This is a genomic window from Streptomyces sp. NPDC127092 (assembly GCF_042722475.1).
GTDB lineage: Bacteria > Actinomycetota > Actinomycetes > Streptomycetales > Streptomycetaceae > Streptomyces.
The window spans coordinates 56322-113992 of the sequence record NZ_JBHXFE010000017.1; the positions used below are offsets into that span (position 1 = coordinate 56322).

A 57671-nucleotide genomic window follows, 5' to 3' on the forward strand; every position below is an offset into this window, starting at 1 on the left:
GCGTGAGCGGCCCGGCGCCCTCCGCCGCCTCCGCCGCCACCGCCGCCGTCCGCTCCTCGGCGCGGGCCGTCGGCACGACGGTGCCCGTCCAGGCGGTGCAGACGGCGAGCGCGAACGCCGCGAGCGCGGCGGCGCGTCGTCCCGGGATCCGGTACGTCATGAGTGGGCCCTCTCTCGGCGTGATCATGTGCAGCCTAGGCGCCGTTGATCACGCGCGGGCGGGAACGGCCCGATCCCCTCGGGTGGCCGCCGGCCCGGGCCGACCGCCCACTGCCGACCGCCCACTGCCGACCGCTCACTGCCGACCGCTCACTGCCGGCTGCTCTCGTCCCTGAGCCAGGTGGCGAAGTCTCCCGCCGCGACCGCCTTGCGCGCGCCCCTGCGCGCGGCGAGCGCCGCCGAGAGGAAGACGACCATGGCGGGGAGCAGGGTCGGGTCCGCGCGCAGCAGGGCGCGCAGGTCCGACATCCCGGTCCGGGCGGAGGGCTGCGGGGTTCCGGCGGCGGAGGAGGCGCCCTGGTGGGCCTCCAGCTGGGCCGTCGACGTCGCCGCCCTGATCCTGCGGCGGATCAGGTCCGGCCAGGTGCGGGGCGGACGGACGACGACGCGGGCCGCGGGGATCACCGCGCGTTCCGCCGGGGCGAAGGCGAGGGAGGCGGCCAGGTCGTCGGCCATCAGCGGCGGGAGCGCGGCGAGCCGGGCGTGGCCCTCTGCCGACATGGCGATCACTCCGCGCCCGAACAGGCCTTCGCGTACCGCCGGAAGCCGCTGCCAGACGCGGTAGTAGGCGCGCACCCGCCAGGAGCAGCCCGTCATCGGGAGCTCGCGCGCGGGCGCGGCGGCGAGCACGGCGCCGGGTCCGGAGAGCGCCGCGCTCAGGGCGCGTACGTCGGCGGCGCCGAGTTCGACGTCGGCGTCCACGTACAGCCGGGGAAAGCCCTCGGCGTGCCGGTCGCCGAGGCGCAGCGCCTCGTGCTTGGACGGGACGGGCGTCTCGACGACGCGGACCCGCGGGCCGCGCGCTGCGGCGACGCCGGCGGTGTCGTCCGTACAGCCGTTGCACACGACGAGGATGTCGAACTCCCGCTCCGCGGCGCCTTCCAGAAGGCGGTCCAGGAGCCGGCCGAGGGTGCGCTCCTCGTTGTGGGCTGGGATCACGATGCTGGGCACCGGGCCAGTATGACCACGGCGTCCCGCCCCAAGAGGCCGTTTCCGGCAGGGGAGTTCATCGGCTTCGGCTCGGCACGGCTCGGCACGGCTCGCTTCGGCTAGCTCCGGCTCGCCACGAGGGTGTCGGCGTCCCGCGACAGGAGCGACAGGAGCGACAGGAGCGACAAGCCCGACAGGCCTGACGAGCCCGACGGGTCGGGGCGGGACGGACGAAGGCACGTGATCCGGTCTTCCTGGATCGCGTGCCGGACGGTAAACGGCGGAACCGAAGTCCGCCGTTTTGACGTTTTTTCCGTACGAACACATGTCCGCAAACCGGACAGCTCCTCGCCACCGGGGAGCCGTCGCCTTCCGGTCAGCGCCGTTGCGTGCGGCTTGCATGTTTACGGATCCGGCTCCGAGGATGGGCCGTGCCGCCCGGTTCACCTGAGGTCGCTGAGCACTCCGCTCACGTTCAGGACCTCGTGGCACTTCTGCGCCTGCCGCCCGGTGGCCGGGGTGCCCGGCTTCGCACAGGTCACCTGGATGGTCACGGTCTGGTTCTCGACGATCCTGATGGGGGTGACCCAGTGGTAGTCCTGGTTGCGGAAGGTCTCCAGCGCGATCGTCGTGATCTTCCGGTCGCCGAAGGCGATGGTCATCACGCCTTCGTCTCCCTGGAAGTTGGCGACAACGATGTCCGTGATACCGAACGCCTTGTCCTTCGGCACGGTGTAGGTGCCGGTCTCGGTCCGGCCGCCGGAGGTCTCCAGGTCGATCGTGGTCGAGCCCTGCTGCCCGCCGCCGGAAGCGGAACCGGTGCCGCTGCCGGTGCCCGTGCCCGTGCCGTCGCCGGCGCCGGTTCCGCCCGGACCCTGCCCGGTGCCGCCGGGCCGCCTGCCCTCGCCGGTCCCGGTGGAGGGCGGCGCGCTGGGCTCGGCGCCGGGGGCCGGCCGCTTCTGGACGAGTTCGTCGGCGGCCTCCTTGGCGGTGCTGCGCACCGCCGGGCGGACCAGCGCGAACCAGGCGATCAGCAGCGCGAGCAGCGCCGCCAGGACCGCGAGCAGCCACCTCGGGAAGACCGGGATCTGGACGAACTCCGCGTCGAGCGGCGCCCGGACGAGGGCCGGGTCCTGCGCCTCCTCGGTGTCCCGCTCCTCGGTCACGTCCAGGGTGAAGGGCCAGGTGACCGGCGTTCCGAACCACACGGGCCGGCCCGTCCGGACGCGCAGCCCCACCTCGGCGGACTCCCCCGGCTCGAGCGACCGGTCGGCGGGATGGAAGTCGAACTTCAGCTCCTCGCCCGGCTGTCCGGCCGTGAAGCCCAGCCGTACGGGCGCGTTGCCGTCGTTGCGCACCGCCAGCCGGTAACGCCCGCGGAGCCAGCCGCGGCGGCGGCGCGGGGCGACGGCGGTGCGCAGTTCCCGGAACTCCTCGACGTGCACGACGGTCTCGGGGACCCGCACCGCCTCGGGGTGCTCGGTGGGCAGCACGCGTACGGCGAGGGGCAGGTCTCCGGCCCGCACCTGCGGCGAACGCGGCGGCGCCAGCCGGATCGTCACCGTCTCGGAAGTGCCCGGATACAGCGAGACCCGCTCGGGTTCCACCGTCGTCCAGGCGGCGCAGTCGCCGACCACCTCCAGGCCGTACGCCTCGACGATGTCGCCGTCGTTGCGCACGGTCAGGCTGGTGGTCGCGGTGCCGCCCGGCGTCACGGACACCCGCGGGATGTCGGGCGCGGGCGTGCCAGGGCTGGAAGAGGCTGCTGGGGACGTCACCCCTCGACGCTATCGACGGCGCACCCGGCGCCTGAACGGACCGGAGGGCAACGCACCGGGCAACGGCGGTGCCCCGGAGGTCCGGCCGCGCTCCGGCCGGCTCCGCGCGCCGGAACTCTCCCGACCCGTTCCGCATCTCCCCAGGGCGCGTCCGGCTCCGCAACCGCATCTCCCCGGAGCCCGTCCGGCTCCGCATCTCCCCGGAGCCCGGTCGGCTCCGGTCCGCCGGACGCCCCAGCCCCCCACAATGTCTCACCGAACAGGGAACGCACATGACACAGGATCAGCACGGCGACACCCTCTCCTCGTCCGGCACGGTGACACCGCCCCGTGCGGGACGGCGGATCTCGGTGGCGGTGTACGCCGCCGATCCGGTGCTCCACGTCGGCGTGGTCCACCAGCTGCGCCAGCGCCCGGAGCTCGAACTCGTCGCCGAGGGGCGCCCGGAGGGCGCGCAGGTGTCGCTGGTGGCCGTGGACAGCGTGGACGACGAGACCGTGGCGCTGCTGCGGCGGCTGCGGCAGGACCCGCGCACCTCCACCGGCCTGGTGGTCGGCACCTTCGAGTCGGGGGACGCCCTGCAGCGGGCCATCGAGTGCGGAGTCACGGCAGTGCTGCGGCGCGCCGAGGCGGACCAGGACCGGCTGTTACGGCTGGTGCTCGCGATGGCGAAGGGCGAGGGTGTGCTGCCGGGCGATCTGCTCGCCCGCCTGCTGCAGCACGTCGGCAGCCTGCAGCGAGCGGCGCTCGACCCGCACGCCTCCTCGTTGTCCACGCTCACGGCGCGCGAGGCGGACATGCTGCGGCTGGTGTCGGAGGGCCTGGACACGGCGGAGATCGCGCGGAAGACCTCGTACTCCGAACGGACCGTCAAGAACGTGCTGCACGAGGTGATCACGCGACTGCAGCTGCGCAACCGCACGCACGCCGTCGGCTTCGCCCTGCGCAACGGTCTGATCTGAGCGACGACGCCGGCGAAAGCGACGGCCACGGCGACGACCGCGACAGCCACGACGACTGCGACGCCACGGTGCGGACGCCGGCGAAGGCGGCCGTGGCGCCGGCCGGGCGCCGGTGCCGCGGCTGCCCGAAAGCGCACCGCGCGTTTCCCCCGGGTGCGGCCCCGTGGCCCTGCCCGGCGGGCCCGCCGGCCCGCAGGGTGGCACACAGGACTGTGATGCACCGGACTGTGAGGTGACCCTGATGAGCACGGGTGGCTCCGGTGGCCGGCGGTACCGCTGGGGAAGGGCCGCGGCACCGCTGCTGCTGTTGGTTCCCCTCCTCGCGGTGACGGCGGCCTCCGCCCCGGACGAGGCGCAGGCGGGCCCTCGGGCCGCCGCGGCCGGTGAGGGCCGGATCGCGTTCGCCGGCACCCGGCACCGCAGCCTCGGCCGGGTGACCACGGAGACCAAGAGCACGCCCCTGTTCGGGCCGGGCCCGGCCCACATGGACGTCCAACCCGCCGCGCTCGGCGACCGGTTGGTGTTCGCCAGCCGCCGCGACGAGCCGGCCCCGCAGATCTACCTGCGGACCGCCGACGGCGCGGTCCACCGGCTGACCAGCGGTCTCGACGCGGCGAACCCCCGGCTGACCCCGGACGGCCGCGCGGTCGTCTTCGACGCGGCACCGCGTGAGGGCGGGCAGCGCGACATCTGGCGGGTCGGCACGGACGGTGCCGGACTCACCCGGCTGACGGAGACCCCGGCGAACGAGGTGCACCCCACGGTCTCGCCCGAGGGCGGGCGCCTCGCGTACGTGAGCGACGCCGACCCGGTCCTCGGCCGGCAGGTGTACGTGCGTCCGATGGACGGCGGCGCCGCCAGGCTGGTCAGCGACCCGACCCAGGGGACCGCGTCCGAGCCGGTCTGGAACCCGGTGGACGACGCCGAGAACCGGGACGTCATCGCGTACACCGCGACCGGCCCCGACGGCCCGCGGCTGAAGTGGACCGACGGGGTGAACAAGGGGCAGCTCCTGTCGGGCGCGCAGGCGAGGTGGCGGACCCACGGGGCAGCCTGGCTGCCCGACGGGGACGGTCTGCTGTTCCTCAGCCCGGACCGCACCTGCGACTGCGAGGGCGACTGGAACCACGTCTTCCGGGTGGACGCCCACTCGGAGGCCACCCCGAAGGTGGAGCTGAGCGAGGACCGGGAGATCAGCGAGGTCACCTGGCTCGGGCCGGTGACCGGCGGCGGCGCGGTGGTCGAGCGCACCTCGGCGGCCGGTCCGCACGTGGTCACCCTGCAGGACGCCCGCCCGGACGGCTCGGATCCTCGGGACCTCGGCGTGGAGATCCTGAAGGAGGACCCGGCCGCCGACACCAACACCGACCCGGCCGAGGACCCGCTGTTCCGGCCCGCCGCCGGCTCCGACCCGTGGACCGAGCGGCAGAGCTACACCCCCGACGGGCGCCGGATCGTCGTGACCCGGTTCGAGGGCACCGCCGGCCGGCGGATCGAGCGGATCTGGATGGTGGACGCCGACGGCACCAACGAGGCGCCGCTGCCGCTCGCCGGGCGCGGCCCCGAGGACCGGGACACCGACCCGGCGTTCTCGCCGGACGGACGGCTCCTCGCCTTCACCCGCATGTCGCCCGCCGGGTCCGACGGGACCGGCGGAGCCGACGGCGTCGCCTGGACCAGCCGCATCCTCGTCGCGGACGTCGCCACGGGAGCGATCCGCGGCGAAATCGTCCCGCCGGCCGGTCAGCCGCGGGGTGGTGACGCCCAGCCCGCCTGGTCCTCCGACGGCACCACCCTGGCCTTCACCCGCAACCTGGTGATCAACGGCAACGGCGGGAACAAGCACGTCTGGACGGTGCCCGTGGACCGGCTGGACCGGCAGCGGGACCTGAGCGCCGCGATCTGCCCGGGTGACTGCGAGGTCATCGACGACAGCCCGGCGTTCTCGCCGGACGGCACCACCATCGCCCTCAACCGCAAGAGCGGCGGCGGCCGCCTCGACGAGCGCAACGGCATCGTGCTCACCTCCCTCACCGGCGACACCTGCCGCGTGCTGCTGCCCGCGGCCGCGCGCGACGTGCCGGGCGCGTGCGGGCGCGAACTGCCGGAGAACCCCGGCCCGTTCCAGCCCCGGGACGCCGCCTGGACGGCCGACGCGAAGAGTCTGATCGTCAGCGTCCGGCCGAAGCGCGCACCCAACAGCCCGGAGAAGCTGAAGAGGGTGGACGTGGCCACCGGCGAACTCGTCCCGGTCACCGTCGACCTGCCCGGCCGCCAGAAGGAACCGGCCGTCCAGCAGTCCGTCGACCTCGCGGTCGAGGCGCCCGCGACCCTTCCCCCGGTGACCGCGGGCGAGACCGCGACCGTCCAGGTGAACGTCGTCAACCACGGCCCGGCGGCCTCACCCGGCACCCGGCTGACCGTCGCGCCGCCCGCCGGCCTGACCGTCACCGCCCTCACCGCGCCCGGCGCCGCCTGCGATCCGACGGCCCTGACCTGCGTCCTCGGCACCCTGCCACCGGGCACCACGGTCCCGGTCACCGTCACCTTCACCGGGCTCGTCCCGGGCGACCAGCCGGTGGACTGGACCGTCACCGGCACCGTCCTCGACCCCAACCCGGGCGACAACACCGGCCGGACGGTGGTGCCGGTGCGCGAGGCACCGACGCCGACCCCGACCCCGACCACCCCGACACCCACGCCCCCCACGCCGTCCACGCCGACGCCCCCGAAGCCGACCACCGCGCCGCCCCCGCCGCCCGCCCCGCTCGCGGGACCCGGAGTGCGGGTCACCGCCCAGCCGAACCCGGGTTACGTCGGCGGCCGCGTCGTCGTCACGTACACGGTCCGCAACGGCCGGGACGCCCTCGCCACCGGACTGCGGCTGCGCGTCGGCCTGCCCCCGGGGATCCCCCACGACGGTCCGCCACCCGGCTGCGACGCCTCCTGGTCGTGCGCGCTCCCCGACCTGGCGCCCGGCGCCGGCGCCGTCGTCCAGGTCGTCCTGCGGCCCGACCGCGCGCTCACCGGCCGCGTCACCGGCCGGCTCACCACGAGCGGCACGGACGCCGACCCCGGCGACAACACCGCACAGCGGCGCATCCGGATCCTCCAGCCGAGGATCGTCGCCGTGCCGCCGATCGGCAAGCCCGGGTTCGTCACCTCGGTGCGCGGGAAGGACTTCCCGCCCGGCGTGCCCGTGAAGCTCACCTGGAAGCCCGGCATCACGGCAGCGGCGGCGCCGACCGTACCGCGACGGGACGGAACCTTCGCGGGGCAGCTGCTCATCCTCACCAAGGACCGGACCGGCCCCCGTACCATCACCGCGAGCGGTCCCGGCTTCTCGCCGGTGACGACCGACTTCCTCGTGGTGAGCGGCACGGTGCAGCCGCCGGACACGGTGACGCGCCGATGATCCACGAGGTCGACGAGGGACTGCGGCGGCTGCTCGCCGCGTCCGGTCTGGAGGCGTCGGGCATCGACGTCGTCTTCGACGCGCCGACGCGCGACTGGGCGGCGCGCCGCAGCGCGCCCACGGTCTGCGTGTTCCTGTACGACGTCCGCGAGGACCACACCCGGCGCGGCACCGGGGCCGGCGAGGTGTACGACGCGGAGGGCCTCGTCGTCGCGCGCCGCACCCCGCCCCGCTGGTTCGAGCTCACCTATCTGGTGACCGCGTGGGCGGGCCGGCCCCAGGACGAGCACCGGTTGCTCTCCGAGGTGCTGTCCTGCCTCGTGTCGCACGACGCCGTGCCGCCGGAGCTGCTCGACGGCACGCTCGCCGAACTCGGCCTGCTCGTCCCGCTCGAGGTCGGCGGCACCGATGCGGACGCCCCGGCCGCCTCCGACGTGTGGTCGGCGCTCGGCGGCGAACTGCGGCCGTCGATCGGCCTGCGGGTCCGCGCCCCGCTGGCCGGCGTCACCCGGAACACCGCCCCGCCGGTCACCGAGGGCCTCGTCATGCGCTCCGGACCGGGGCTGCGGCCGGGGATGCGGGGCGATGAGGGGATGCGGGGCGATGAGGGGGTGCGGTACGAGCCGGGCCACGACACGGGCGGCAGCGACGAGCAGCACCGGCTGCGGTACACCGAGCTGGACGAGCCCGCACCGGGCCAGGGCTTCGGCGCTCCCCGGGAGCGGCGTCCGGTGCCGGCCCGCCGTCGCCGGGGAGGACGTCAGCGGTGACAGGCAGCGCGCCGTCCGCTGGGGATTCCGTGTCCGCAGCCGGTTCCATGTGCCTGGGGAGTTCCATGTCCGCACCCGTACGTGAAGAGGCACCGGCACCAGCTGGGGCTACGGATCCGGCTGAGGCTACGGATGCGGTTGCGGCCGGGACCGGGGCTGCGGCACCGGCACCGGATGACCCCGCCCGCTACCTGTGGACCCGGCTGCAGCTCGTCGAGGAGCGGGTGCGGCAGGCGGTCGCGGCGCGGCAGGCCGTCGACCCCGACCCGTACGACCCCTACCGCGGCCAGTACCTGACGCCCGAGGCGGTCGCCCGGGTGCTCGACCCGCCGTACGACCCCGAGCTGCCCGCCCTCGCGCCGGCCGGCCCGCCACCGGGTTCGCCGCTCGCGGTCCTGGCCGGCCGGTTCGGGCTCGCGCCGCTGGACCTGGACCTGCTCCTGGTAGCCCTCGCGCCGGACCTGGACGCCCGTTTCGAGCGCCTCTACGGCTATCTCAACGACGACCTGACGCGCCGCCGGCCCACCGTCGGGCTCGCGCTGGAACTCGTCGGCCGCGCCGGGATCCCCTCGGCGCGGTTCCGGCTGTCGCCCGGCGCGCCGCTGGTCGCGGGCGGTCTCGTGGAGGTGACCGAGCCCGAACGACCGCCGCTGTCGCGGGTGCTCGTCGTCCCCGACCGGGTCACCGCGCACCTGCTCGGCGACGACGCGCCCGACCCGAGCCTCGCCGTGCTGCTCGGCGGGCGCGCCGAGGACCCGGCCGCCGATCCGGCCGCCGACCCGGTGGAGCGGGACCGCGCGGTCGCCGCGCTGCGTACCGGCACCGGTCACGTGCATCTGCGGGCCGCCGGCGGCGACGCGGCCGGCCTCGCCTCCGCCGCGCTGCGGGCCGCCGGACTGCCCGCGCTGTGCCTGGACGCGGGGGTGCTCGGTCACGACGAACGGGCCGTACCCGCTCTCGCCCTGGCCGTCGCCCGGGAGGCCCGGCTGACGGGCGGGGGCGTGGTGATCGGCCCGTTGGAGGCGCTGCCCGACCGGCCGGGCGTACGGGGCCGGCTGCTGCGCACGATGTGCGCCGCCCTGCGCGGCGTGCCCCTGCTCACGTACGGCACGAGCGGCTGGGAACCGGCCTGGGCCGCCGACACGCCCGTCACCCTCGCGGTGGCGGCGCCCGCGCCCGGGCGCCAGGCCGAACGGTGGCGGCACGCGCTGGAACGGGCCCTGGCCGAACTCGCCCCGTCCGGGTCGCCCGGATCACCCGGATCCGGCACCCCGGCCGGCCCGACCGCGCCCCGCGACGCCGCCGCGCCGCACCCGTACGGAGGAACTCCGGTCGCGACTTCCGACGTCGAGGCGCTCGCGCTGTCCGTGGCCGCCCACCGTCTGGACGCCGGGCAGCTGCGGCGTGCCGCCGGGGCCGCCGTCCGCGCGGCCGCGCTCGACGGCCGTACGGTGTCACCCGACGACCTGCGCACGGCCGTCCGCGGCCAGAGCGGTGCCGGTCTCGCCCGGCTCGCCCGGCGGGTGGAACCCGCCGTGGGCTGGGACGACCTCGTACTGCCGGCGCCCGCCCACCGGCAGCTGCGCGAGCTGGCCGTGCGCGCCCGTCACCGCGACCAGGTGCTCGGGCAGTGGGGGATGCGGCCGGGCGGTGGGCGCGGGCGCGGGGTGATCGCCCTGTTCGCGGGCGCCTCCGGCACCGGCAAGACCATGTCAGCCGAGGTCGTCGCGGCCGATCTGGGCATGGACCTGTACGTGGTGGATCTGTCGACGGTCGTCGACAAGTACGTCGGCGAGACGGAGAAGAACCTGGAACGGATCTTCACCGAGGCCTCGTCGGTCAACGCGGTGCTGCTGTTCGACGAGGCGGACGCGATCTTCGGCAAGCGCTCGGAGGTGAAGGACGCCCATGACCGGCACGCCAACGTCGAGTCGGCGTACCTGCTGCAACGGATGGAGTCCTTCGACGGCATCGCCGTCCTGACCACCAATCTGCGGGCCAACCTGGACGAGGCGTTCACCCGCCGGCTGGACGTGATCGCCGACTTCCCGGTGCCCGACGCCGCCCAGCGGCTTGCCCTGTGGGAACGCTGTCTGGGCGCGCGGCTGCCCCGCGCGGCCGACCTCGACCTGGACTTCTGCGCGGAGCGCTTCGAGCTGGCCGGCGGCAGCATCCGGGCCTGCGCGGTCACCGCGGCCTACGCGGCCGCCGCGGCGGGCGGCCCGCTGACCATGTCGCAGCTGGTGACGGCCGTCGCCGAGGAGTACCGCAAGCTGGGCCGGCTGGTCCTGGCGGGCGAGTTCGGCCCGTACCTGGCCGAGGTCACGCGGCGCTGAGACCGGCACGGAGCACGGACACCGCGAGCGGGTCGCGGGAGTCGAGGGAGCGGGGGCGGGTCCGGGGTGCGGGTCGCGGGAGGCGAGGGAGCGGGGGCGGGTCCGGGGTGCGGGTCGCGGGGGCGGGTCCCGGGAGGGCAGTCCCGCTGCCCCCGCGCAGGTCCGCCCGCACCTGTCGCCCTGACGGCCCGGCGGAAAAGCTGGGACCGCCACAAGTGACAGAAGTGACAGAACGAAGGAGCGAGCATGCCGACGTACCTCACCCCGGGCGTGTACGTGGAGGAGGTGCAGTCCGGTGCTCGCCCGATCGAAGGGGTCGGCACCGCGGTCGCCGCGTTCGTGGGCTTCGCACGCGGCGGGCCGTTCCACGAGCCGACCCTGGTCACCAACTGGGACCAGTACACGCAGGTGTTCGGCGGCTTCGCGGACGGCGCCTATCTGCCCCACGCCGTCTACGGGTACTTCGCCAACGGCGGCGGCGCCGCGTATATCGTGCGCGTCGGCAGCCAGGCCTCCGAGGGCGGGGCGGGAGCGGCGTCCGCCGCCGCCGGCGGTCCTCAGGAGGTCCCGGCCGGCCGGCCCGTCGAGCTCGGCGGCTTCCTGGTCTCCGCCAGGCCCGGCGTCAGCGGCGTGTCCGTGGAGATCGCGGACGTGGAGGGCGACAACCCGCCCGAGGACCGCTTCAAGGTCCTGGTGCGCCAGGGCGACCAGGTCGCCGAGACCTACGAGGTCTCCACCCGCAAGAGCGTCAAGGGCTACTTCGTCACCCAGACCCGCGGCTCGAAGCTGATCGAGGTCGCCGAGCGCCGCGACGGCACGCAGACCCGGCCCGAGAGCCGGACGGTCGCCCTGCCCGACGCCGCCGCCCCGGCCACGCCGGCCACCCCGGCCGCACCCGCCGCTCCTGCCGCGCCGGCCGGCGGACCGGTCCCGGCCCGCCTCGACCCGGCGGAGTACGTCGGCGACGCGGGCGCCCGCACCGGCTTCGCCGGTCTGGAGACGATCGACGAGATCACCATGGTCGCGGTGCCGGACCTGATGAGCGCCTACGAGCGCGGTGCGATCGACGACGAGGGCGTGCGCACCGTCCAGCTCGCGGTCATCGCGCACTGCGAGCAGATGGGCGACCGGGTCGCCGTCCTGGACACCCCGCCCGGCCTCAACGCGCAGGCCGTACGCCGCTGGCGCCAGGACGAGGCGGGCTACGACTCCCGCTTCGCCACCCTCTACTACCCGTGGGTGCGGGTCTTCGACCCGGCCTCCGGACGCAACACGACGGTCCCGCCGAGCGGTCACGTCGCCGGCGTCTGGGCGCGCAGCGACGCCGAGCGGGGTGTGCACAAGGCCCCCGCCAACGAGGTGATCCGCGGCGCGGTGGACCTGGAACTGCGCCTCAGCAAGGGCGAGCAGGACCTGCTGAACCCGATCGGCGTGAACTGCGTGCGGGCCTTCCCCGGCCGCGGCATCCGGATCTGGGGCGCCCGCACCCTCTCGTCCGACCCGGCCTGGCGCTACCTCAACGTGCGCCGTCTCTTCAACTACCTGGAGGAATCCATCCTCCTGGGCACCCAGTGGGTGGTCTTCGAGCCGAACGACGACCGGCTGTGGTCCAGCATCCGGCGCAACGTCACCGCCTTCCTCACCGAGGAGTGGCGCCGCGGCGCGCTGTTCGGGCGCACGGCGGCGGAGGCGTTCTACGTCAAGTGCGACCGCGACAACAACCCGCAGGAGTCGATCGACCAGGGCCGGGTGGTCTGCGAGATCGGCGTCTCGCCCGTGAAGCCCGCCGAGTTCGTGGTGTTCCGGCTGGCCCAGTTCTCGGACAGCACCAGCCTCATCGACGAGTGACCCGCGGGTCCGCAAGGGAAGGTTGACAGACACACATGGCAACGGGCGATGCTCTTTCCACCCACGTCTTCGGCGTGCAGCTCGGGGGTTACCTGGTCGAGTCGATCCAGGAGATCAGCGGGTTCACCGTCGAGGAGGACGTCGTCGAGGTCAAGCAGGTGACCTCGGAGGGCAAGCAGATCATCCGCAAGCAGCCGGGAGCCCGGCAGGCGGGCGAGATCACGATCACCCGGGGGCTCGACCAGAGCAGCGAGTTCACCAACTGGATCAAGGAGACCCTGAACAACGGGGCCGTGAACGCCGCTCGGCAGAACCTCACGATCGAGATCAAGGACACCGAGGGCAACACGGTCCGCCGCATCCAGCTGATGCAGGGCTGGGCCTCCAAGTGGGAGGGCCCGTCCCTCAAGGCCGGCGAGTCGTCCGCGGCCACCGAGACCGTGACGATCGTGTTCGAGGAGATCGTCGTCGAATGAGGCGCCGTACGGTCACAGCGGGCAACCTGGAGGAGTTCCTCCAGGCCACCGCGCCCGCCCCGGCCGCGGCCGGGACCGGGCCGGGGCCCGGAGAACAGCCGGCGCACGCCGCACCCCCGGCAGCCCTCCCGGGAGCCGCCCCGGCGACGGCGCCGTCGGCGGCCCCGCGCGCGGCGGACCACGGACTGCGCACCGAGTTCGAGTTCGAACTGCCGCGGGGCTACGTGGACGAGGCCGGCACCGTGCACCGGCACGGGTCCATGCGGCTGGCCACCGCCCGGGACGAGCTGCGCCCGCAGATCGACCTGCGGGTCAAGGAGAACCCCGCGTACCTGAGCGTGGTCCTGCTCAGCCAGGTGATCACCCGGCTGGGCACGATCACCGACGTGCACGCGGGGGTCGTGGAACGGATGTACGCCACGGACGTGGCCTTCCTCCAGGACTTCTACCGGCGCGTCAACAGCGAGGGCCACACCCGCGCCGCGGTGACGTGCCCGCACTGCGAGGGCGGCTTCGAGGTCGACCTCTCCGGTGGGCGCCTGGGGGAATCGTGACGTACGCCCTCCCCCGGCTGCGGGAGGAGATCGCGTACATCGCCTACCACTTCCACTGGCAGCGGGACGAGATCCTCGACCTGCCGCACCACGAGCGGCAGGAGTGGGTCACCGAGATCGCCCGCATCAACACCCGCGTGAACGAAGGCGGTTGAGTACATGGCATGGCGGGACTGGCTGCGTCGGCGGCCCGTCGCGCCGGAGACCGCCCCCGTCCCACGGGCGGCGGCTTCCGGTGCCGCGGCGGACGCCGCCCCGCGCTCCGGCGTACCCGGAGACTGGGACGGCGGCTGGCGCGTGACGTCGCCGCCGCCCCTCACCGTCTCGCGCGCCCCGCTGGGCGTGAGCGACGGGCTCGCCTTCCGCGACGGCCTGGCCGCGTGGCAGGACCCGTCCTTCGACAGCGGCCTCGCCCACGCGCTGCTGCCGTCGGCCCCCTCCGGCGTGGTCCGCGGCGTGACCCGCCCGGCCACGACCCGGGGCGTACCCACCGGCGGCCCCCTGCTGCTGCGCGCGGTGCGACCCCGGTACGGCGCGGAGGCCGGGCCGGAGTCACCCGCCGGGACGGGCGCGGGTACGGATACGGGTACGGGCACGGGTGCGAGCCCTGGTGCGGGTACGCGCTCGGCGGGCGCACCGGTGGTGACGCCCGACGCCGAGCGTCCGGACCGTGGCGGATCCGGGCACGCCCGCGCCACCGCTCCAGTGGGCCCCGTCGTCGCCCGCGCCACCACACGGCAGACGGACGCCCCCGGCGCCCCCGCCGGGAACGGCTCGGGCCGGTCCGGCGACCGGGCACGGGCGGGAGGTACGACCCCGACCGCGCCGAGCGGTGCCACGACGCCCGCCAAGGGCAGCAGGGGCTCAGGTTCCGCAACCGGCCGCGCGGCCGGTGGAGGTACGCAGCGGAGTACGGCTACCGACTCCGCACCGAACGGCGGGACTAGCAGGGCCAGTTCGGCCGGACGGACCGGCGAGCCGGGCGACGCGGCGGCGAGTGCCGCACGCGGCCGCACGGCCGGTGGAAGCACGCAGCGGAGTACGGCTACCGACTCCACACCGAACGGCGGGACTGGCAGGGCCAGTTCGGCTCGGCGAACAGGCGAACCGGGCGACGCGGCGGCGAGTGCCGCACGCGTCCGTTCCGCCGGTGGAAACATCCAGCGGAGCCGGGCGAACGGATCGACGCCGAACGACGGTGCCGGCGCGGGCGGTTCGGTCCGGCGGCCGGGCGGGTCGGGTGACGCCGCGGCGGGTGCGGGGCATGGCCGCGCCGCTGATGGTGGCGACCGGCTGAGCCGGGCGACCGGCTCGACCGGCGGGTCGGCCGGTCTTGCGCCTGCGGGCTCGACGGGGGCCCGTCGCGAAGCCGGTGGCTCCGCCGCGTCCGTGCAGCGGGCCCAGGCGTCCGGCCCTGCCGCAGGCGACGGCAGCGGAGCCGGGACCACCGGTTCCGCCGGGCAGCAGCTCGCGACGGGCGACTCCCCGTCCGGGTCCCCGTCACGTCCCACGAGCGACGCTGTCGTGCGGCGGGCCCGGCTCGCCGACTCCACACCTGGTGGCACCGGGCGGCAGGGCCCGGCCGGGGAGACCCGGGGACTCGTGTCCCCGGACTCCCCCGCCGTCCTCGGCATCGTCCAGCGCTCCGCGTCCGCGGACGCGGCCCGGCGCGGGCACGTGCTGCCCGGCCTCCCGCTGGTCCGCCGGATCGCGGTGGTACCGCCGGCCTCCACTGCTGGAACCGTGCCGTCCGCCGCAGCCGCCGCACCGGGGTCCGTCCCCCGCTTACAGCGCGCGTCGGCGCACGCCGAACGGGCGGAGTCCACTCCGCCGGAGACCGCTGCCGAGCCGGCACGCACCGTCGTGCGCCCGCGCGGTGTCGGCCGGACGCTGACCGTCGCGCACGGCCCCGCCGTACCCCGGCGCCGGGTGACCGTCGTACCGCACACGGCCACCTCGCGACACGCGGACGACCCGTCCGCGCCACCGTCCGTCCAGCGCAAGGAGGGACGGGCCCCGCTCGCCGCGTCCGACGTTCGACGACCGCCCGCCGCAAGGCCGCCGGCCGACGAGACGTCGGCCCTCAGCAGCCCGTCTCCGGCCGTGCCCGTTCTCCGGCACTCGGAGGAGGGGGCGGCCAACGGCCCTGGCGTGCTCGCCCGGCCGGGCGCTGCCGCGACCGGGGAGTTCCCGGGCTCCGCGACGCCCGCTTCGGCGCCCACGATGCCCGTCCTCCAGCGCACCACGGGACAGCCCGGGGACGGTCCCGCCGCCCCTCGCCCGGCCGCAGGGCTCGGGGCGCCCCTGACCCGTCTTCCCTCCACGGCGAGGCCGCTCACCGGTCACGGGGCGGCGGCATCGCCGAGGAGCGCGACGGAGGCATCAGCCGACAGCCCTGCTGCGCCAGATGCACCCCGTACACCCACCACACCCGCCACACCCGCCACACCCATCACGTCCGTCACATCCGTCATGCCCGCGCCGATGCCGGTCCTCCAACGCGCTGTGGAGGAGGCGTCCTCGGACGGCCCGGCCACGGCCGGGCGGCTCGTGCCTCCGCATCGGGCCGGGCTCGGGGCTCCCCTGCCGGCCATGCCGGCGAGCGCGGCGAAGCCGACGGCGCGGTCCGTGGACCTCCGGAAGGCGGGCGCGGCCCAGACCGGTGCCTCCGCCGCCTCACGGGGCAACCGCGGGACCGGTCCGGTGGGTTCCCGTCACGGTGTCAGCGGCGGCGGAACACACACCGCGCCGCCGCTCGTCGTGGCGCGCCGGGTGGACGGCCCGGGTGTGGTCCCGCGTCACACGCCCGTCGCGTCCCACGGTCTCCGACTGCTCGCGAACCGGACCCTGACGCCGGGACTCGATGCGCCGGTGCCCGGTCCTCACACGGCAGCCGGGCCGCGGCGGGCCGCGGACGCCCGTCCCGTGGTCCCGGTCCGCTGGACCGCCTCCGACCCGGCATCCGCCGCGTCCGCCCCTCCCATCGTGTCCGCGCCTCCCACCGCGTCCGGCCCGTCCACCGCGTCGACCCCGTCCCTCGCACCCGGATTTCCCGGGTCGCCCGCCTTGCAACGCGCGGCCGTAGCCCGGACGGCGTCCGCGGTGCCCGTCGCTCCCGTTCCGCCCGGTTCCCGCGTCGCGCGGCCCGCGCCCGGGGCGCCGCACGCTTCCGCTCCCCTGCCCGTCGCCGGACCGCAGGCGCCGGCCGTCGTCCGGCCGTCCCCGGCCGGCTCCGCTCAGGCGCCGCCGCCCACCGGCGGGGCGCGGCACGTGCCGGTGGTGCTGCCCCGGGCGGCCTCGACGCCCGCCGTCGCGCCGGTGCAGCGGGCCGCGCCCGCGACGCACCAGGGCGGCGGTGCCGCGTCCGTCGCGGCACCCGTCGCGGCGTCCGCCTCGCCCGGGCGGAAGGGCGGCACCCCCGCCCCGCAGGCTCCGGACCACCACACCGACCTGGACGACCTGGCGCGCAAGCTGATCGAACCCGTCTCGCGGCTGCTGCGCGCCGAGTTGCGGCGCGGCCGGGAGCGAACGGGCCGACCCTTCGACGGACGCCGCTGAGCACGCGGACGACGCACGAGAAACGGACCACGGAACCGATGACCGACAACATCTTCGCGACCAGCGTGTTCTTCCGGCTGGCGATCGGCGGCAACGACCTGGGCGCCTTCAACACCTGCTCCGGCATGGGCGCCGAGGTCGAGATGGAGAGCTACGCCGAGGGCGGCAACAACGGCTTCACCTGGCAGCTGCCGGGGCGCGTGACCTGGTCGAACATCACCCTCACCCGGCCGGTGACGGCCGACACGGCGAAGATCGGGCGCTGGCTCGACGAGACGCTGCGGAAGGTCGAGCCCAAGGACGGCGAGATCGTGGCGCTGCGGCCCGACCTGAGCCGGATCATCAGCTGGCAGGTGTTCGGGATCGTGCCGGTGCGCTGGCAGGGGCCGTCGTTCGACCCGGCCAGCTCGCAGGCCGCGGTGGAGAGCCTGGAGATCGCCCACCAAGGCCTGCTGCCCAGCTGACCCCGTGCCCCCTCCCGTAGGCCTCGCAGGCCACCGACGTTCTCCGCGAACCCCCGTGGCCGAAGGCTCGGAAGGCCCGGAAGGCCCCGAGGGCCCCGAAGGCCCCGAAGGCCCCGAAGGCTCTCGTAGAAGGCACCCCTTCCCCCGTTCCCGTCCCTCCGGAAAGGAGTCCCCGCCATGGCCCCATCGGCTCGCGCCGGCCGCGCACGGGCGCAGCTCACCCTCAAGGAGCCTCCGGCTTCCGTCGGGGCCAGGCCCGGCGGGACGATCGCGCGGCTCGACCTGCAGTTCAACCCCTCGACGCTGCAGCTCGGCAAGACCACCGAGTGGCGGCGGTCGCCGTCCCGGATGGCCGGGCAGTCGGCGCTGCCCGAGTTCGTGGGGAGCGGGCCGCGGACGCTCAGCCTGGAGGTCTTCCTCGATGCCACCGCCACCCACGACAACTCGGTGGAGCAGGCGGTGGAGAAGCTGATGAAGGCCTGTGTGCCGACCCCGGCCAGTCTCGGCCGCAAGAAGCCGGCGAGTCCGTGGGTGCGGTTCGAGTGGGGCAACGCGCGGACGACGTCGTTCGACGGGGTGCTGTCGAACCTCTCGGTGTCGTACACGCTCTTCGACGTGGACGGGAAGCCGCTGCGGGCGACGTGCGCGCTGTCCATCGAGGAGGCGAGCGTCGACCCGCCGGGCCAGAACCCGACGTCGGGCTCACGCACCGCGCGCAGCACGCACACGGTGGTGGCGGGCGACAGTCTGGCGATGCTCGCGTGGCGCGAGTACGGGGACGCGACGGCCTGGCGGGTCATCGCGGAGGCGAACGGGATCGACGATCCGATGGCCCTCGTCCCGGGCACCGAACTCGTGGTGCCGGGGCTGCTGCGGGACGCGGATGCCGAGGAGGAGCGATGAGCGGGTCCGAGACCGGGGGGCGGTCGTTCGCGGCCGATCCGATCGTGGAGGCGCCCGGTGAACTGCCGCCGGTCTGGGCCGCGCAGCTGGTGAGCTGCGTGGTCGACGAGAACGTGGGGCTGCCGGACACGGCGGTGCTGACCTTCCGCGACCCGGACCACGAGTTGCTGCAGGTTACGGGGATCACGATCGGCACGGCGCTGCGGGTCTCGGTGGTGACGGTCAGGGGCCAGGCGCGCGAGCGGCTGTTCAGCGGCGAGGTCACCGCCCTGGAGATCGACCGGGACCGCACCGGCTCCTTCACGGTGGTGCGGGCGTACTCGAAGGCGCACCGGCTGCAGCGCGGCCGGAAGGTGGTGGCGTACCGGAACATGACGGCGTCCGCCATCGTCCGCAAGGTGGCGGCGGGTGCGGGCCTCGCGGTCGGGAAGGTGGAGGCCGCGCCGGTGACGTACCGTCAGTTGTCCCAGGCGAACGTGTCCGACTGGGAGTTCCTGCAGTACCTGGCGGGCGAGAGCGGCGCGCACGTGCGGGTGGACGACAAGGGCGTGCTGCAGTTCACGAAGCCGGTGAAGGCCTCGGGCGCCCCGGCGCCGTCGACCTCTGCCGTCCGTGACCCGATGGTCCTGGAGTACGGGCGGAACCTGCTGGCCCTGCGGGCGGCGCTGTCGGCGGCCGACGGTGCCGCGAAGGTGCGGGTGCGCGGCTGGGACACGACCACCAAGCGTCCGTTGCTGGCCGAGAAGCCGGCGGTGGTGAGCGACACGGTGGTGCCGGGGATGCGCCCGCAGGCCGCCGCCGTGTTCGGCGCGCCGGTCGTGACCGTGGCGGACACCCCGTACCGTACGCAGGCGGAGACGGCGGCGGTGGCCGACGCGACGGCCGCGCAGGTCAGCGCCGGTTTCGGGGAGCTGGAGGCGCTGGCCGAGGGCAATCCGATGCTGCGGGCGGGCAGGCCGGTGGCGCTCGGCAACGTGGGGCAGGCGTTCTCCGGCCGGTACACGGCGACGGCCGTGCGGCACGTCCTGGAGCCGCACGGCGGCTACCGCACCACGGTGTGGGTCAGTGCCGGCGCCGACCGTTCCCTGACCGGTCTGGTCACGGGCGCCGACGCGCCCGGCCGTGGGGCGCGCATGCCCGGACTGGCGATCGGGATCGTGACGGACGTGCGCGAGCCGGACGGCTCGCAGCGCGGCGCGGTGCGGCTGAGATTCCCGTGGCTGGACGACACGTACGTCACCGACTGGGTGCGGACGGTCCAGTGGGGCGGCAAGGGCGGGGGCGGGGTGGTGAGCCCCGAGGTGAACGACGAGGTGCTCGTCGGCTTCGAACAGGGCCTGCTGGACAGCCCGTATGTGATCGGCGGACTCTACAACGGGGTCGACCAGCCCTCGCCGCACGACGTGCCGCTGGTCGACCGGACGAGCGGCAGGGTCAACCGCCGTTCGGTGGTGTCGCGTTCGGGCCACCGGGTGGAGCTGCTCGACGCTCCCGCGCCGGGCCCTTCGGGGCTGCGGCTCGTGACCGGGGACGAGCGGCTCGAAGTGCGCATGGACGACCGGCGCGACCGGATCGAGGTCACCGTGTTCGCCGGGAAGAACCGTCCGCTCAGCTCCGTCGTCCTCGACCGGCAGGGCATCACGCTCGACGCCGGGCAGGGCGCCGTGAAGCTGACGGGCCGCCAGGTGGACATCGGCGCCACGGCCGGCGTGACCGTCGACGGCCGGACGGTGAAGGTGGCCGGCAGCGCGGACGTCACCGTCGACGGCGGTCTGCTCGCCGTGCTGAAGGCCCGCCTCGTCAGGATCAACTGAGGTGCCGCCCGTGCCCGTTCCGATGCGCGGGACCGCCGCGCCCCGCGCCGCCGCCTTCGGCCCCGTCGCCACCCGCGCACCCTCCGCTCTGCTCGCGCCCTCTGCTTCCCGCGCACCCTCCGCTCCCCTCGCACCCTCCGCTCCCCTCGCACCCTCCGCTCCCCTCGCACCCTCCGCTCCCCGCGCACCCTCCGCTTCCCTCGCACCTCCTCGTACCGACATCCAGGAGTCCGTGATGCCAGCCGCAGCCCGTCTCGGCGATCCCACCGACCACGGCGGCCGGGTCGGCACCCCGCCGCCGGCCGCCGCCAGGAGCGTGGCGACGGTGCTGATCGGCGGGCTGCCCGCCGCCGTCACCGGCAGCCTGCACGTCTGCGTGGTCCCGCCGCACGCGGCGCTCGGGCCGGGCAACGTGCTCCTGCCCGACCCGGCGGCGGCCGCGACCGGCCCGGTCCTCATCGGCGGGCTGCCCGCCGCACGCGCCCGCGACCGGACGACCTGCGGCGCGACGATCCTGACCGGTGCCGTGAACGTCCTGATCGGGGGCGCGTGATGAGCGAACGGTTCATCGGCCGCGGCTGGGCGTTCCCGCTGCGCGTCGGGCCGACCGGCGGGATCGCCATGGTCGAGCGGGAGCGGGAGCTGGAAGAGGCGATCCGGCTGATCCTCGGCACCGCACCCGGGGAGCGCCCGATGCGGCCCGAGTTCGGCTGCGGCATCCACGAGTACGTCTTCGCGCCGGGCGACGGCGACACCGCCGGGCGGGTCGCGCAGCAGGTGCGCGAGGCGCTGGAGCGGTGGGAGCCGCGGATCGCGGTGGACGAGGTCGTCGTGGCCTTCGACTCCGTGGACGCCGGCACCCTCTACATCGACGTGCACTACACCGTGCGGAGCACCAACGACCGGCGCAACCTGGTCTTCCCCTTCTACACGATCCCCTCCGAGGAGGGGGCCGAGGAAATGGTCGCGGACTGATGACCCTGCCCTCCCCCAATCTGGACGACCGACGGTTCCAGCAGCTCGTCGACGAGGCGAAGCGCTATGTGCAGCAACGCGCACCCGAATGGACCGACCACAACGTCTCCGATCCGGGCGTCACGCTGATCGAGACCTTCGCCTATCTGGTGGACCAGCTGCTGTACCGGCTGAACCGGGTCCCGGACAAGAACTACCTGGCCTTCCTCGACCTGTTGGGCATCCAGCTGTTCCCGCCGACGGCGGCGGTCGCCGAGGTCGACTTCTGGCTGTCGGCGCCGCAGCCGGACACGGTGACGCTGCCCGCGGGCACCGAGGTGACGACGGCGGCCGGTGACACCGAGGAGGGAGTGGTCTTCGCGACCGCCGAGGAACTCCGCATCGTCCCGAGCGAGTTGACGCGGCTCCTCACCGCGCCCCGGACGGGCGAGCAGACGGACCGGACGGCCGAGCTCGCCGAGCGGCGGGACATCCCGTGCTTCCAGGCGGCGCCGGAGCCCGGCGACGCGCTGCTGTTCGGGCTGCCGACCGCGGTGCCGCGCTGTGTGGTCGTGGTGCGCCTGGACAGCCGGGTGCAGGGCGTGGGCGTCGATCCGCGTCAGCCGCCGCTGGTGTGGGAGGCGTGGGACGGCGGGCGCTGGCAGCGCTGCGAGACCGGCGACGACACCACCGGCGGTCTCAACCGTCCGGGCGAGGTGATCGTGCACGTGCCCGCCGGGCACCGGGCGTCGCTGATCGGCGGTACCCGGGCGGGCTGGCTGCGCTGCCGGGTGACCGAGGCCGAGCCGGGCCAGCCCTTCTACTCGGAGTCCCCCACGGTGCGCGAGGCCGAGGTCTTCACCATCGGCGGCACGATGACCGTCGAGCACGCCGAGACGGTGACGGACGTGCCGCTCGGCGTCTCCGAGGGCGTGGCCGGGCAGCGGTTCCGGCTCGGCCGGCCCCCGGTGCTGCTCGACGGCGAACCGCCGGTGGTGGAGGTGTCCTCGGCAGACGGGTGGCAGCGCTGGGAGGTGGTGGAACACTTCGGGCGCTCCGGCCCCGAGGACCGGCACGTCCGGGTGGACGCCACGACCGGCGAGTTCTCCTTCCCGCCGGTGCTGCGCGAGCCGGACGGCACGCTGGGTGCGCGCGGCGCCGTGCCGCCCAAGGGCGCCCGGATCCGGGTCCCCCGCTACCGCACCGGCGGCGGCCCGGCGGGCAACGTGGCGCGCGGCGCGATCTCCGTGCTGCGCAGCTCCGTGCCGTACGTCGCCCGGGTGGACAACCGGGAGGCGGCGCGGGGCGGTGTCGCCGGGGAGACGCTCGACAACGCGAAGCTGCGGGCGCCGGAGGCGCTGCGGATGCAGGAGCGCGCGGTGACCGCCGAGGACCACGAGATCATCGCCCGGCAGGCGGCGCCGTCGGTGCGCCGGGTGCGCTGCCTGCCGTACGCCGGCGACGGCGGCGCGGATGGCGGGACCGCCGGACACGGCGGGACCGACGGGCACGGCGGGACCGACGGGCACGGCGGGCACGGCGGGCACGGCGGACAGGGAGGGAACGGCGGGCAGGGCGGGAACGGCGCCGTGCGGGTGCTGGTGGTGCCGGACGCCGTCGCCGACGAGGGCGACCGGCTCCGCTTCGAGCAGCTGATCCCCTCCGACCAGGTGCTCTCCGCGATCACCCGCGCCCTCGACGAGCGGCGCCTCATCGGCACCCGGCTGGTCGTGGAACCTCCCGTCTACCAGGGCGTCACCGTGGTGGCGCGGCTCTCGGCGCCGGCGGCGGAGGCCGACCGGGTCCGGGACGCCGCGCTCGCCGCCCTCTTCCGCCACCTCAACCCGCTGCGCGGCGGACCGGAGGGCACGGGCTGGCCGTTCGGGCGGCCGGTGCAGTACGGGGAGCTGTTCGGCGTGCTCCAACGCGCCGTGGGGGACGTCCTGGTGGAGGACATCCGGATGTTCGCCGCCGACCCGATCACCGGGCGGCGTGGCGCGCCGGTCGACCGGATCGACCTGGGTCCGGGCGCGCTGGTCTTCTCGTACCAGCACCAGGTGGTCGTCACCGCCACGGACCCGGAGGTACGGTCATGAGCCGGGCAGCCGTCCCCGGGCTGCCCAGCAGGTACCCGATCGGCGAGCAACTGCCCGCGCTGTACGCCGAGGACGACTTCGCCCAGCGGTTCACGGCCGGGCTCGACACGGTCCTGGCGCCGGTGTTCGCGACGCTCGACAACCTGGCGGGCTACTTCGACCCCCGGCTCGCCCCGCCCGACTTCCTGTCCTGGCTGGCCGCCTGGGTGGGCGGCGCCGACGACCCGCGTCGGCCGCTGGAACTCCGCCGCGAGGCGGTGGCCCGCGCGGTCGAGCTCCACCGCCTGCGCGGCACCCGCCGCGGCCTGGTCGAGGCGCTGCGGCTGGTCCTCGGCGTCGCGGCGGACGTCAGCGGCGACGGAGGCGCGGTCTGGTCCGCCACACCGGGCGGCGCGACACCGCCGCCCGTCGGGGAGTCGGTGCTCGTACGGGTCTGGCCCGAGCGCACCGCTGACGTCGACGCCGACCGCGTCCACGCCCTGGTCCGCACCCTGTGCCCGGTCCACACGCGCTGCCGCGTGGAGATCCTGCCGGGCCCACCGGCCGACGAGGAGGAGGTGGAGGAGAGTGATCGCCGTGCGTGAATGCCCCGCATGCGGGGCCGCCAACGCCCCGACGGACGACTTCTGTCACAACTGCGGCGCATACCTGGCCTGGTCGGACGAGAGCGGCGGGCCCGGGCGGGGGCGGAGGGACGCGGGGGCGGGCGTATCGGACGCCGGTTCCGGTGCTGGGGGCGGTGCCGGGGCCGGGGGTCGGCCGGAGGCCTCCGAGGGCGCCGCAGCGACAGCCTCGCCGAGTGGCGCGCAGGAGGCCGGGAGCTCCGCCCCGGCGCCCGAGCCCGTGCCGGAAACCGCACCCGAGGCACCGACCCGTGCACCGGAGCTCTCGGACTCCGAGGCGGCGCGGCGGCAGACGGCTGGCGCGCCCCGCGCTGCGGGCGCGACCACTGCCGGAGCGGACGGCGCGCAGGGGGCTTCCGTGCCCCAAGCCACTGAGCCGGCAGGCACGACGCCGAGCGCCGGAGGTACCAAGGCAGCACGGCCGACGGCGGCCGAGGGACGTTCGGCCGAGGCGGCCGGCCTGCAGAGGCCGAGCACGACCGGACGGCCGCCCGGCGAACTCGCCCCCGGTGGGTCCGCGACGGCCGAGCGCCCGGTGGGCGAGGGGGCACCGCCCTCGCCGGACACCGCGCCGCACGGGCCCGGCGGACCTTCGGCACCGACCCGCCCCTCGGCCGCTGCCTCGCACCCCGCCGACCGGCCCGCCGGCCCGCCGGTAACCCAGGAGTCCCGGCCCGGCGAACGCGCCGGCGGCGCTCTGGAGGCACCAACCGTCGAGGCGTCCGCCGACGCGCCGCACGCCCTGCCGTCGCAGCGCGCCGATGCTCCCCCGGCGCCGCCCGGCGCACCCCGGCCCGTACGGAACGAGCCCGCGCCCGCGCGCGGGACCGGCGCGGCGGCTCCGCATCCATTGGACGGCACACCACGAGCCGAGGCTCCGGGCGCGGCACCGGCGCACGAAGAGGCGCACACCGGCCGGACCTCCGCCGACGCGCGCCGGCCCGCGCCCGAACCCGTCCGCCCCGCCCCTGCGGCCGCAGCGCCGCCTCCGCCGCGGCGGCCCTCGGCGTCGCCTGCCGCGGGCGGCTCTCCCGGGCCCGTCCAGCCCGCGAGGGCCGTCGCCTCGCGGCCGGTGGTGCGGCAGGTGTCGGTGGCGGAGGACACGGCGGGGCCGCCGTGCCCGGCGTGCGGGACGCCGAACGCGCCGGGGCGGAACTTCTGCCGGCGGTGTGCGGCGCCGCTCGTGCCGACGACGGCCGCGGCGCCGCTGCCCTGGTGGCGGACGGTGTGGCCGTTCCGGCGTCGGGCGCGGGGTGGTTCGGGGCGGCTCGCGCGGTTCCTGACGGTGCTGTTCGTGGTGCTGGCCCTCTGCGCGGCGGGGTTCCTGCTGCTGCCGGCGGGGCGGCAGCTGATCGAGGACACCCGGGACAAGCTGGGCAAGGCCAAGCCGGTGACGGCGACCGGGGTACGGGCGAGCGCCGAGGTGCCGGGACACGAGGCGACGGCCAGTACGGACGGGCTCAGCAACCGCTACTGGGGCGCGCCCGGTTCCGGCGCCTCGGTCACGTACAGCTTCGCCAGGCCGTTCCGGCTGGTCGACGTGATCGTGACCAACGGCGCCTCGTCGGCGCCGGAGGCGTACGCGCTCCAGGGGCGGGCGCTGCGGATCGAGATGGAGGTGACGACGAAGGACGGCACGGTCGAGCGCAGGACGCTGCACCTCAGCGACAAGGCGGGCCCGCAGACCTTCCCCACCGGCATCAGCGACGCCACCACGATCCGTCTGACGCTCGGCTCCCCCGCCGGCCTGACGGGGAAGCGTCATCTGGCCCTGGCGGAGGTGGAGTTCTTCCAACGCGGCTGAAGCGCGCGCCGCGTCCCCTTCCCGGTCCGCCTGGGGGTCGTACGGCAGGACCCGAAGGCCTTCCGGGCAAAGGCGCGCCACCGCCCCAGGCCGCGGCCTCGAAAGACCTCAACTGATTGCCCGACTCTTACAGTTCCTTCAAGTATCGGTAGGAGTTTCACACAACTCCTGGATGGCCTGCCCTAGTTGGTCTAGATTGAGCGCTGCCGAACCCGCTCGGTCGCGAACACACTCGTGTCCCGGGCGGTTTCTGCGTCCTGTGCGGACCCGGCCGTGGCTGGGGAGACTTGCGACTCGGTCCGCACCGTTCAGTCAGGCGGAAGAGCCGCGTACCCTCGTCGACCTTCGCTGCCCTTCCCCTGCCCGTGAGTCGTGCGCCCGCGGGCGAATCGGGGGAAAGGGCCGCGAGGGTTCAACGGGGTGCGCGCGAAGCGCCCTTGGGGGGAATGGATGACCGTCCTGCCGGTCACGCATGAGCGGCACCGTGTCGAATCCACACATGTCGACATCCCACGCCCGTGGTGGCGGAGGAGGCATCAACTGGCACTGCTGGCCGCGGACACGACGGCCGCGGCGGTGGCCGCCCTGTTCGTGCTGCGGACCGGCGGGCACTACTGGCCGGTCGTGGTCGTGCTGCCGCCGGCCTGGACCGCACTGCTCCAGGTCCACGGCGGCTACGCGCGCGGCCAGCTCGGATCCGGCACGGCGGTGTACCGGCGGGTGCTGCGCGGTGCCCTGGTGCTGCCCGCCGTGGCCGCCGTGCTGGGCTGGGGGCTGGCCCGCGACCCGGACCTGATGTACGGGATGATCCTGGCCGCTCCGGCGGCCGCCGCGCTGTCGCTCGTCGCCCGGTTCGCGCTGCGGCGCCGGCTGCGCGAGCACTGGGCGCGGGGCCGGCGCCGTACCACCGCGGTGCTCGTCGGCCCTTCGGCCGCGGTGGCGGAGCTGCTGACCGCCCTGCTGCGCGACCGGCGGCCCGGGGCCCCGGCGGCCTCAGTGCTCCAGGGCATGGACATCGCAGGGGTGTGTCTGACCGATCCGGTGAACGAGGCCGCGGTGGACCGGTTCGGCGTCCCCGTTCTTGGCGGGGTCGACGAAGTACCGGGCGCGATCCGGGCGTTCGGCGACTCCAGTGCCGTGGTGGTGCTGCCGTCGCCGGAGATCGACGCGCCGCTGCTGCGCCGGCTGGCGTGGAGCACGGCCGCCGCCGGCGGCGACTTCCTGATCGCGCCGGCCTTCGGCGACGTGGCCGCCTCGCGCCTCGAGGTGCGGCCGGTCGGCGGGGTGCCGCTCATCCACGTCCGTGCGCCCCGGCTCTCGCGGCTCGCCCGGCTCCCCAAGGAGGTGGCCGAACGGCTGATCGCCGCGGTGCTGCTCCTGCTGCTCTCGCCGCTGATGTTCGCGGTGGCGCTCGCCGTGCGGCTCGGCAGCAAGGGGCCCGCGCTGTTCCGGCAGGTCCGGGTGGGCCTGCACGGCAAGCAGTTCACGATGCTGAAGTTCCGTACGATGCGGACCGACGCGGAGGCCCGCCGGGCCGAGCTGGCGTCCGCCAACCACAACAGCGACGGACTGCTGTTCAAGGTCCGCGACGATCCGCGGGTCACCCGGATCGGCGCCACCCTGCGGCGCTACTCGCTGGACGAACTCCCGCAGCTCATCAACGTCCTGAGCGGGCGGATGGCGCTGATCGGGCCGCGGCCGCCGCTGCCCGAGGAGGTCGCGGGCTACAGCCACGAGATCCGCCGCCGGCTGCTCGTGAAGCCCGGTCTCACCGGCCTGTGGCAGGTGAGCGGCCGCTCCGACCTGCCGTGGGAGGAGGCCGTCCGGCTCGACCTCGCGTACGTCGACAACTGGTCGCTCGGCCTCGACGCCGTGATCCTGCTCCGCACCGGCCCCGCCGTCGTCCGCGCCACGGGCGCCTACTGAGATGCGCGCCCACCTTCCCGTAGAACCGCCCGCCCACATGGAGGGGAACACCTTGAACGACGCCGACCGGCACGACGAGCGGCCGGGACAGGCCCTGGGAGTCGCCGTCATAGGCGCCGGCTACTGGGGGCCCAACCTGGTGCGCAACTTCCAGGCCAGCGACCGGTTCCGGCTGCGCTGGCTGTGCGACCTCGACGTCGCACGCGCCCGTCGGGTCCTCGGCGGTTACTCCACCGTGCAGGCCACGGACGACTACGCGGCGGTGCTCGCCGACCCGGAGGTCGCCGCCGTCGCGGTCGCCACCCCGGCCGGCACGCACCTGGACGTGGCGCTCGCCGCGCTGCGGGCCGGGAAGCACGTCCTGGTCGAGAAGCCGCTGGCCACCACCTACGCCGACGGGGCACGGCTGGTGGCCGAGGCGGAGGAGCGCGGCCTGACCCTGATGTGCGACCACACGTACTGCTACACGCCGGCCGTCGCCAAGATCCGCGAGCTGGTGCACGAGGGAGCGCTCGGCGACATCCACTACGTCGACTCGGTGCGCATCAACCTCGGCCTGGTGCAGAAGGACATCGACGTGCTGTGGGACCTGGCCCCGCACGACCTGTCGATCCTGGACTTCATCCTGCCGGAGCACGTGGAGCCGGTGGCGGTGGCCGCGCACGGCGCGGACCCGATCGGCGCGGGCCGGGACTGCATCACGTACCTGACCCTCCAGCTCAACACGGGGGCCATCGCGCACGTGCACGTCAACTGGCTCTCGCCGACCAAGGTGCGCACCACGATGGTCGGCGGTGCGAAGCGCACCCTGATCTGGGACGACCTGAACCCGGCGCAGCGCGTCGCGCTCTTCGACCGCGGGGTGGACCTGGCGACGCCGCAGGACCTGGGTGCGGACGAGCGCCGCGAGGCCCTGATCTCGTACCGCAGCGGCGACATGGTCGCGCCCGCGCTCGGCGAGAAGGAGGCGCTGCGGAGCATGGTCGACGAGTTCGCGGCGGCGATCACCGAGGGGCGGGCGCCGCTGACCGACGGGCGGGCGGGGCTGCGGGTGCTGGACATTCTGGAGGCGGCCTCGCGGAGCCTGGAGTTCCGTGGCGCGGTCGTCGGCCTGCGGACCGGTGCCGACCGGTCCCTGAAGAACGCTAACGAAGCAACGGGGGAACGGCGTTGAGCGACATTCGGGACAAGCGGATCCTGGTCACCGGCGGGGCCGGCACCATCGGCTCCCATGTGACGGACCTCCTCGTCGAGGGAGGTGCGCGCGAGGTCGTCGTGCTCGACAACTTCGTGCGCGGCCGCCGGGCCAATCTCGCGCGGGCCATGGCGAGCGGCCGCGTCCGGCTGGTCGAGGGGGACATCCGTGACGCGGCGACGGTCCGCGGGGTGACCGAGGGCGCCGATCTGGTCTACCACCTGGCCGCGATCCGGATCACGCAGTGCGCGGAGGAGCCGCGGCTGGCCAACGAGGTGATGGTCGACGGCACGTTCAACGTCCTGGAGGCCGCGGCGGCGGCCGGGGTCGGCAAGGTGATCGCCTCGTCCTCGGCCTCCGTCTACGGGCTCGCCGAGTCCTTCCCGACGGACGAGCGCCACCACCCTTACAACAACGACACGTTCTACGGCGCGGCGAAGGCGTTCAACGAGGGCATGCTGCGCAGCTTCCACGCCATGTACGGCCTGGACTACGTGGCGCTGCGCTACTTCAACGTGTACGGCCCCCGGATGGACATCCACGGCCTGTACACGGAGGTGCTGATCCGCTGGATGGAGCGGATCGCGGCGGGCGAGCCGCCGCTGATCCTCGGCGACGGCACGCAGACGATGGACTTCGTGGAGGTCCGGGACATCGCCAGGGCCAACATCCTCGCGGCCCGCGCCGACCTGACCGACGAGGTGTTCAACATCGCTTCGGCGACGGAGACCTCGCTGCGCGAGCTCGCCGACGCGCTGCTCGACGTGATGGGCTCGGACCTGGAGCCGGTGCACGGCCCGGCGCGCGCGGTCAACGGCGTGACCCGGCGGCTCGCCGACACGACACGGGCGGAGGAGCGGCTCGGCTTCAAGGCCGAGCTCGACCTGCGGACCGGTCTGAAGGACCTGGTCGACTGGTGGCGGGCCGAGAAGGGCGCGACGGCGACCGACGCGGAGAAGGCGGCCGAGCAGGCGGCGGGCAAGGCCACCCAAGAGGCCGCCGGACAGGGCGCCGGAGAGGCCGCCGAAACGGCCGCCGAGGAAGCCGCCGCGGCGCCGGTGCGGATCCCGGTGATGGTGCCGTGGCTCGGCGAGGAGGAGGCGACGGCCGCCGCCGAGGCCGTGCGCTCGGGCTGGGTCGCCCAGGGGCCGCGCGTCGCCGCCTTCGAGCAGGCCTTCGCGGAGCGGGTCGGCGCCCGGCACGGCGTGGCCGTGAGCTCCTGCACGACGGCCCTGCACCTGGCGCTCGTCGCGCTCGGGCTGGGTCCCGGCGACGAGGTCGTGGTGCCGTCGCTGTCCTTCATCGCCACCGCCAACGCCGTACGGTACGTGGGCGCCGAGCCCGTCTTCGCGGACGTGGACCTCGCCACCGGCAACCTCACCGAGGCCACCGTGGACGCGGTGCGCACCGGGCGCACCAAGGCCGTGCTCGTGGTCCACCAGGCCGGCGTGCCGGCGGACGTCTCCGCGCTGCGGGCGGCGTGCGAGGGCTGGGGGCTGCCGCTGGTGGAGGACGCCGCCTGCGCGATCGGCTCGACCGTGGACGGCGGGTCCGTCGGGCGCGGCGCGCTGCTCGCCGCCTGGTCCTTCCATCCGCGCAAGCTGCTCACCACCGGTGAGGGCGGCATGATCACGACGGACGACGCGGACTGGGCGGCGCGGCTGCGGCGGCTGCGCGAGCACGGGATGAACGTGTCGGCGGCCGAGCGGCACGCGAGCGGCACGCCGGTCCTGGAGAGCTATCTGGAGACCGGGTTCAACTACCGGATGACCGACATCCAGGCCGCCGTCGGCCTCGCCCAGCTGGACAAGCTGGACGCGCTGGTCGCCCGGCGGCGCGAACTCGCCGCACGGTACACGGAGTTGCTCGCAGACGTGCCCGGCCTGGAACCGGTGCGGGACCCGGCGCACGGCCGGGGCAACTTCCAGTCGTACTGGGTGCTGCTCGCCGAGGACTTCCCGGTGGGCCGCGACGCGCTCCTCGCCCTCCTCGCCGAGGCCGGGGTGTCGGCCCGCCGGGGCATCATGGCGAGCCATCTCGAACCCGCCTACGCGGGACACCCGGCGGCGCCGCTGCCGGTCACCGAGCGGATCAGCCGCGACTCGCTGATCCTGCCGCTGTTCCACACCATGACCGAGGAGCAGCAGGACCGCGTGGTCGCGGTGCTGCGGGAAGCGACGGCACGTCCATGAGGAAGAAGCTCGTCATCATCGGCGCCGGCGGCTTCGCGCGGGAGACCGCGCAGGCCGCCCTCACCGCCGGCCTGCACCTGGCGGGTCATCTCGACGACGACCCGGCCCTGTGGGGCACCAAGGTCGACGGCGTGCCCGTGCTCGGCGGCACCACGCTCGTACGGGAGCTGCGCGACGTGTCCTTCGTGGTGTGCGTGGGCAACCCGCGCGACCCCGCCGCCCGGTCCCGGCTGGTGGACCGGCTCGCGCTGCCCGAGGAGCGCTACACCTCCGTGGTGCACCCCACGGCGATCGTGTCGGCGACCTCGACGTTCGGCCGGGGCACGGTGCTGCTCGCCCACACCGTCCTCACGGCGTCCGTGCGGCTGGGCCGCCATGTCGCGGTCATGCCGCAGACCGTCCTCACCCATGACGACGTCATCGGCGACTTCGCCACCCTCGCCTCCGGCGTACGGGTCGGCGGGGGCGCCCGGATCGGCCGCGGCGTCTACCTCGGGGCGGGAGCGCTGGTCCGCGAGAACACGGAGATCGGCGACGGGTCGCTGATCGGCATGGGCTCCAACGTCCTCGGCAACGTGCCGCCGGGCGAGGTGTGGGTCGGCAACCCGGCCCGCCGCCTGCGCGCGACGGAGCCGGGGGTGGACCAGCTCCCGGCGGACGGCGGCGACGCTGCTCAGTGGGCCGACGCACAAGGAGAACTCGGCTGATGAACCCCATTCCCCTGGTCGACCTGAAGGCGGCCCACGCGGAGGTCGACGAGGAGATACGGGCCGGTTTCGACCGGGTCCTCTCCGGCACCGCGTTCATCGGCGGCGAGGAGGTCGCCGCGTTCGAGCGGGAGTACGCCGCCTTCGGCGGTGTGGCGCACTGCGTGGGGGTCGCCAACGGCACGGACGCCCTGGAGCTGGCGCTGCGGGCGAGCGGCGTCGGGGCGGGCGACGAGGTCGTGCTGCCCGCGAACACGTTCATCGCGACGGCGGGCGCCGTGGCCAGGACCGGCGCCCGCCCGGTGCTCGCCGACTGCGATCCGGGCACCCTGCTGCTCGACCCGCGGGCCGCGCTCGCCGCGGTCACCGGCGCCACCCGTGCGGTGGTGCCGGTGCACCTGTACGGGCAGTGCGCGGACGTCGCCGCGCTCGCGGACGCCCTGCCCGGAACGGTGCGGATCGTGGAGGACGCGGCGCAGAGCCAGGGCGCCAGCCGGGACGGCCGCACGCCGGGCAGCGGCGGCATCGCCGCCACGAGCTTCTACCCGGGCAAGAACCTGGGCGCGTACGGCGACGCGGGCGCGGTCGTCACCGACGACGAGGAGGCGGCGGCCCTGGTGCGGGCGATCGCCAACCACGGCGGCGTGGCGAAGTACCGGCACGACGTGCCCGGTTTCAACAGCCGGCTCGACGGTCTGCAGGCCGTCGTGCTGCGGGCCAAGCTGCGCCGGCTCGCCGCGGGCGACGCGGCGCGGCGGACGGCCGCCGCCCGCTACGACGAGCTGCTCGCCCCGCTCGCCGACGCCGGGCGGGTCGTCCGCCCGGTGACGGCCGGCGGCAACGTGCACGTGTGGCACCTGTACGTGGTGCGGGTGCCGGGCGCCGACCGCGACGCCGTGGTGGGCAAGCTGAACGCCGACGGCATCGGGGCGGGCGTGCACTACCCGACGCCGGTGCACCTGACGCCCGCGTACCGCCATCTCGGTTACGAGCGCGGGGACTTCCCGCACGCGGAACGGGCGGCCGACGAGATCCTCTCGCTGCCGCTCTTCCCGCAGATCACCCACGACCAGCAGCGGCGGGTCGTGGACGCGCTGGTGAACGCCCTGGACTGACAGGGCACGTCCGCCACTGACGGGCCGGTCACCTTCCCCAGGACCGGTCCCAGGGGCCGCTCCCCCACCCCGGCCGCAGGCCGGGACCTGCACTGCCCGTGAAAGGTACAGCGATGCAGAACCACTACCGCCGGGCCAGGGGCGCCGTGTTCGCCCTGGCCGCGGCGCTGACAGCGATATTCCTGCCGGCGAGCGGGCAGGCGAGCGCCGTCGCCGACCCCTGCGGCACGGGCAGCAACCCGATCGTCTGCGAGAACTCCAAGCCGGGCACGCCCATGTCCGACTGGTTCGCCGGGAGTTCCTGGGGCGACATCGCGGGATTCCCCACGAAGATCAGTCTCCAGCCCGGTGAGACGCTGCCGTTCAAGGTCCAGTCCCCGTCGCCGTACCACGTGAAGATCTACCGGCTCGGCTGGTACGGCGGCGACGGCGCACGGCTGATGTCCACACCGGCGCAGGCCGCGCAGACCTACCCGGCCACCTACGGCTCGCAGCGTCCCGCGTGTCTGAAGGACCAGCCGACCGGTCTGATGGACTGCGGCAACTGGGCGACCACCGCGAGCTGGACGGTGCCGAGCGACGCCGTGTCGGGCCTCTACGTCGCCAACTTCGACCAGGCCGACGGCAACGGACTCATGCCGTACCCGTTCGTGGTCCGCAACGACTCCAGCCGCTCCGAGATCCTGGTGCAGACCTCGGACCAGACGTGGCAGGCGTACAACGACTGGGGCGGCACCAATCTGTACGACGGCCAGGGCCCCGCGCCCGACGGGCGTGCGTACAAGGTGAGTTACAACCGTCCGATGGACATCGGCGGCGAGAACGGCATCTACGGCTCCGAGTACGAGATGGTCTCCTGGCTGGAGCGCAACGGCTACGACCTGAGCTACGTCTCCGGCCTGGACACCGCCACCCGGGGCGCCTCGCTGCTCGCGAACCACAAGATGTTCATGTCCCACGGACACGACGAGTACTGGACGCAGGAGCAGTTCACCAACGTGCTCAACGCACGGAAGGCGGGCCAGCACCAGACCTACTTCGCCGGCAACGAGATCTTCTGGAAGACGCGGCTGGAGCCGAGCATCGACGGCAGCGGCACGGCGAACCGGACGCTGGTCTGCTACAAGGAGACCAAGCTCAAGTTCCCGACGCCCAACGGCGTCCCGGACCCGAGCAACGTGTGGACCGGTACCTGGATGGACCCGGACAGCACCCGGGAGGGCGAGCCCTACCGGCCGCAGAACATCCTCACCGGCTCGCTGTTCCAGGTGAACGGCCCGCGCAACGACGCCATCACCGTGCCCGCCGCCTTCGCGAAGATGCGGCTGTGGCGCAACACCTCCGTCGCCGGTCTCACGGGCAACCAGGTCGCCACCTTCCCGACCGGGACCCTCGGCTACGAGTGGAACAGCGACGTCGAGAACGCCAGCCGTCCGACGGGCCAGATCCGGATGTCCTCCACCACGGTCGACATCAACGACGGCAACTACCTGCTCGACTGGGGCAACAACTACGGCAACGGCACCGCGACCCACAGCCTCGTCGCCTTCCGTGACCCGACCTCGAAGGCGCTGGTCTTCGGCACCGGCACCGTCCAGTGGTCCTGGGGCCTCACCAACGTCCCGACGGCCGACCCGGGCGGCGGCGTGGTGACCGAGGACAAGCGGATGCAGCAGGCCACCGTGAACATCCTGGCCGACATGGGCATCCAGCCGAAGTCCCTGCAGACCGGCCTGGTCCCGGCGACCGCCTCCACCGACACCGCGGGTCCGGCGGTCACCGTCACCAGCCCCGCCGCGAACGGCTCCGTGCCGGCGCTCCGGCAGATCACCGTCACCGGCACCGCGGCCGACTCCGGCGGCGGCGTCGTGGCCCGCGTGGAGGTCTCCACCGACGGCGGCACCACGTGGAAGGCGGCCGAGGGCACGGGCTCCTGGAGCTACAAGTGGACCCCGATGACGCCGGGCCCGGTCCAGCTCAAGGTCCGTGCCGTCGACGACAGCGTCAACATCGGCGCCGTCACCACCGTGCCGCTCACCGTGGCCGACCAGCAGTGCCCGTGCACCGTGTGGCCCGCCTCGGCCGCCCCGGCCAAGCCCAACGGCGGGGACGGCAGCTCGGTGGAGCTGGGCGTGAAGGTGCGCAGCTCGGTCCCCGGCACCATCACCGGCGTCCGGTTCTACAAGTCGACCGCGAACACCGGAACCCACAAGGGCAGCCTGTGGTCGTCCTCCGGCCAGCTGCTGGCCTCCGGCACCTTCACCAACGAGACCGCGTCGGGCTGGCAGGAGCTGAAGTTCGCGAGTCCGGTGCCGGTGAAGGCCAACACCACGTACGTGGCCTCGTACTTCGCGCCCAACGGCGGATACGCCTACGACGCCCACTACTTCACCGACAAGGGCGCGGGGCTCGCCCCGCTGACGGCGCTGCAGTCCGGCACGGACGGCGGCAACGGCGTCTACCGGTACGGCTCCACGAGCGGCTTCCCGTCCCAGGCCTCCTCGGGCAGCAACTACTGGGTCGACGCCGTCCTGGAGACGGGCTCGGCCAGCACGGCCCCGCCCACGATCACCGCCCGCACGCCGGCGCCCGGCGCGACCGGGGTGTCCATCACGGCCCCGGTCTCGGTGACCTTCGACCGGAGCATCGACGCGAGCACCCTGGCCCTCACCGTGAAGGGCCCCGGCGGCACCGCTGTCCCGGGCCGGGCCGCGCTCGACGGCGACGGCAGGACGGCCGCCTTCACGCTCAGCAGCCAGCTGGCGCTCGGCACCACGTACACGGTGTCCGTGCAGGCCGCCGACCTGTGGGGCAACGCGATGGCCGAACCGGTGACCTGGACCTTCACCACCGGCTCGACCCCGCCGCCGGCGAACTGCCCGTGCACCCTGTGGAGCGCGGAGACCGTGCCCACGAAGGCGGCGGAGACCGGCGACGGCAACTCCCTGGAGCTGGGCACCCGGTTCCGGTCCGCGCTCGACGGCAAGGTCACCGGGGTCACGTTCTACAAGGGCGCGACCAACACCGGCACCCACACCGGAAGCCTGTGGAGCGACAACGGCACCCTGCTCGCCACCGGGACCTTCACCAACGAGACGGCGACCGGCTGGCAGCGGATGACCTTCGCGACTCCGGTGGACATCACGGCCGGGACGACGTACGTGGTCTCGTACCACGCCCCGAACGGCAACTACGCCGCCGATTCCGCCTACTTCGCGGGCTCGCACCTCAACTACCCGCTGAGCGCACCGGCCGACTCGGCGGAGAGCCGCAACGGCCTCTACCGGTACGGCGCTTCGACCGTCTTCCCGAACAGCTCCTACAACGCGACGAACTACTGGGTCGCCCCGGTCCTCACGACCGGCTGACCCTGACCGACCGACCGAACGAAACCGGGGAACGCACCACATGAGCTCTGTCAGCGTCGTGATCCCCTGCTACAGGTACGGCCACTTCCTGGCCGACTGCGTACGCAGCGTGCTCGACGAACAGCCCGGCCTCGACGTGCGGGTGCTGATCATCGACGACGCGTCGCCCGACGACTCGGCGGAGGTGGCCAGGAAGCTGGCCGCCTCCGACCCGAGGATCGAGGTGCGGGTCCACGAACGGAACAAGGGCCACATCGCCACGTACAACGAGGGCCTGCTGGAGTGGGCGGACGGCGACTACGTCGTGCTGCTGTCCGCCGACGACCGGCTGGTCCCCGGGGCGCTCGTGCGGGCGGTGGCCCTGCTCGACGCCCACCCGGAGGCGGGCTTCTGCTACGGCAGGCCGCTGCGCTTCCGGCACGGCGGGCCGCTGCCCGCGGCCCGCACCCGGTCCACCGGCTCCGTGGTCTATCCGGGCCACTGGTGGCTGGAGCGGCGCTTCCGCGAGGGCACCGGGTGCATCACCTCTCCCGAGGTGGTGGTGCGCACCAGCCTCCAGCGGAAGGTCGGCGGCTACGACCCGGAGCTGCCGCACGCCGGGGACATCGAGATGTGGATGCGCCTGGCCTCGCACGCGGACGTCGGCTACATCGCCGGTGCGGACCAGGCCTTCTACCGGGTGCACGGCGACAACATGTCCACCACGGACTTCGGCGGCCAGCTCGACGACATCCGGCAGCGCCGGGCGGCCTTCGCCGCGGTCCTCGACAAGTGCGCCGACCGGCTCCCGCAGGCCGGACACCTCGCCCGCCTGGTCGACACCCGGCTCGCCCGCCAGGCGCTCCGGCGGGCCTACCGGGCCTACGACCGGGGCCGGACGGACGTCGTGCCGGTGGACGAGCTGGTGGCCTTCGCCCGCGAGTGCCGGCCGGACGCGGAGACGCTGCCCGAGTACCGGGCGCTGCGGCTGCGCCGCCGGATCGGCGCCCGCGCCATGCCGTACCTGCAGCCGCTGATCCTGTCGGCGGTGGCCGAGCGGGCCCGCGAGTGGTGGTGGTGGCAGTCGTGGAAGCGCCGCGGGATCTGAGCACGGCTCGCCCACTCCCCCCTCTCCCTCCGAAGAAAGGCACGTCAGTGAACTACCGGGTCCAGCCCACCGCCCAGGTCGACGAGAAGGCCGTCGTCGGCGCCGGCAGCAGCGTGTGGGAGCTCGCCCAGATCCGTGAGGACGCCCGCCTCGGCGAGAACTGCGTGGTGGGCCGGGGAGCGTACGTCGGTCCCGGCGTGACCGTCGGCGACAACTGCAAGCTGCAGAACTACGCCCTGGTGTACGAGCCCGCCGTCCTCGGCGACGGCGTCTTCGTCGGCCCGTCGGCGGTCCTCACCAACGACCACAACCCGCGGGCCGTCGATCCCGAAGGGAAGCTGAAGCGGGGCGGCGACTGGGAGCCGGTCGCGGTGCGGATCGGCGACGGCGCGGCCGTCGGCGCCCGCTCGGTGTGCGTCGCGCCGGTCACCATCGGCCGCTGGGCGCTCGTCGCGGCCGGTTCGGTGGTGACCTCCGACGTGCCCGACTTCGCCCTGGTGATGGGCGTCCCGGCCCGGCAGGCGGGCTGGGTCGGCAAGGCGGGCGTGCGGCTCACCGCGCACCCGGAGCGCCCGGGGGTGTGGGAGTGCCCGGAGACGGGCGCCCTGTACGAGGAGCGGGACGGCCGGCTCACGGAGCACGGTGACGCGCGCTGACCCCCGCGGTCCGCGGCGGTGTGCCCTACGGGGCCGCCGCCCGGCGGCGGCGCCTGGCCGTCGCGTACCGCTCGGTCCACAGCGCGCACATCACCCCGGCCAGGGTGCCGAGCGCGCCCGTCCCGGCGACGGCGCGGGTGCGGTTGGGCGGCAGTGCGACGGTGCCGGGGCGGTTGACCAGGTCGACGGTGAGCAGGGTCGCGGCCGGCACCTTCTGCTCGGTCTGCAGGGCCTTCAGGTGCCGGCCGTAGACGTCGATGATCGCCTGCACGACGCGGTCGGCCTCCTCGGGCGCGGTCTGTTCCGCCTCGATCTGCAGCGTGGGGATCGAGTAGTACGGCGTGGCGCTGGTGCCGCTGTTGCGGGGGGTCAGCCGGTAACTGCCGTGCACTCCTGCCGCCTTGAGCTCGGCGCGGCCGTCGGGCGACTGGAGCCGCTGGACCACCGCGTAGGAGACCATGGCCAGCGAGGGCTGGAGGTTGGTCAGCTGGTTGGGCTGGTTGTCGGTGCGCGGCGGCTTCACCACGAGCACCGCCGAGCTCTGGTAGCGCGGCGCGGGCCGCAGCGCCGGGTAGCAGGCGGCGCCGGTGACGAGCGCGGCGAGCAGCAGGACGTACCAGCGGCGGAGCAGCACGCGGGCGAGCCCCTCGGGCGTCAGCGCGTCGTCGGCCGCCCCGGCCGCGTCGGCCGTGCGGTTCGCGTGGGCTGTGTCGTGCGTCAGCGGTTCCATCAGAACCGATACTGGCACCACCGAGGGGAACCGGGGGAGGGTTCGTGAGCATCGCCGAGATCTTCCGCGTGCTGGCCAGGCGTTGGTACGTGATGGTGCCGATGACCCTGCTGAGCGTGCTCGCGGGCGGCTACCTGTATACGACCGTGCCCGTGACGTACGAGTCGCAGAGCCAGCTCGCGCTGCTGAACTCCAGCCGGGTGGCGCGCCCCGCCCCGAGCTACGGCAACACCCTCGCCTACGCGAGCGGTTCGCTGATCGGGACGGCGGACGTGCTGATCCGGGCGCTGCAGTCGGCGGAGACGGTGGAGGTGCTGCGCGGCCACGGTGTCACCGACGAGTACGCGGTCGACTTCGCCGCCCAGGCGGAGGGTCCGCTGCTCACCCTGACGGTCAAGGGCGACGACCGGCGGCGGGTGCTGGAGGAGACCAGGAAGCTCACGGACTACGCGGCCGAGCAGCTGCAGGAGCTCCAGAAGCAGGCCCGGGTGCCGGACGGCTACTACGTGGAGTCGGCGCGGATCGTGCCGCCGCAGCAGCCGGTCTCGCAGCCCAAGTCCCGTTACCAGAAGGTCGCGGCGGTCGTCGTCCTCGGCGTGACGGGCGGGTTCCTGCTGTCGTTCGTCCTGGAGACCTGGGCGTCGGCGCGGCGCCGTGCCCGGGGCGTGCCGGGGCTCCTCGACACTCCCCCGGTGCCGCGGCCCGGCGCGGGGCGGCTGCGCGTCCTGCTGACCCGCCCGCTGGACGCCACCGCCGTGCTCACCGGGTATCTGGCGCTCGCCCTGTTCCTGCCGTCGAACCTGGCGCTGCCGGCGCTGGGCGGCGCGGGGACTCCGGCGAACGTGTTCGCAATGCTCGGCCTGTTCTGGTACCTGGCGACCTGGTGCGCGGGGCGGATCTCCCCGGCGCCGGGCACCCGCCCGATGCGCCTGGTGATGCTGGTCCTCTCCCTCACGGTCCTCCTGTCGTACATCGCGAACCAGGACCGGATCAGCACGCAGAAGGAGATCCTGGCGGCCGACCGGGGGCTGATCGTGCTCCTGGTGTGGGTGGCGCTGGTCGTGCTGACCACGGCCGGCATCCAGGACCGGAAGCGGCTCGACGTGCTGCTGCGCCGGCTGGTGGTGATGGGCTCGGTGGTGGCCGCCCTGGGGCTGTACGACTTCTTCACCGGGACCAACATCGCCGACTCGCTGCGCATCCCGGGCCTCAACTCCAGTGTCGCGAGCGTCGCGGTCCTGGACCGGGGCTCGTTCACCCGGCCGCGCTCGCTGACCGCGCATCCGCTGGAGTTCAGCGGCATGCTGGCGATCCTGCTGCCGTTCGCGATCTGGTACGCCTTCGACCCGGCGCGGGCCGGTCTGAGCAGGTTCCGCCGGTGGGCGCCGGTGGTGCTGCTCGGCGGCGGGCTGCCGCTGACGGTGTCGCGCACGTCGATCATCGGGATCGCGGTCGTGGTGCTCGTCATGGTGCCGCGCTGGAAGCCGCAGCGGCGCTGGACGGCGATCGGCATCCTGTTCGCGGCGGTGGCGGTGTTCAAGGTCCTGGTGCCGGGTCTGATCGGCACGATCACCGGGCTGTTCTCCGGCAGCCTCAACAACGCCGACAGCAGCACACAGGCCCGGACCGTCAAGTACCCCAAGATCTACGAGTACTTCGTGCAGGATCCGGTCTTCGGGCGGGGCTTCGGCACGTTCACGCCGGAGCGCTACTTCTTCACCGACAACCAGTACCTCCTCACCCTCGCCGAGCTGGGTGCCGTGGGCGTCGGATGTCTGCTGCTCCTGGGACTCTCCGGCGTGCACAACGGCGGTTCGCTGCGGCGGCTCGCCCGGAGCGAGTCGGACCGGGAGCTGGGGCAGGCGTTCTTCGCCTCGGCGATGGTCGCCCTGGTGATCAGCGCGACCTTCGACACCCTGAGCTTCCCGATGTTCGCGGGCGTGTTCTTCCTGCTCCTGGGCGCGGGCGGGAGCTGTGTCGGCTTCGTACGGCGCGAGGCGACCGGGAAGCCGGTGTCCGCCGAAGCGTCCTCGTCGCCCCCGGGGCCGCCGGCGCCCCCGTCGCCGGGGCCGGCCGTGCCGTCCGCCCGTACACCCCGCTCCTCCCGTCTCCTGGAGATCTGATGCACCGTCAAGGACCGGACGCCGGCGCCGGCCGTCCCGTCGCCGTCGTCGTCGTCACCTGGAACAGCGCGGCCGTGCTGCCCGGATTCCTCGACTCGCTCCCGGCCGGGATGAAGGGGCTGGACTGGCGGCTGGTCGTCGCCGACAACGACTCCTCCGACGACACCGTCGCCCTGGTCCGCGAGCTGGCCCCCGAGGCCACCGTGGTGGAGACCGGCCGCAACGGCGGCTACGCCTTCGGCGTGAACGCGGCCCTGCGGGCCGCCGCGGCCTGGGAGGACGGCCACGGCGCAGTGCTCGTCTGCAACCCGGACATCCGGATGGCCGAGGGCTGCGCCGCGACACTGGTCGACGCCCTGGGCGCACCGCTGCCGGACGGCTCCCGGGTCGGGATCGCGGTACCGCTGCTGCACGAGGAGGACGGCTCCCTGATCCACTCGCTGCGCCGTGAGTCCAGTCTGTCCCGGGCGCTGGGCGAGGCGGTGATCGGCAACCGCCGGGCCGGCCGGTTCCCGTCCCTGAGCGAGCTGGTGACCGCCCCGGCCGCCTACCGCGCGCGGACCTGCGCCGACTGGGCCACGGGGGCGCTGATGGCGCTGTCCCGGGAGTGCGTGACGGCCTGCGGGCCGTGGGACGAGTCCTTCTTCCTCTACTCGGAGGAGACCGAGTACTGCCTGCGCGCCCGGGACCTCGGGCTGTGGACCCGGCTCGAACCGGCGGCCCGCGCGACCCACCTGGGCGGCGAGTCGCGGGTCTCCCCGCGCCTGTGGTCGCTGCTCGTGGCCAACCGGGTCCGGCTCTACCGGCGCCGCCACGGCCTGGCGGCCGCGACGGCGTTCCGTGGCGCGGTCCTGCTGCGGGAGCTGTCCCGCGCGGCGCTCGGCCGGCCGCCCGCGCGGGCGGCCGTCGCGGCCCTCCTGGGGGCCGCTCAGTCCCGCCAGGAGGTGTAGAAGCTGCCGGGGTTCACCAGGTAACGGACGGTGGGCCGGGGCAGGTGGACCACCCGGTGGGCGCGGGCGTAGCGGCGGATCAGCTCCCAGTCCTCGCGGGGCAGCACCTCGGGGGTGCGCCGCAGCCGGCTGAAGCGCAGGGCCGGGACGCGGCGGGCGACGAAGGCGTTGGTGTCGAGGAAGGCCTCGTGGGCGGCCCTGCGCCGGTCGAAGGGCACCGACAGGACGTCCATGTCGGTGCCGTCGGGCCGTACCCGGCGCAGCGCCGTGTAGACGGCGTCGGGCCCTCCGGGGGCCTCCAGGACGGCCAGGGCCTCCTGGAGGTGCTCGGGTTCCCACAGGTTGTCGTCGTCGAGGAAGGCGACGTAGGCGGAGTCGGTGAGCCGGATGCCGACGTTGCGCACCACGCCCGCGACGCCGGTGTTTCGCGCGAGGGACACCGCGAACAGCCGGGGGTCGTCTGGGAGTTCGGGCAACCCGGCGCCGTCGTCGACGACGATGACGACCTGGTCGCGCACGGTCTGGTCCAGGGCCGAGCCGACGGCCCGCAGCAGTGCCTCGGGCCGCCGGTGGGTGGCGATCACGGTCGCGACGCGGGCGGTGGGCGGCCGCCCGAGCCGCCGTGCGAGCCGGGCCGTCTCGGCGTCCTCGACCCGCCGCAGCCGGCGGGCGGTCGGCGCGAGCAGCACCTTGTTGCGCAGCTCGTAGAGGACGAGCCAGCCGAAGAGCCGCTTCAGGAGCTCCCAGGGGGCTCTGAGGACGCGGCGCATCAGGCCCGGGTGCGGACGGCGGTGAGCGACTTGGTCAGCCCGGCGACCCGCTCGCTGAGGATCACGGACCGCGGGAAGAGGTAGCGCATCTCGGCGCGGGTGAGCAGCTCGATGTTGATGACGGCGTCCATGGCCTCCTCCGGGTTCCCGGGGCGGCTGTGGGTCAGCGGCCAGTGGCGGACGAGCTTCGCCTGGGCGGCGAGCGGCAGGAACTGGAAGCCCGGGGCGAGGAAGTGCGGTTCGACCGGGAAGTAGCGGTACGGGGTCTGCACCCAGTGCAGCGGGGCCAGCTTCTCGATGGCCGTGACGAAGCGGCGCCGCTGGCTCGGTCCGCCGACGTGCTCGATGGTGGAGTTGGAGACCACCAGGTCGAACTGGCCAAGAGAGTCAGGGATGTTGGGGTCCGTGACGTCGGCGATCTCGGCGCTGATCCAGTCCGGCAGCTCGGCGGGGTGCGCCTCCAGGTTCACCAGGTGCACGTGCCGGGGCCGGAGCGGGGAGCGCAGCCAGTTGTCCGCGGTGCCGCCGAGGTCCACCACCCGCATCTCCGTGATGGCCGGGAAGCAGGAGCGGAAGCGCTCCCAGCGGGCCGCGCGGAATCGTTCGCCGAGCGAGTCGGGCGCGTCGACGAAACGGTTGCGGAGGGCACGGATGCCGGACATCGCATCAACCACCTGGAGTTCGGAAAAGGCGGGGTGGGAACGCGGTCAACCGTAGTGCGAGATGAGGGGATCCATCAGGCGGATGCCCGGAACGCGGCCTCGCACTTTCAGGACCGTCCGCCTCGCCCTTTCCGGGCCGTTCGCCTCGCCCTTTCCGGGCCGCCGGCCTCGTGTCCTCAGGGCTGCGGCGCGGGTTCGACCGGGGTGCCGTCCGCCATCCGGTTGCCCCGCCACACATTGCCCTTCCCGGCCGGGTTCCAGTAGGCGACGGCGCCGTACTTGCCGCCCGCCGGGTAGTACTGCGGCGAGAAGACGTTGTCGGTGACCTCGATGCCCGCGGAGTCCTTGCCGCCCGCGTAGAGGGTGTACGCGCCGCCGGCCAGCCAGTTGTCGTCGACGACGGTGTGGGTGACGGGCGCGCTGTCGGCGAAGAGCCCGATCGCGGCGGAGGCGCCCTTCTCGACGGGTGTCGGGTTGAGCAGCGTGTTGTGACGGATGGTCAGCTTGCCCTTGCCGCCGCCGTTGCTGATGACGGCGTTGGTGTGCTGCCACTCGCCGTCCAGGTTCTTGAACGGCTGGATGTCGTGGACGTAGTTGTCGTGGATGTTCCCCTGCCCCATGGAGAGGGCGTCGCCGAAGACGGAGATGTCGCAGTGGGCGATCTCGATCGAGCTGGTGCTCATGTTGGAGACGGCGTAGTCCGAGCCGCCGTTGTTCGGGCCCTTGCCGGGGACGGCGGTGATGGTGGTGTGCAGGATGCGGAGACCGGAGAAGCCGGGACGCAGGTTGATGCCCCACCAGTTGGTGGAGGTGATCCTGCTGTCGATGACGGTGACGTTGTCGGCGTAGATGTCGAGGGAGCCGGTGATGTCCCAGCCGCGGATGACGGTGCCGTCGGTGCGGATGGCCGCGTTGCCGGTGCTCTGCGGCGTCAGGGTGGCGGTCCGCGGACCGGTGGTGGTCTCGTCGGGATAGCCGCAGTCACGGGGCCGGGCGCAGCCCCTGGGCGCGGGCGGCTTGCCGTCGGCGGTGCCGGGGCCGGGCCGCTTGGACGCCTCGGCGCCGGGCTCGGTGATGGCCCGGGAGTCGCACAGCGCCGCGCCGCCCAGGCAGAGCGCCTGCTGGCCGAGCCCGGTGAAGGTGAACAGGGCGAACAGCAGGACGGCGGCGAGCAGCGCCGCGCCGAGGGCCTTGCGGCGGCGGGGTCGGGCCAGGGAACTCACCTCATCGCTCACGGGCCGGGGCGGCCGGCCGCTGCTGTGCCGGTACGGACGGGACGGTGCCCGCCTCGTCCGCGGAGGGCGCGGCCTGCGCCGCGGGTGCGTCGGTGCCCCGGCCCCGGCGGCGCCGGGCCAGTGCCCCGCGCACCAGTGTGCGGGCGGGCAGCGCGCACACGGCGTAACACGCGAGTCCGGTGACACTCGTGGCGCACAGTGCGAGGATCCCCTCGCCGAGGCGCTGCCGCAGGGCCATGAGGACGACGGCCATGACCAGGCCGCCGAGTACGGGGCGGACGCTGACCCGGGCGAGCGCCCGGGTGGCGACGCCGCCGCGCCGCAGGGCCACCAGGAAGGCGGGCAGGACGACCGCGCCGGCGACGACCACGTGGCCGGCGGCGACGGTCTCGATGCCTCCGGCGCGCGCGGCGACGACCAGGACCGGCACGAGGGCGACCAGCCAGAGCCCCTGGATGAGCAGCAGCGAGCGGCGCCTGCCGACGGCGACCAGGCAGTCGTACGTGAGCTCGGCGGCGATCCTCGCCAGGCCGAGGGCCATCAGCCAGGGCAGCGCCTCGGCGGCGGGCCGCCACCTCGCTCCGTAGACGAGCTCGATCAGCGGCCCGGCGAGCGCGCCGAGCAGCACGCAGGCGGGCACCGTCGCGGTCATCAGGACGCCGAGGGCGCGGGCGAAGCCGTCGGACAGGGCCTTCGGCGAGTCGGCGAGCCGGGAGAAGCCCGCGAAGGACACGCGGCGGGCGGTCTCGGAGATGACCCGGACGGGCCAGCCGGCCATGTTGAAGGCCAGCATGTAGTAGCCGAGGGCGACATGGCCGAGGACCGCGCCGACGATCATCGCGTCGGCGTTGACCACGGCGAGGGACAGCATGCTGGCGCCGGCCAGCGGGAGGCCGAACCGGAGCAGCGCCCTGGCCTGCTCGCCGTCCCAGCCGAAGCGCAGCATGCCGGGGGCGGCGAGCGCGCAGCCGGCCAGGGCGACCACGTTGCCGGCGACGGCTCCGCAGGCGAAGCTCATGGCGCCCCAGCCCTGGAGGGCGAGCGCCAGGGTCACGGAGGTGCTGACGACGAAGTTGAGGGCGTCGATGACCATGCGGCGGCCCTGGCGGAACTCCCGGGTGAGCACGCCCGCGGGCACCTGGGAGAGGCCGTCCAGGATGAGGCAGAGGCACATCACCCGCAGCACGGCGGTCGCCTCGGGGGCGCCGAGCAGCGCGGCGACTGCGGGCGCGGCGGCGAACAGCGACAGATAGAGCAGGCTGCTGGAGAGGGCGCTGAGGGTCAGCACGGTCGGCGCGAACCGGCGGACGTCGCCCTCCCAGCGCACGACGGCGAGGGTGACGCCGAGCTCGTTCGCGGACAGCAGCACCATGAGGACCGTCTGGGCGACGCCGTACACGCCCCAGGCCGCCGGGTCGAGCACGTAACGCACCAGGACGATGCCGGTGGCGAAGTTGCCGAGCCGCATCACCATGGTGTTGACGAGGCTCCAGCGGGTCGCGGAGCGGACCTTGGTGCCGAGGGCGGTCTGCTCGGCCTCGGCGGTGTCGTTGCCCATCGGCTGACTGCCCGTCACTTGACCCAGGAGGGCGGCCGCTTGGCGGGGCGGCGCTCGGAGACGGGCAGGACGGGAAGCTGGACGGTGGGCTGGTCGGGCTGCTGCGGGCGGTCGTCGTCGGCGGCGGAGTCGGCGTGGGGCTCGGTGGCCGACTCGGCGGGCGGTTCGGCGTGGGGCTCGGTGGGCGCGTCGGTGCCGGAGAGCACGCCGTCCCGGAGGTCGCCGCCCAGGTCGAGCCGCGCGGCCGGGCGGACCGGCCCCGGCCGATCGGGCCGGTTCTCCGCGGTCTCCGCGCTCTCGGTGGCCTCGGCGGGCGCGGCGGCTCCGGTGGCCTCGGCGGGCGCGGTCTCGGGGCGGCCGCTCTCCGCGCTCGCGTGCCCGGTCTCCGGCCGCTGGCGGTGCCTGGCCTGCTTCGCCCCGCGGCGGCGGGCCTCGGCGAAGAAGGTCGCCACCAGACTGAGCACGAGGCCGAGGCCCGCGGCCATGACCAGGTACTGCACCTTGGACTTGAGCTTGGCCTGGGGGTCCTGCGGCGGGACGATCGTGGTGATCCTGATCATGGCGTCCCGGGCCACCGACTGGTCGGCCTGGAGCTCCTCGAGCCGTTCGGCGGTGAAGGCCATCAGCGTCTTGTTCCCCTTCAGGACCGCGTCCGGCTCCTCACCGGTCACGGTGAGCCACAGCAGCGGTCCCTGCGCGTTGTCCGCGATCTTGGCCTCGTACTTCAGGTCGAGACCGCGCGTTTTCAGTTCCGCCTTCGACGCGTCGGAGTTGACGTTGCGGGCGAGGCTGTCGGCCATACCCGTCAGCGAGGGCTCCATGCTGAGGAAGGGATTGCCGTCCGCCTCCGTGCCCTTGCGGGAGTTGAGCATGGCGACGGTGCTCTGGGACTCGTACGAGACGGGCACGAGCAGCCAGGCCCCCACCGTCAGGCCCGCGGTGAGCAGCAGCCCGGGCACCAGGACGTACCACCGCCGGCACATGACCCGGAAGATCTCTGCGAGGTCCATGGCATTCCCCCTTGCGCGCCCCGATCGGCGGCTGCTCAACTGCCGTACCGCAGATGAGAATAGGTGGGATCGCGACGAGGTGTGAGCCCTTCGCGATCACCACGTGTGCGACTCAGCGGCGGTCGGTCGGCCGGGGACGACCGGCCGCGGTGCCCCCCTCCAGCAGGACCCGGGCGATCCGTTCGCCGGCGCGCCCGTCCCACAGCTCGGGGCGGCGGGGCGGCGGTGGCGCGGCGAGCAGCCCGACGGCGGTGGCGACGATCCGCTCGGGATCGCGGCCGGCCAGGACGTTGGTGCCCTGCTCGACGGTGATCGGGCGCTCGGTGTTGTCCCGGAGCGTCACGCACGGTACGCCGAGGGCGGTGGTCTCCTCCTGGACGCCGCCGGAGTCGGTGAGCACGATCCGGGCGCCCGCCTGCAGGGCGATGAAGTCGAGGTAGCCGGCGGGCGGGACGAGCCGGATGCCGCCGGGGACGCCGATCGCGTCGATCCGCTCGGCGGCCCTCGGGTGCACGGGCAGGACGAGCGGGCAGTGCGCGGCGACCTCGCCGAGCCCCTTGAGGAGTCCGGCGAGGATCCCGGGATCGTCGACGTTGGCGGGCCGGTGCAGGGTGACCAGCCCGTACTCCTCGGTTTCCAGGCCGAGTTCGGCCAGGGAGCGGGACTCCTTCGCCCGCTCCAGGTTGGCGAAGAGGGTGTCGATCATGACGTTGCCGACGACGTGGACCTGGTCGTCGTGATGGCCCTCGGCGCGCAGGTTCTCGGCGGCGTCCTCGGACGGGGCGAGCAGGTAGTCGCTGATCCGGTCGGTGGCGACCCGGTTGACCTCCTCGGGCATGGACCAGTCGCGGCTGCGCAGCCCCGCCTCGACGTGGGCGAGCAGCGGGCCCGCCTTGGCGGTGACGAGGGCGCAGGCGAGGGTGGAGTTGACGTCGCCGACCACCACGACGAGGTCCGGGGCGAGTTCGTCGACGAGCGGCTCGAAGGCGGCCATCACCCGGCCGGTCTGGGTGGCGTGGCTGCCGGAGCCGACGCCGAGGAAGTGGTCGGGCGGGCGCAGGCCGAGGTCCCGGAAGAAGACGTCGTTCATGGCCGGGTCGTAGTGCTGGCCGGTGTGGACGAGGACGGTCTCGGCGCCCCGTGCCTCCAGGGCGTCCAACACCGGCTTGATCTTCATGTAGTTGGGTCGCGCGCCCGCGACGCAGATGATCCGCATGGGGGTCAGAGCACCTCGATCCTGGGACCGCTCAGCCGGCGCCGGCAGTCGAGTACGTAGTCGGCGTGGGCCTCGACGAGCCCGTAGTCGAAGGCGTCGTGGTCGGTGATGAGCACCACCGCGTCGGCGGCGACCAGCTCCTTCTGGGTGAGCTCGACCCGGACCAGCCGGTTGTCGACCCGCTGGCCCTCGACCACGTGCGGGTCGGCGGCGCGGACCTCGGCGCCCATGTCCAGGAGGAGCTGGGAGATGCGCAGCGCGGGCGACTCGCGGGCGTCGCCGGTGTTCTTCTTGTAGGCGAGGCCGAGCAGCAGGATGCGGGAGCCGTTGACGGCCCGCTTGCGGGAGTTGAAGGCGTTGACCAGGCGCCGGGTGACGTAGTCGGGCATGTGGTTGTTGATGTCGTTGGCGAGCTCGACGAAGCGGAAGCTCTGGCCGAGTTCGCGCTGGACCCGCCAGGAGAGGTAGGAGGGGTCGATCGGCAGGCAGTGCCCGCCGACGCCGGGGCCCGGCGTGAAGCGCATGAAGCCGAAGGGCTTGCTGGAGGCGGCGTCGATGGCCTGCCACACGTCGATGTCGAGGTGGCGGGCGAACATCGCTATCTCGTTGACGAGGGCGATGTTGACGTGCCGGAAGGTGTTCTCGAGGAGCTTGGCGAGCTCGGCCTCCTTCGGCGAGCCGACGGGCACCGTGGTGTCCACCAGGCCGTCGTAGAAGTCCTGGACGGCCTTGAGCGAGGCGGCGTCCACGCCGGAGACGACCTTCGGGGTCTGCTCGAAGCCCCACACCGGGTTGCCGGGGTCGATCCGCTCGGGGCTGTAGCCGAGGTGGAAGTCGGCGCCGGCGACGAGCCCGGAGCCCTCTTCCAGGAGCGGGCCGAACAGCTCCTGGGTGGTGCCCGGGTACGTGGTCGACTCCAGGATCACGGTCGCGCCGGGGCGCAGATAGCGGGCCAGGGCGCGGGCCGACTCCTCGATGTAGCGCAGGTCGGGCGTGCCCTCGTGCAGCGGGGTGGGCACGGTGACGACGGCGACGTCGAAGCCGCCGCAGTCGCGCACGGAGTCGCTCGCCCGGTAGCTCCCGGCCTCGAGGGCGGCGCGGATGCGCTCCGAGGAGACGTCCTCGACGTACGACTCGCCCGCGGCGAGGCTCTTGACCCGCTCGGTGTCCACGTCGTACCCGATGACCTCGTGTCCGGTCTCGGCGGCCCGGATGGCGAGGGGCAGTCCGACGTATCCCTGTCCGACGACGACGACGCGCATCACGACTCCCTGCTCCCGGTGCTGATGGAAGGTGTACGGCGGAGCAGCTCCCGTCCCGTCATGAGGGCGAAGGAGACGTTGGTGGTGAGGTAGCGGCGGCCGAGGCGGCGCGGCTCCTGCAGGGTGCGGTAGAGCCATTCGAGGCCGAGCCGCTGCCAGCGCTCGGGGGCGCGGCGGGTGATGCCGGCGAGGATGTCGAAGGAGCCGCCGACGCCGTGGACGAGCGCGACCTTGCTGCGTTCGCCGTAACCGGCCGTGAAGATCTCCTTCTTGGGCGAGGTCATGCCGAGGAACAGCATGTCGGCGCCGCTCTCGGCGATGGCGTCGGCGACGGCGGGCTGTTCGCCGTCGTCGAAGTAGCCGTTGCGGCTTCCGGCGACGCGCAGGCCGGGGAAGTGGACGGCGACCCGGCGGAGCATCCGTTCGAGGACGTCCTGCCGGGCGCCCAGGAAGTAGACGGAGAGCCCTTCGCGTTCCGCCTCCGCGAGCAGCCGCATGAACAGGTCGATGCCGGCGACGCGTTCGGGCAGCGGGCGGCGCAGCAGCCGGCCGGCCCACACGACGGCCTGGCCGTCGGCGAGGACGAGGTCGCAGCCGGAGACCGCCCGGGCGAGGGCGGGGTCGCGGCGCATGTTGACCAGCTTGGCGGCGTTGACGACGCCGATCTCCAGGCGCTCGCCGGCGCGGACGGCGGCGAGGCAGCGGGCCACGGTCTGGTCCATGGTGAGGGCGTCGAGCGTGACGCCGAAGAGGTTCTGCCGCGTGGTCATCTCACCTCACCGGCCTCACGGGCGCCGTCGGCCGAACGGGCGCCGTCGGCCTCGCGGGTTCGGCCCGTGCCCGCCGTGCCTCCGGTGGTTCCGGCGTCGCCGATCGAGCCGAGCCAGGCGAAGAGCATCCAGCCGAACTCGTACGGCCGGCACTCGCGGTCCACCGCCGTGGGGCGGAACACCGCGTCGAGCGGCCCGAGCCGCAGCCCGGGCACGAACCGGGTGCTGAGCCCGCGGGCGGCGCGTACCGCCTTCTTCGGGTCGCCGCGGTGGACCTTGCGCCAGGTCACGCCGAGCTCGTCGAGGATCATCGGCTCGACCGCGCCCGCGCGGGCGAGTTCGGGCACCTCGGTCATCCAGCGCAGGCCACGGCGGATCGGCTCGGCGAAGTCGGTGCCGCCCGCCTCGGCGAGGTCGAGCAGTGCGGTGGGGGCCATGGCGTGCTGGTGCACGCTGTAGACCGGGTAGCCCTCGACGACGGTGCCGCGCCGGGCGTCGTAGTGCCACCACCACTGGCCGCCGTCGCCCTGGAGGGCGCAGATGCGGGTGGCGCAGGCGTCGGCGGCGGCCAGCGCCCGCGGGTCGTCGCCGCTCGCGTGGGCGCGGGCGAGGGCCTGCAGCGGGTAGGTCTGGTCGGCGAAGCAGCCGATGTGCGCGCGGTACCAGGGGTTGAGTCCCGGCCCGGTGGCGTGCGGGAAGAGCGGGCTTCCGCCGATCCGGGCGCGCAGCAGGCGGTCGCGGGCGGCGGCGAGCCGCTGCTCCACGTCGAGGGTGGCGCGGGCGGCGGCGAGCGCGGACAGCACCCAGGCGGCCTCGACGGTGTACTGGGGTCTTCCGGGCACGTCGAGGACGGCGACCCGGTCGAGGGCGTCCGAGAGCTTGGGGTGACCGGTCTCGGCGGCGGCCCAGGCGACGAGCGCGGCGTCGCCGAGGTTGCGCACGCCGGGCAGCCGCTCGACGAGGAGGCCGGTGAACTCCTCGGCGGTGTGTCCGCCGAGGACGGCGCGCTGCCGGTCGGCGGGCAGGAAGCGGGCGCCGAGGGCGGTGATCGCCGCGTAGCGGATGCTGGTGCCGCGCTGTTCCAGGGCCCAGGAGCCGTCGCCCGCCGGGCGGCCGGCGCGGGTGAAGACGAAGCCGGTGCCGTCCGGCGTGAGCATGCGCGGCAGCCCCCGCTCGGCCACGGCGAGCAGCCGGGTGGCGAGGTCGTGGAGCGGTCGGTCCGCTCGGGCGAGCGCCGTCATCCGTGAACTGCGTGGAATGTCGGGTGTGTTGGCAGGACGAACTGACACACCCACCCCCCTCGGGTCGGTACCGGACCAGAGCGGCTGGTCCGGATCGGCTACTGAACGGCCCGCCGTCGGCGGGTCGTTGTGGTGCGTGCTGGCGAAACGGGTGTCCGGCGAAGGGACGCCGGTCGGCGCGGGGACGACATCACGGCGGACCGAGGGGCACTCCTCAGGACCCCTGGGCGCGGCCGTGCCCGCGCGACGGCGCTACTGCCCGGTGGATTCCCGGTCCCCGGGCGCGCCGACGCGCGATCGGACCCGGTACCGACGGTCCCGGGCATGGTGAGCATGCCGATGAAGGCAGTCGGCGTCGAAGCGACGGCGCTTCGGCCTCCTGCCGGTGGAATCCCCCACGAACACCCCCTGGGCACAGCGGTCGACAGCTCGAACGTTGTGCTCAACTCGCAGCGTACAACGGGAAGATAGGCGCACAACACGGTGACGATGAGGCCTTTCGCGGAATTGGTGGCAAGCGGTCGCTAAGCCGCCCCGATCCTGCCGTTCCGCCGGGTGCCAGCGGTTACAGTGGGCGCGCGTCCACCCGCTCGACGAGGCTGGAGTCCCCGTGTACCTGGCCGACCGCTCCGCCCCGCAGGGGGCGACCGACGCGCCGGACCGCCTCCGCGGCACGGTCCGCGCGGTCTCCCCGACCGTCCTGGCGCTCGGCACGGTCAGCCTGGTCACCGACGTCTCCAGCGAGATGGTCACCGCCGTCCTGCCGCTGTACCTGGTGATGGGGCTGGGGCTCAGCCCGCTGGGCTTCGGCATGCTCGACGGCGTGCAGAACGGGGTGAGCGCCCTCGTCCAGCTCACCGGCGGCCACCTCGCCGACCGGGTGCGCAACCACAAGCTGGTGGCGGGGATCGGTTACGGCCTGTCGGCGCTGTGCAAGCCGCTGCTGCTCGTCGGACACCTCGGCGCGCTGGGCGCCGCGCTCGCCCTCGACCGTACGGGCAAGGGTCTGCGCACCGCCCCGCGCGACGCCCTGATCTCGCTCTCGACGCCGCCGGACCGGCAGGGCAGGGCCTTCGGCGTGCACCGGGCGATGGACACCACGGGGGCGCTGCTCGGTCCGGTCCTCGCGTTCCTCATCCTCGGGGTGGCCGCGGGTGGTTACGACGCGGTGTTCGCGGTCAGCGGGTGCGTGGCGGCGCTCGGGGTGCTGGTGCTGCTGCTCTTCGTACCGGGTGGGAAGCGTGCGCCGGACCCGGCGGGCGGCGCGCCGGACGTGCCTGCGCCGCGGGCGGGGACGGAGCGGCCGGGCGAGGAGGCGAAGACGGAACGGCGGGTCGAGGAGGCGAGGACGGAACGGCCGGCTCCGGCGCCGGGGACGGATCTGCGGGCTCCGGAGCCGAGGACGGATCTGCGGGCGGCGTTCGGGCTGCTGCGGACCCGGCGGCTGCGGGTGCTGTTCGGCTGCGCGGTGCTGCTCGGTCTCACCACCATCAGCGACGCCTTCCTCTATCTGCTGGTGCAGCGCCGCACCGGGATCGACGAACAGCTCTTCCCGCTGCTCCCGTTGGGCACCGCCTCGGTGTTCCTGCTGCTCGCCCTGCCGCTGGGGCGGCTCGCCGACCGGGTGGGCCGGCGCACGGTGTTCCTCGCCGGGCACGCCGGGCTGCTCCTGGCGTACGGCCTGCTGCTGTGGGCGCCCGCGACGCCCGCCCTGCCGTACGTGGTCCTGGTGCTGCACGGCGCCTTCTACGCCGCGACCGACGGCGTGCTCCCGGCCGCGGTGGCCGCGGTGGTGCCCGAGCGGCTGCGCGCCAGCGGCATCGCCCTGGTCGGCACCGGCCAGGCGCTCGCCCGCTTCTGCTGCTCCCTGGCCTTCGGCGCCGCGTGGGCCGCGTGGGGCGACGGCCCCGCCCTGGCCGCGGCGGCCGCCGGCCTCGCCTGCTGCGCGGCCGCCTGCGGCGTCGCCCTGCGCCCCTCCCCCACAGGAGTCCTGCGATGACCCTCACCCCGCTGCGCCGCCTGCTGATCCTCGCCGTCGGGGTCCTGCTCCTCGGGGGCGTCGGTGCCTGGTCGGTGCTGTCAGCCGCCGACCGTGCGGCGGAGGAGAACAAGCCCCGGCCGGGCGGTCCGGCGTTCGCGGCCGGGAAGGTGGATCTGGACGAGCCGGGCCGACTGGTCTTCCGCAACACGGCGGCCGGGCCGCACCGCGACCGGCTGGTCTCCGTCCCGGCAGACGGACGGGACGGCGGCCCGGCGGGCGCCGTCCGCACCGTGTCGGACGTCGGCTGTCTGCGCTTCCACTCCGCCGCGGGCACCGGCGTGTGTCTGCGGTCGACGACGGTCCTGGGCCGCCCCGCGTACGAGGCCCGGATCCTCGACTCCGGGCTCCGCACCGTGCGGACGTACCCGCTGGCCGGCATCCCGAGCCGGGCCCGGGTCTCCCCCAGCGGCAGGCTGGCCGCCTGGACGGTGTTCGTGAAGGGCGAGTCGTACGGCACGGCCTTCTTCTCCACCCGCACCGCGATCCTCGACACCCGCGGCTGGAAACTCGCCGCGAACCTCGAGGAGTTCGGGATCACGCTTGACGGCCGTCCGTACCGCAACAAGGACGTCAACTTCTGGGGCGTCACCTTCGCCGCCGACGACGACACCTTCTACGCGACCCTGGCGACCGGCGACGAGACCCACCTGGTCCGCGGCTCCGTCGCGAAGCGCACGGTCACCACGCTGACCCGCAACGTCGAGTGCCCGTCGCTGTCTCCGGACGGCACCCGCGTCGCGTACAAGAAGCGGGTGATGGGCAGGACCGCCCTGTGGCGGGAGCACGTCCTCGACCTGCGCACCCTGAGGTCCACGCCGCTCGCGGAACGCCGCAGCGTCGACGACCAGGCCGTCTGGCTCGACGACGACACCCTCGCGTACGCCCTGCCCGCCGACACCCGCGCCGGCTCCGAGGACGTGTGGACCGTCCCCGCCGACGGCACGGGCACGCCCGAGGTCCTGCTGGAGGACGGCCAGGCGCCGCCCGCGCCCGCGCCCGCCCGGACCGGCTGAGCGCCCCGCTGAACGACCGATCGCGTGACCAGGTCGCGTGACCGGGCCGGGCAGCCTCACCCGCGCAAACGACACACGAGCAAACCTTCACGAGAACCACCTGCCCGCCTGCCGCGTCCTGCTCTACGGTGCATTCAAGCCACCGAGTACCAGGGAGGGGCCGTGCATCAGCCAGGAGCGGCGGCGCTCGCGGAGCGCATTGCCGAACGGAGAAGGGGTGGCGACGACCCTCGCGCGCTGGTCGGCGAGATGCGCCGCTCGGTCCTGCTCGTGCCGGTGGCCGACGGCGGGCTCTGGTCGGTGCGGGCCGGCGGCGTGCGGTGGATCTGCGGGTTCACCGACGAGACCGCGCTGGCCCGGTTCGCCCTGCGGCACGGGCCGGGCGACCGGGCCATGGACTACGCGGCGCTCCTCGGGGCACGGATCGTCGACGAGATCGTGCCGTCCCTGGGCGAACCCGCGGGACTCGCGGTCGACATCGCCACCGAGGACGGCTCGATGTTCTTCCCGCCGGTCGTCGGCATCGTCCCGGACGCGGTCGCGGTGGATGCACCGACAACGGCGGACGGTCAACAGACGCATGGCCGGGCGGACGCCCGGCCGGTGACGGAGGGGGACGGTCATGAGCGGTGACGGCGCGGACCTTCAGCTCGACAAGGCCTCGGTCGCCAAGTTCACCCAGGGCGTCGGCGCGACCATCGACCAGCTCGGCGACCTCGGCGGCGCCACCGGCTCGGTCATGGGCAAGGGGTTCTCGGAGCTCGCCATGACGGGCATGGAGGCCGGGCACCACGGCCTCTCGGTCGACTTCGAGGACTTCTGCGAGCGCTGGGAGTGGGGCGTGCGCGCCCTCGTCCGGGACGCGAGCCAGCTGGCCGCCCGGCTCGGTCTGGCGGCGGGCACCCAGTGGGAGCACGACCAGTACATCGCGGGGGCGCTCAAGGTGGGTGCCAACTCGATCATGGGCGGCAATCCGCACGCGAGCGAGGAGGACATCGCCAAGCAGGACTGGGGCGAGATCTTCACGCCGGACTACCTGGACCCGGACTGGAGTCCCGAGTCCTTCGAGAAGGCCGGCCAGGAGATGGCGCAGACCTGGAAGGACACCGGGCGCACGGTGATGACGGAGGGCCAGGGCGGCCGGCAGTCGCGGATCCTCAACGAGCTCCTCGGCGTGTCCGACGAGCAGTGGAACCAGGCGCTCGACGACACCTTCGGCCCGTCGCCGGAGGAGCGCGCGAAGCAGCAGGAGCGGCAGGCCGGGTCCGGGGGTGAATGACGGTGGGGATCGGCGACTTCATCAGTGACATCACGCCGGACGTGGTCGAGGACGCGGTCGAGGACGGCGTCGAGTGGGTCGGCAACCGCGTCGAGGACGCGGGCAACTGGACCGCGGACCGGCTGGAGGACGTCGGCTGGGAGTCCGGCGCGGACTGGGTGCGCGAGCAGTCCCGCTCGGTCGCCAACCGGCTCGGCGCCGAGGTCGACGAGATGGACCTCGGGCAGACCGAGGACAAGACCAAGCTGATCTACGGCAGCCCCGGCAAGATCAACGCCACCGCGGACCGGCTCCGCGCCTTCCAGCTGTCCTTCGACGACACCGGCGACGGTCTCAAGGGCCTGGACTCCGCCCAGCTGAAGGGCGAGACCGCCGAGGCGCTGCGGACGGCCGTGAGCACCCAGCCGCCCAAGTGGTGGGCCGCCGCCGACGCCTGCTCGAAGGCGATCGGCGCGCTCGACCGGTTCGCCGACACCGTCACCTGGGCGCAGGGCGAGGCCCAGACGGCCATCGACAAGTGGAAGGAGGGCGTCAAGGCCTCCCAGGACGCCGCCGACGCCCACCGGAAGAAGGTCGACGACTACAACAGCGCCGTCGACCGCTACAACGCCCGGCCCGCCGACAAGCGCGACCCCTCCTCGCTGCCTCCGAAGCCCGCCGCGACCTTCGACGACCCGGGCAAGAAGCTGATGAAGGAGGCGCAGGACATCCTCGCCGAAGCGCGCCGGCAGCGGAACTCCGCCGCCGAGAACGCGCGTTCGGCGATCCGCGCCGCCCGTGACATGGCGCCGCAGAAGCCCTCGTACGCCGAGCAGGTGCGCGACGGCTACGAGGAAATGCAGATCATGGGCGACCATGTCGGCGGCGGCCTCGTCAAGGGCACGGCGGGCATCCTGAACTTCGTCCGCTCGGTCAACCCGATGGATCCGTACAACCTGACGCATCCGGCCGAGTACGCGACCTCGCTCAACAGCCTGGCCGCCGGTCTGGTGGTGGCCGTGAACGACCCGGTCGGCACCGGCACCCAGATGGTCAAGGACTTCATGAAGGACCCGGCCGAGGGGTTCGGCCGGCTGATCCCGGACATCGCGCTGACGGTCGCCACCGGTGGCGGCGGAGCCGCCGCGAAGGGCGTGCGGATCGCGGAGGAGGCGGCGGACGCGGCGCGGGTGCGCAAGCTCGTCGACGACAGCCCGGACGGCACCCACCAGCGCGGCGACCACGAGCGCGTCCACGACGGCACGGACCCGGTGGACCTGGCCACGGGCCGGATGTACCTGCCGTACACCGATGCCGAGATCCCGGGCATCCTGCCGCTGCTGTTCACCCGGCGCACCGAGTCCGGCCTGGCCACCGGCCGTTTCCTGGGGCGCGCCTGGTCGTCCACCGTCGACGAGCGCCTCGAGGTCGACGCCGTCGGCGTCGTCCACGTCACCGCCGACGGGCTCCTGATCACCTACCCGCATCCGGTGCCCGGCGCCCCGACCCGCTCCCGCTCCGGCCGGGGCCGGACCCTGCTCGCCAGGGACGCGGACGGCGACTACGCGCTGACCGATCCCGACGCGGGCGTGGTGCGCCACTTCGCCGCCCCGCGCGGCGCGGAGCCCGGCGGCGACGGCACCGCCTGGCTGTCCGGGCTCTCCGAACGCAACGGGCACACGGTCACCGTGGAGCGCGCCGAGGACGGTCTGCCCCTGGCCCTGGTCCACTCGGCCGGACACGCCCTGCGGCTGGCCACGGCGGACGGCCGGGTCACCGGCCTGACCCTGACCGTCCCTGGCGCGGACGGCACGGAGGGCGCGGTCGTTCCGCTGATGTCGTACGGCTACAAGAGCGGCGAACTGACCACGGTGACAAGGCCGTCGGGTGCCGTCACCACCTTCGCGTACGACGAGCGGCACCGGGTCGTCGCCTGGACCGACTCCAACGGGCACCGCTACGACTACGTCTACGACGACCGGGACCGGGTGGTCGCCGAGGGCGGCGAGGCCGGGCACGTCCAGATCACCCTGGCGTACGGCGAACCGGACGCCGCGACCGGCCACCGGACGACGCTCCTGA

45 protein-coding genes (2 of these 45 cut by a window edge) are annotated in these 57671 nt (G+C 74.1%); 32 read left to right on the top strand and 13 right to left on the bottom strand.

Annotated elements, in window-relative coordinates:
- The 3 genes from ACFWJO_RS16510 to ACFWJO_RS16520 form a co-directional block, all read right to left on the bottom strand.
- Positions 1–160: the beginning of a glycoside hydrolase family 6 protein gene (locus ACFWJO_RS16510; protein ID WP_386865616.1), read on the bottom strand. 1151 nt of this gene lie to the left of the window's left edge; the window shows 160 of its 1311 coding nt (coding positions 1–160); its start codon is at positions 158–160; its stop codon lies beyond the left edge, outside the window.
- A gap of 149 nt (positions 161–309) precedes the next feature.
- A complete protein-coding gene (locus ACFWJO_RS16515) occupies positions 310–1170 on the bottom strand; it encodes a glycosyltransferase (RefSeq protein WP_386865618.1) in 861 nt (286 codons plus the stop codon).
- Between the two features lie 422 nt (positions 1171–1592).
- Complete coding sequence (locus ACFWJO_RS16520; RefSeq protein ID WP_386865620.1) at positions 1593–2927, bottom strand: hydrolytic protein; 1335 nt, start codon at positions 2925–2927, stop codon at positions 1593–1595.
- A 272-nt stretch (positions 2928–3199) separates the two neighbouring features.
- Here ACFWJO_RS16520 and ACFWJO_RS16525 point away from each other — a divergent pair, with 272 nt between their 5' ends.
- From ACFWJO_RS16525 to ACFWJO_RS16645, 25 genes are all read left to right on the top strand, one after another.
- On the top strand, positions 3200–3889 hold the full coding sequence (locus tag ACFWJO_RS16525) for a response regulator transcription factor (protein ID WP_386865622.1): 690 nt from the start codon (positions 3200–3202) through the stop codon (positions 3887–3889).
- A 241-nt stretch (positions 3890–4130) separates the two neighbouring features.
- On the top strand, positions 4131–7304 hold the full coding sequence (locus ACFWJO_RS16530) for a hypothetical protein (RefSeq protein WP_386865624.1): 3174 nt from the start codon (positions 4131–4133) through the stop codon (positions 7302–7304).
- Positions 7301–8074, top strand: coding sequence for a DUF4255 domain-containing protein (locus ACFWJO_RS16535; protein WP_386865626.1), 774 nt, complete (start codon positions 7301–7303; stop codon positions 8072–8074). The genes ACFWJO_RS16530 and ACFWJO_RS16535 overlap by 4 nt, the downstream gene beginning before the upstream one ends.
- 65 nt (positions 8075–8139) lie before the next feature.
- Complete coding sequence (locus tag ACFWJO_RS16540; RefSeq protein ID WP_386865628.1) at positions 8140–10410, top strand: ATP-binding protein; 2271 nt, start codon at positions 8140–8142, stop codon at positions 10408–10410.
- Positions 10411–10656: 246 nt separating this feature from the next.
- On the top strand, positions 10657–12258 hold the full coding sequence (locus ACFWJO_RS16545) for a phage tail sheath family protein (RefSeq protein ID WP_386865630.1): 1602 nt from the start codon (positions 10657–10659) through the stop codon (positions 12256–12258).
- 35 nt (positions 12259–12293) lie between these two features.
- Complete coding sequence (locus tag ACFWJO_RS16550; protein ID WP_384409790.1) at positions 12294–12734, top strand: phage tail protein; 441 nt, start codon at positions 12294–12296, stop codon at positions 12732–12734.
- Positions 12731–13288: a hypothetical protein gene (locus ACFWJO_RS16555; RefSeq protein ID WP_386865632.1), complete on the top strand. Its 558-nt coding sequence runs from the start codon at positions 12731–12733 to the stop codon at positions 13286–13288. The genes ACFWJO_RS16550 and ACFWJO_RS16555 overlap by 4 nt, the downstream gene beginning before the upstream one ends.
- Positions 13285–13443: a DUF6760 family protein gene (locus tag ACFWJO_RS16560; RefSeq protein WP_386865634.1), complete on the top strand. Its 159-nt coding sequence runs from the start codon at positions 13285–13287 to the stop codon at positions 13441–13443. Before ACFWJO_RS16555 ends, ACFWJO_RS16560 begins: the two co-directional genes overlap by 4 nt.
- Positions 13444–16390: 2947 nt before the next feature.
- Positions 16391–16846: a hypothetical protein gene (locus ACFWJO_RS16565; RefSeq protein WP_386865635.1), complete on the top strand. Its 456-nt coding sequence runs from the start codon at positions 16391–16393 to the stop codon at positions 16844–16846.
- A 38-nt stretch (positions 16847–16884) separates the two neighbouring features.
- Positions 16885–17310 (top strand): phage tail protein, encoded by a 426-nt coding sequence (locus ACFWJO_RS16570; RefSeq protein WP_386865637.1) that lies wholly within the window; start codon positions 16885–16887, stop codon positions 17308–17310.
- Between the two features lie 177 nt (positions 17311–17487).
- The gene (locus tag ACFWJO_RS16575; RefSeq protein WP_386865639.1) at positions 17488–18213 is read left to right on the top strand and encodes a LysM peptidoglycan-binding domain-containing protein; all 726 of its coding nucleotides are present in this window, start codon (positions 17488–17490) and stop codon (positions 18211–18213) included.
- The gene (locus ACFWJO_RS16580; RefSeq protein WP_386865641.1) at positions 18210–20027 is read left to right on the top strand and encodes a VgrG-related protein; all 1818 of its coding nucleotides are present in this window, start codon (positions 18210–18212) and stop codon (positions 20025–20027) included. The genes ACFWJO_RS16575 and ACFWJO_RS16580 overlap by 4 nt, the downstream gene beginning before the upstream one ends.
- A 235-nt stretch (positions 20028–20262) precedes the next feature.
- Complete coding sequence (locus tag ACFWJO_RS16585) at positions 20263–20580, top strand: PAAR domain-containing protein (protein WP_386865643.1); 318 nt, start codon at positions 20263–20265, stop codon at positions 20578–20580.
- Positions 20580–21002, top strand: coding sequence for a GPW/gp25 family protein (locus ACFWJO_RS16590; RefSeq protein WP_384409806.1), 423 nt, complete (start codon positions 20580–20582; stop codon positions 21000–21002). The genes ACFWJO_RS16585 and ACFWJO_RS16590 overlap by 1 nt, the downstream gene beginning before the upstream one ends.
- Positions 21002–23077, top strand: a complete 2076-nt coding sequence (locus ACFWJO_RS16595) for a putative baseplate assembly protein (protein WP_386865645.1) — start codon at positions 21002–21004, stop codon at positions 23075–23077. Before ACFWJO_RS16590 ends, ACFWJO_RS16595 begins: the two co-directional genes overlap by 1 nt.
- Entirely contained in the window at positions 23074–23661 is a 588-nt protein-coding gene (locus ACFWJO_RS16600; protein WP_386865647.1) for a phage tail protein, read from the top strand. The genes ACFWJO_RS16595 and ACFWJO_RS16600 overlap by 4 nt, the downstream gene beginning before the upstream one ends.
- Positions 23662–24883: 1222 nt before the next feature.
- Positions 24884–25504 (top strand): NADase-type glycan-binding domain-containing protein, encoded by a 621-nt coding sequence (locus tag ACFWJO_RS16605; RefSeq protein WP_386865649.1) that lies wholly within the window; start codon positions 24884–24886, stop codon positions 25502–25504.
- Positions 25505–26080: 576 nt separating this feature from the next.
- The gene (locus ACFWJO_RS16610) at positions 26081–27430 is read left to right on the top strand and encodes a sugar transferase (protein WP_386865651.1); all 1350 of its coding nucleotides are present in this window, start codon (positions 26081–26083) and stop codon (positions 27428–27430) included.
- Between the two features lie 52 nt (positions 27431–27482).
- Positions 27483–28604, top strand: coding sequence for a Gfo/Idh/MocA family protein (locus tag ACFWJO_RS16615; protein ID WP_386865653.1), 1122 nt, complete (start codon positions 27483–27485; stop codon positions 28602–28604).
- Positions 28601–30817: an aminotransferase class I/II-fold pyridoxal phosphate-dependent enzyme gene (locus tag ACFWJO_RS16620; protein WP_386865655.1), complete on the top strand. Its 2217-nt coding sequence runs from the start codon at positions 28601–28603 to the stop codon at positions 30815–30817. The genes ACFWJO_RS16615 and ACFWJO_RS16620 overlap by 4 nt, the downstream gene beginning before the upstream one ends.
- Entirely contained in the window at positions 30814–31524 is a 711-nt protein-coding gene (locus ACFWJO_RS16625; RefSeq protein ID WP_386865657.1) for an acetyltransferase, read from the top strand. The genes ACFWJO_RS16620 and ACFWJO_RS16625 overlap by 4 nt, the downstream gene beginning before the upstream one ends.
- Entirely contained in the window at positions 31524–32639 is a 1116-nt protein-coding gene (locus tag ACFWJO_RS16630) for a DegT/DnrJ/EryC1/StrS family aminotransferase (RefSeq protein WP_386865659.1), read from the top strand. The genes ACFWJO_RS16625 and ACFWJO_RS16630 overlap by 1 nt, the downstream gene beginning before the upstream one ends.
- A 113-nt stretch (positions 32640–32752) precedes the next feature.
- The gene (locus tag ACFWJO_RS16635) at positions 32753–36007 is read left to right on the top strand and encodes a DUF4082 domain-containing protein (RefSeq protein ID WP_386865661.1); all 3255 of its coding nucleotides are present in this window, start codon (positions 32753–32755) and stop codon (positions 36005–36007) included.
- A 40-nt stretch (positions 36008–36047) separates the two neighbouring features.
- Positions 36048–37094 (top strand): glycosyltransferase family 2 protein, encoded by a 1047-nt coding sequence (locus ACFWJO_RS16640; RefSeq protein ID WP_386865663.1) that lies wholly within the window; start codon positions 36048–36050, stop codon positions 37092–37094.
- A gap of 47 nt (positions 37095–37141) precedes the next feature.
- Positions 37142–37750, top strand: coding sequence for an acyltransferase (locus ACFWJO_RS16645; protein WP_386865664.1), 609 nt, complete (start codon positions 37142–37144; stop codon positions 37748–37750).
- 25 nt (positions 37751–37775) lie between these two features.
- Here the strand turns inward: ACFWJO_RS16645 and ACFWJO_RS16650 are convergent, their stop codons facing one another.
- Positions 37776–38480 (bottom strand): hypothetical protein, encoded by a 705-nt coding sequence (locus tag ACFWJO_RS16650; protein WP_386865666.1) that lies wholly within the window; start codon positions 38478–38480, stop codon positions 37776–37778.
- Between the two features lie 44 nt (positions 38481–38524).
- On the opposite strand from ACFWJO_RS16650, the gene ACFWJO_RS16655 reads away from it, so the two are divergent.
- Complete coding sequence (locus ACFWJO_RS16655) at positions 38525–40603, top strand: O-antigen ligase family protein (protein WP_386865668.1); 2079 nt, start codon at positions 38525–38527, stop codon at positions 40601–40603.
- A complete protein-coding gene (locus tag ACFWJO_RS16660) occupies positions 40603–41553 on the top strand; it encodes a glycosyltransferase family 2 protein (protein WP_386865670.1) in 951 nt (316 codons plus the stop codon). Before ACFWJO_RS16655 ends, ACFWJO_RS16660 begins: the two co-directional genes overlap by 1 nt.
- Here the strand turns inward: ACFWJO_RS16660 and ACFWJO_RS16665 are convergent.
- The 9 genes from ACFWJO_RS16665 to ACFWJO_RS16705 form a co-directional block, all read right to left on the bottom strand.
- Complete coding sequence (locus tag ACFWJO_RS16665) at positions 41532–42323, bottom strand: glycosyltransferase family 2 protein (protein ID WP_386865672.1); 792 nt, start codon at positions 42321–42323, stop codon at positions 41532–41534. The genes ACFWJO_RS16660 and ACFWJO_RS16665 overlap by 22 nt on opposite strands.
- The gene (locus ACFWJO_RS16670) at positions 42323–42985 is read right to left on the bottom strand and encodes a class I SAM-dependent methyltransferase (protein WP_385689717.1); all 663 of its coding nucleotides are present in this window, start codon (positions 42983–42985) and stop codon (positions 42323–42325) included. Before ACFWJO_RS16670 ends, ACFWJO_RS16665 begins: the two co-directional genes overlap by 1 nt.
- A 176-nt stretch (positions 42986–43161) precedes the next feature.
- Positions 43162–44208 (bottom strand): hypothetical protein, encoded by a 1047-nt coding sequence (locus ACFWJO_RS16675; RefSeq protein ID WP_386865675.1) that lies wholly within the window; start codon positions 44206–44208, stop codon positions 43162–43164.
- A gap of 1 nt (position 44209) precedes the next feature.
- A complete protein-coding gene (locus ACFWJO_RS16680; RefSeq protein WP_386865677.1) occupies positions 44210–45796 on the bottom strand; it encodes an oligosaccharide flippase family protein in 1587 nt (528 codons plus the stop codon).
- Positions 45793–46788, bottom strand: coding sequence for a chain length determinant protein (locus tag ACFWJO_RS16685; RefSeq protein WP_386865679.1), 996 nt, complete (start codon positions 46786–46788; stop codon positions 45793–45795). The genes ACFWJO_RS16680 and ACFWJO_RS16685 overlap by 4 nt, the downstream gene beginning before the upstream one ends.
- Positions 46789–46900: 112 nt before the next feature.
- On the bottom strand, positions 46901–48004 hold the full coding sequence (gene wecB, locus ACFWJO_RS16690) for a non-hydrolyzing UDP-N-acetylglucosamine 2-epimerase (RefSeq protein ID WP_386865681.1): 1104 nt from the start codon (positions 48002–48004) through the stop codon (positions 46901–46903).
- Positions 48005–48009: 5 nt separating this feature from the next.
- Entirely contained in the window at positions 48010–49266 is a 1257-nt protein-coding gene (locus ACFWJO_RS16695) for a nucleotide sugar dehydrogenase (protein WP_386865683.1), read from the bottom strand.
- Positions 49266–50036 (bottom strand): WecB/TagA/CpsF family glycosyltransferase, encoded by a 771-nt coding sequence (locus tag ACFWJO_RS16700; protein ID WP_386865685.1) that lies wholly within the window; start codon positions 50034–50036, stop codon positions 49266–49268. Before ACFWJO_RS16700 ends, ACFWJO_RS16695 begins: the two co-directional genes overlap by 1 nt.
- Positions 50033–51277 (bottom strand): hypothetical protein, encoded by a 1245-nt coding sequence (locus ACFWJO_RS16705; protein ID WP_386865687.1) that lies wholly within the window; start codon positions 51275–51277, stop codon positions 50033–50035. Before ACFWJO_RS16705 ends, ACFWJO_RS16700 begins: the two co-directional genes overlap by 4 nt.
- Positions 51278–51887: 610 nt before the next feature.
- On the opposite strand from ACFWJO_RS16705, the gene ACFWJO_RS16710 reads away from it, so the two are divergent.
- From ACFWJO_RS16710 to ACFWJO_RS16730, 5 genes are all read left to right on the top strand, one after another.
- On the top strand, positions 51888–53276 hold the full coding sequence (locus ACFWJO_RS16710) for an MFS transporter (RefSeq protein ID WP_386865689.1): 1389 nt from the start codon (positions 51888–51890) through the stop codon (positions 53274–53276).
- Entirely contained in the window at positions 53273–54331 is a 1059-nt protein-coding gene (locus tag ACFWJO_RS16715) for a TolB-like translocation protein (protein WP_386865691.1), read from the top strand. Before ACFWJO_RS16710 ends, ACFWJO_RS16715 begins: the two co-directional genes overlap by 4 nt.
- Positions 54332–54493: 162 nt before the next feature.
- Entirely contained in the window at positions 54494–54964 is a 471-nt protein-coding gene (locus tag ACFWJO_RS16720) for a hypothetical protein (protein WP_386865693.1), read from the top strand.
- On the top strand, positions 54954–55610 hold the full coding sequence (locus ACFWJO_RS16725; RefSeq protein WP_386865695.1) for a hypothetical protein: 657 nt from the start codon (positions 54954–54956) through the stop codon (positions 55608–55610). Before ACFWJO_RS16720 ends, ACFWJO_RS16725 begins: the two co-directional genes overlap by 11 nt.
- 2 nt (positions 55611–55612) lie before the next feature.
- Positions 55613–57671, top strand: the beginning of a protein-coding gene (locus tag ACFWJO_RS16730) for a putative T7SS-secreted protein (protein WP_386865749.1). 2720 nt of this gene lie beyond the right edge of the window; the window shows 2059 of its 4779 coding nt (coding positions 1–2059); it begins with the start codon at positions 55613–55615; its stop codon lies beyond the right edge, outside the window.

Bases quoted from the DNA above. Each gene is read 5' to 3' on its own strand.
- ACFWJO_RS16535 (WP_386865626.1), top strand. From the start codon at position 7,301: ATGATCCACGAGGTCGACGAGGGACTGCGGCGGCTGCTCGCCGCGTCC.
- ACFWJO_RS16600 (WP_386865647.1), top strand. From the start codon at position 23,074: ATGAGCCGGGCAGCCGTCCCCGGGCTGCCCAGCAGGTACCCGATCGGC.
- ACFWJO_RS16665 (WP_386865672.1), bottom strand. From the start codon at position 42,323: ATGCGCCGCGTCCTCAGAGCCCCCTGGGAGCTCCTGAAGCGGCTCTTC.
- ACFWJO_RS16695 (WP_386865683.1), bottom strand. From the start codon at position 49,266: ATGCGCGTCGTCGTCGTCGGACAGGGATACGTCGGACTGCCCCTCGCC.
- ACFWJO_RS16630 (WP_386865659.1), top strand. From the start codon at position 31,524: ATGAACCCCATTCCCCTGGTCGACCTGAAGGCGGCCCACGCGGAGGTC.
- ACFWJO_RS16555 (WP_386865632.1), top strand. From the start codon at position 12,731: ATGAGGCGCCGTACGGTCACAGCGGGCAACCTGGAGGAGTTCCTCCAG.
- ACFWJO_RS16525 (WP_386865622.1), top strand. From the start codon at position 3,200: ATGACACAGGATCAGCACGGCGACACCCTCTCCTCGTCCGGCACGGTG.
- ACFWJO_RS16715 (WP_386865691.1), top strand. From the start codon at position 53,273: ATGACCCTCACCCCGCTGCGCCGCCTGCTGATCCTCGCCGTCGGGGTC.
- ACFWJO_RS16570 (WP_386865637.1), top strand. From the start codon at position 16,885: ATGACCGACAACATCTTCGCGACCAGCGTGTTCTTCCGGCTGGCGATC.
- ACFWJO_RS16625 (WP_386865657.1), top strand. From the start codon at position 30,814: ATGAGGAAGAAGCTCGTCATCATCGGCGCCGGCGGCTTCGCGCGGGAG.
- ACFWJO_RS16575 (WP_386865639.1), top strand. From the start codon at position 17,488: ATGGCCCCATCGGCTCGCGCCGGCCGCGCACGGGCGCAGCTCACCCTC.
- ACFWJO_RS16585 (WP_386865643.1), top strand. From the start codon at position 20,263: ATGCCAGCCGCAGCCCGTCTCGGCGATCCCACCGACCACGGCGGCCGG.
- ACFWJO_RS16660 (WP_386865670.1), top strand. From the start codon at position 40,603: ATGCACCGTCAAGGACCGGACGCCGGCGCCGGCCGTCCCGTCGCCGTC.
- wecB (WP_386865681.1), bottom strand. From the start codon at position 48,004: ATGCGGATCATCTGCGTCGCGGGCGCGCGACCCAACTACATGAAGATC.
- ACFWJO_RS16725 (WP_386865695.1), top strand. From the start codon at position 54,954: ATGAGCGGTGACGGCGCGGACCTTCAGCTCGACAAGGCCTCGGTCGCC.
- ACFWJO_RS16685 (WP_386865679.1), bottom strand. From the start codon at position 46,788: ATGGACCTCGCAGAGATCTTCCGGGTCATGTGCCGGCGGTGGTACGTC.
- ACFWJO_RS16650 (WP_386865666.1), bottom strand. From the start codon at position 38,480: ATGGAACCGCTGACGCACGACACAGCCCACGCGAACCGCACGGCCGAC.
- ACFWJO_RS16700 (WP_386865685.1), bottom strand. From the start codon at position 50,036: ATGACCACGCGGCAGAACCTCTTCGGCGTCACGCTCGACGCCCTCACC.
- ACFWJO_RS16545 (WP_386865630.1), top strand. From the start codon at position 10,657: ATGCCGACGTACCTCACCCCGGGCGTGTACGTGGAGGAGGTGCAGTCC.
- ACFWJO_RS16635 (WP_386865661.1), top strand. From the start codon at position 32,753: ATGCAGAACCACTACCGCCGGGCCAGGGGCGCCGTGTTCGCCCTGGCC.
- ACFWJO_RS16550 (WP_384409790.1), top strand. From the start codon at position 12,294: ATGGCAACGGGCGATGCTCTTTCCACCCACGTCTTCGGCGTGCAGCTC.
- ACFWJO_RS16640 (WP_386865663.1), top strand. From the start codon at position 36,048: ATGAGCTCTGTCAGCGTCGTGATCCCCTGCTACAGGTACGGCCACTTC.
- ACFWJO_RS16540 (WP_386865628.1), top strand. From the start codon at position 8,140: ATGTCCGCACCCGTACGTGAAGAGGCACCGGCACCAGCTGGGGCTACG.
- ACFWJO_RS16530 (WP_386865624.1), top strand. From the start codon at position 4,131: ATGAGCACGGGTGGCTCCGGTGGCCGGCGGTACCGCTGGGGAAGGGCC.
- ACFWJO_RS16580 (WP_386865641.1), top strand. From the start codon at position 18,210: ATGAGCGGGTCCGAGACCGGGGGGCGGTCGTTCGCGGCCGATCCGATC.
- ACFWJO_RS16595 (WP_386865645.1), top strand. From the start codon at position 21,002: ATGACCCTGCCCTCCCCCAATCTGGACGACCGACGGTTCCAGCAGCTC.
- ACFWJO_RS16705 (WP_386865687.1), bottom strand. From the start codon at position 51,277: ATGACGGCGCTCGCCCGAGCGGACCGACCGCTCCACGACCTCGCCACC.
- ACFWJO_RS16670 (WP_385689717.1), bottom strand. From the start codon at position 42,985: ATGTCCGGCATCCGTGCCCTCCGCAACCGTTTCGTCGACGCGCCCGAC.
- ACFWJO_RS16590 (WP_384409806.1), top strand. From the start codon at position 20,580: ATGAGCGAACGGTTCATCGGCCGCGGCTGGGCGTTCCCGCTGCGCGTC.